This is a genomic window from Carboxylicivirga fragile (assembly GCF_050589805.1).
GTDB lineage: Bacteria > Bacteroidota > Bacteroidia > Bacteroidales > Marinilabiliaceae > Carboxylicivirga > Carboxylicivirga fragile.
The window spans coordinates 57,672-115,342 of the sequence record NZ_JBNGOY010000005.1 but is presented as its reverse complement, the minus strand read 5'-3'; the positions used below and the strand labels follow the sequence as shown (position 1 = coordinate 115,342).

At 34.6% G+C, this 57,671-nt stretch carries 55 protein-coding genes (2 of these 55 cut by a window edge); 27 read left to right on the top strand and 28 right to left on the bottom strand.

Annotation, left to right across the window (positions count from 1 at the left end):
• On the bottom strand, nucleotides 1-655 hold the 5' end (the start) of the coding sequence (gene nadB / locus ACRD7B_RS03655; RefSeq protein WP_430823113.1) for an L-aspartate oxidase. Its footprint begins 917 nt before the window's first position; the window shows 655 of its 1,572 coding nt (coding positions 1-655); it begins with the start codon at nucleotides 653-655; the stop codon falls past the left edge of the window.
• A 109-nt stretch (nucleotides 656-764) separates the two neighbouring features.
• Here nadB and pbpC point away from each other — a divergent pair, with 109 nt between their 5' ends.
• Nucleotides 765-3,131: a penicillin-binding protein 1C gene (gene pbpC, locus ACRD7B_RS03650; RefSeq protein ID WP_430823112.1), complete on the top strand. Its 2,367-nt coding sequence runs from the start codon at nucleotides 765-767 to the stop codon at nucleotides 3,129-3,131.
• A 185-nt stretch (nucleotides 3,132-3,316) separates the two neighbouring features.
• Nucleotides 3,317-5,029 carry a S41 family peptidase gene (locus tag ACRD7B_RS03645; RefSeq protein ID WP_430823111.1) on the top strand — a complete coding sequence of 571 codons (1,713 nt, stop codon included), beginning with the start codon at nucleotides 3,317-3,319 and terminating at the stop codon, nucleotides 5,027-5,029.
• A gap of 72 nt (nucleotides 5,030-5,101) precedes the next feature.
• On the opposite strand, the gene polA is transcribed toward ACRD7B_RS03645, so the two are convergent.
• A complete protein-coding gene (polA, locus tag ACRD7B_RS03640) occupies nucleotides 5,102-7,882 on the bottom strand; it encodes a DNA polymerase I (RefSeq protein WP_430823110.1) in 2,781 nt (926 codons plus the stop codon).
• Nucleotides 7,883-8,132: 250 nt separating this feature from the next.
• On the opposite strand from polA, the gene ACRD7B_RS03635 reads away from it, so the two are divergent.
• Together ACRD7B_RS03635 and ACRD7B_RS03630 are read left to right on the top strand one after the other, a co-directional pair.
• Entirely contained in the window at nucleotides 8,133-8,693 is a 561-nt protein-coding gene (locus ACRD7B_RS03635) for a YceI family protein (protein WP_430823109.1), read from the top strand.
• 206 nt (nucleotides 8,694-8,899) lie between these two features.
• Nucleotides 8,900-10,804, top strand: a complete 1,905-nt coding sequence (locus ACRD7B_RS03630; RefSeq protein WP_430823108.1) for a methyl-accepting chemotaxis protein — start codon at nucleotides 8,900-8,902, stop codon at nucleotides 10,802-10,804.
• Between the two features lie 265 nt (nucleotides 10,805-11,069).
• Here the strand turns inward: ACRD7B_RS03630 and ACRD7B_RS03625 are convergent, their stop codons facing one another.
• The 5 genes from ACRD7B_RS03625 to ACRD7B_RS03605 form a co-directional block, all read right to left on the bottom strand.
• Entirely contained in the window at nucleotides 11,070-12,269 is a 1,200-nt protein-coding gene (locus ACRD7B_RS03625) for a dipeptidase (protein ID WP_430823107.1), read from the bottom strand.
• Between the two features lie 191 nt (nucleotides 12,270-12,460).
• Entirely contained in the window at nucleotides 12,461-13,318 is an 858-nt protein-coding gene (locus tag ACRD7B_RS03620) for a 4-hydroxy-3-methylbut-2-enyl diphosphate reductase (RefSeq protein WP_430823106.1), read from the bottom strand.
• 4 nt (nucleotides 13,319-13,322) lie between these two features.
• Nucleotides 13,323-14,027, bottom strand: coding sequence for a (d)CMP kinase (cmk, locus tag ACRD7B_RS03615; RefSeq protein ID WP_430823105.1), 705 nt, complete (start codon nucleotides 14,025-14,027; stop codon nucleotides 13,323-13,325).
• Between the two features lie 116 nt (nucleotides 14,028-14,143).
• Nucleotides 14,144-16,198: a M16 family metallopeptidase gene (locus tag ACRD7B_RS03610; protein ID WP_430823104.1), complete on the bottom strand. Its 2,055-nt coding sequence runs from the start codon at nucleotides 16,196-16,198 to the stop codon at nucleotides 14,144-14,146.
• A gap of 76 nt (nucleotides 16,199-16,274) precedes the next feature.
• The gene (locus ACRD7B_RS03605) at nucleotides 16,275-17,606 is read right to left on the bottom strand and encodes a M16 family metallopeptidase (RefSeq protein ID WP_430823103.1); all 1,332 of its coding nucleotides are present in this window, start codon (nucleotides 17,604-17,606) and stop codon (nucleotides 16,275-16,277) included.
• A 247-nt stretch (nucleotides 17,607-17,853) separates the two neighbouring features.
• On the opposite strand from ACRD7B_RS03605, the gene ACRD7B_RS03600 reads away from it, so the two are divergent.
• The 15 genes from ACRD7B_RS03600 (at nucleotide 17,854) to ACRD7B_RS03530 (ending at nucleotide 28,869) form a co-directional block, all read left to right on the top strand.
• Entirely contained in the window at nucleotides 17,854-18,348 is a 495-nt protein-coding gene (locus ACRD7B_RS03600; protein ID WP_430823102.1) for a DUF6452 family protein, read from the top strand.
• Nucleotides 18,323-18,994, top strand: a complete 672-nt coding sequence (locus ACRD7B_RS03595) for a DUF6048 family protein (protein ID WP_430823101.1) — start codon at nucleotides 18,323-18,325, stop codon at nucleotides 18,992-18,994. Before ACRD7B_RS03600 ends, ACRD7B_RS03595 begins: the two co-directional genes overlap by 26 nt.
• 10 nt (nucleotides 18,995-19,004) lie before the next feature.
• Nucleotides 19,005-19,958, top strand: a complete 954-nt coding sequence (locus ACRD7B_RS03590) for a glutaminase (RefSeq protein WP_430823100.1) — start codon at nucleotides 19,005-19,007, stop codon at nucleotides 19,956-19,958.
• A gap of 11 nt (nucleotides 19,959-19,969) precedes the next feature.
• On the top strand, nucleotides 19,970-20,407 hold the full coding sequence (locus ACRD7B_RS03585; RefSeq protein WP_430823099.1) for a DUF417 family protein: 438 nt from the start codon (nucleotides 19,970-19,972) through the stop codon (nucleotides 20,405-20,407).
• A gap of 176 nt (nucleotides 20,408-20,583) precedes the next feature.
• Complete coding sequence (locus ACRD7B_RS03580) at nucleotides 20,584-21,162, top strand: LOG family protein (RefSeq protein WP_430823098.1); 579 nt, start codon at nucleotides 20,584-20,586, stop codon at nucleotides 21,160-21,162.
• 137 nt (nucleotides 21,163-21,299) lie between these two features.
• Nucleotides 21,300-22,388 (top strand): DUF4271 domain-containing protein, encoded by a 1,089-nt coding sequence (locus ACRD7B_RS03575; RefSeq protein ID WP_430823097.1) that lies wholly within the window; start codon nucleotides 21,300-21,302, stop codon nucleotides 22,386-22,388.
• A 50-nt stretch (nucleotides 22,389-22,438) separates the two neighbouring features.
• Nucleotides 22,439-23,191: a uroporphyrinogen-III synthase gene (locus ACRD7B_RS03570; protein ID WP_430823096.1), complete on the top strand. Its 753-nt coding sequence runs from the start codon at nucleotides 22,439-22,441 to the stop codon at nucleotides 23,189-23,191.
• A gap of 73 nt (nucleotides 23,192-23,264) precedes the next feature.
• Nucleotides 23,265-23,675, top strand: coding sequence for a ribonuclease P protein component (rnpA, locus tag ACRD7B_RS03565; RefSeq protein ID WP_430823095.1), 411 nt, complete (start codon nucleotides 23,265-23,267; stop codon nucleotides 23,673-23,675).
• Complete coding sequence (yidD, locus tag ACRD7B_RS03560; RefSeq protein ID WP_430823094.1) at nucleotides 23,659-23,928, top strand: membrane protein insertion efficiency factor YidD; 270 nt, start codon at nucleotides 23,659-23,661, stop codon at nucleotides 23,926-23,928. Before rnpA ends, yidD begins: the two co-directional genes overlap by 17 nt.
• Nucleotides 23,929-24,023: 95 nt before the next feature.
• The gene (locus ACRD7B_RS03555) at nucleotides 24,024-24,467 is read left to right on the top strand and encodes a DUF2147 domain-containing protein (RefSeq protein ID WP_430823093.1); all 444 of its coding nucleotides are present in this window, start codon (nucleotides 24,024-24,026) and stop codon (nucleotides 24,465-24,467) included.
• Between the two features lie 146 nt (nucleotides 24,468-24,613).
• Nucleotides 24,614-25,981: an NAD-dependent succinate-semialdehyde dehydrogenase gene (locus tag ACRD7B_RS03550; protein ID WP_430823092.1), complete on the top strand. Its 1,368-nt coding sequence runs from the start codon at nucleotides 24,614-24,616 to the stop codon at nucleotides 25,979-25,981.
• On the top strand, nucleotides 25,981-26,445 hold the full coding sequence (locus ACRD7B_RS03545; RefSeq protein WP_430823091.1) for a regulatory protein RecX: 465 nt from the start codon (nucleotides 25,981-25,983) through the stop codon (nucleotides 26,443-26,445). Before ACRD7B_RS03550 ends, ACRD7B_RS03545 begins: the two co-directional genes overlap by 1 nt.
• Before the next feature lie 83 nt (nucleotides 26,446-26,528).
• Nucleotides 26,529-27,917, top strand: coding sequence for an LPP20 family lipoprotein (locus ACRD7B_RS03540; protein ID WP_430823090.1), 1,389 nt, complete (start codon nucleotides 26,529-26,531; stop codon nucleotides 27,915-27,917).
• A 22-nt stretch (nucleotides 27,918-27,939) separates the two neighbouring features.
• Nucleotides 27,940-28,341: a rhodanese-like domain-containing protein gene (locus ACRD7B_RS03535; RefSeq protein ID WP_430823089.1), complete on the top strand. Its 402-nt coding sequence runs from the start codon at nucleotides 27,940-27,942 to the stop codon at nucleotides 28,339-28,341.
• 72 nt (nucleotides 28,342-28,413) lie between these two features.
• Nucleotides 28,414-28,869 carry a CoA-binding protein gene (locus tag ACRD7B_RS03530; RefSeq protein ID WP_430823088.1) on the top strand — a complete coding sequence of 152 codons (456 nt, stop codon included), beginning with the start codon at nucleotides 28,414-28,416 and terminating at the stop codon, nucleotides 28,867-28,869.
• 4 nt (nucleotides 28,870-28,873) lie between these two features.
• On the opposite strand, the gene ACRD7B_RS03525 is transcribed toward ACRD7B_RS03530, so the two are convergent.
• Nucleotides 28,874-29,320, bottom strand: coding sequence for a 6-pyruvoyl trahydropterin synthase family protein (locus tag ACRD7B_RS03525; RefSeq protein WP_430823087.1), 447 nt, complete (start codon nucleotides 29,318-29,320; stop codon nucleotides 28,874-28,876).
• Nucleotides 29,321-29,384: 64 nt separating this feature from the next.
• Entirely contained in the window at nucleotides 29,385-29,687 is a 303-nt protein-coding gene (locus tag ACRD7B_RS03520) for an ArsR/SmtB family transcription factor (protein ID WP_430823086.1), read from the bottom strand.
• A gap of 195 nt (nucleotides 29,688-29,882) precedes the next feature.
• Between ACRD7B_RS03520 and ACRD7B_RS03515 the strand changes: the two genes are divergently transcribed.
• Nucleotides 29,883-30,857, top strand: a complete 975-nt coding sequence (locus ACRD7B_RS03515) for a polyprenyl synthetase family protein (RefSeq protein ID WP_430823085.1) — start codon at nucleotides 29,883-29,885, stop codon at nucleotides 30,855-30,857.
• Nucleotides 30,858-30,913: 56 nt separating this feature from the next.
• Here ACRD7B_RS03515 and deoC read toward each other — a convergent pair whose 3' ends face one another.
• The 3 genes from deoC to dtd are packed head-to-tail and all read right to left on the bottom strand — an operon-like array spanning nucleotide 30,914 to nucleotide 32,590.
• Nucleotides 30,914-31,804, bottom strand: coding sequence for a deoxyribose-phosphate aldolase (gene deoC, locus ACRD7B_RS03510; RefSeq protein ID WP_430823084.1), 891 nt, complete (start codon nucleotides 31,802-31,804; stop codon nucleotides 30,914-30,916).
• A 3-nt stretch (nucleotides 31,805-31,807) separates the two neighbouring features.
• Nucleotides 31,808-32,137, bottom strand: coding sequence for a nucleotide pyrophosphohydrolase (locus ACRD7B_RS03505; protein WP_430823083.1), 330 nt, complete (start codon nucleotides 32,135-32,137; stop codon nucleotides 31,808-31,810).
• Entirely contained in the window at nucleotides 32,138-32,590 is a 453-nt protein-coding gene (gene dtd, locus ACRD7B_RS03500) for a D-aminoacyl-tRNA deacylase (protein WP_430823082.1), read from the bottom strand.
• Between the two features lie 92 nt (nucleotides 32,591-32,682).
• On the opposite strand from dtd, the gene ACRD7B_RS03495 reads away from it, so the two are divergent.
• Together ACRD7B_RS03495 and lplA are read left to right on the top strand one after the other, a co-directional pair.
• Nucleotides 32,683-34,317: an endonuclease gene (locus tag ACRD7B_RS03495; protein ID WP_430823081.1), complete on the top strand. Its 1,635-nt coding sequence runs from the start codon at nucleotides 32,683-32,685 to the stop codon at nucleotides 34,315-34,317.
• 9 nt (nucleotides 34,318-34,326) lie between these two features.
• A complete protein-coding gene (lplA, locus tag ACRD7B_RS03490; RefSeq protein WP_430823080.1) occupies nucleotides 34,327-35,301 on the top strand; it encodes a lipoate--protein ligase in 975 nt (324 codons plus the stop codon).
• A 45-nt stretch (nucleotides 35,302-35,346) separates the two neighbouring features.
• On the opposite strand, the gene uvrC is transcribed toward lplA, so the two are convergent.
• The 13 genes from uvrC to nadA all read right to left on the bottom strand — a co-directional run bounded on the left by uvrC (nucleotide 35,347) and on the right by nadA (nucleotide 49,905).
• The gene (gene uvrC, locus ACRD7B_RS03485) at nucleotides 35,347-37,167 is read right to left on the bottom strand and encodes an excinuclease ABC subunit UvrC (RefSeq protein WP_430823079.1); all 1,821 of its coding nucleotides are present in this window, start codon (nucleotides 37,165-37,167) and stop codon (nucleotides 35,347-35,349) included.
• On the bottom strand, nucleotides 37,154-38,797 hold the full coding sequence (ade, locus tag ACRD7B_RS03480; protein ID WP_430823078.1) for an adenine deaminase: 1,644 nt from the start codon (nucleotides 38,795-38,797) through the stop codon (nucleotides 37,154-37,156). Before ade ends, uvrC begins: the two co-directional genes overlap by 14 nt.
• Nucleotides 38,798-38,827: 30 nt before the next feature.
• A complete protein-coding gene (gene mnmG / locus ACRD7B_RS03475; RefSeq protein ID WP_430823077.1) occupies nucleotides 38,828-40,705 on the bottom strand; it encodes a tRNA uridine-5-carboxymethylaminomethyl(34) synthesis enzyme MnmG in 1,878 nt (625 codons plus the stop codon).
• 33 nt (nucleotides 40,706-40,738) lie between these two features.
• Nucleotides 40,739-41,161, bottom strand: a complete 423-nt coding sequence (gene ybeY, locus ACRD7B_RS03470) for an rRNA maturation RNase YbeY (protein WP_430823076.1) — start codon at nucleotides 41,159-41,161, stop codon at nucleotides 40,739-40,741.
• Between the two features lie 3 nt (nucleotides 41,162-41,164).
• Nucleotides 41,165-41,569 (bottom strand): ATP-binding protein, encoded by a 405-nt coding sequence (locus ACRD7B_RS03465; protein WP_430823075.1) that lies wholly within the window; start codon nucleotides 41,567-41,569, stop codon nucleotides 41,165-41,167.
• Between the two features lie 123 nt (nucleotides 41,570-41,692).
• Nucleotides 41,693-42,844 (bottom strand): murein hydrolase activator EnvC family protein, encoded by a 1,152-nt coding sequence (locus ACRD7B_RS03460; RefSeq protein WP_430823074.1) that lies wholly within the window; start codon nucleotides 42,842-42,844, stop codon nucleotides 41,693-41,695.
• Nucleotides 42,834-43,679: a lipoprotein insertase outer membrane protein LolB1 gene (gene lolB1 / locus ACRD7B_RS03455; RefSeq protein ID WP_430823073.1), complete on the bottom strand. Its 846-nt coding sequence runs from the start codon at nucleotides 43,677-43,679 to the stop codon at nucleotides 42,834-42,836. Before lolB1 ends, ACRD7B_RS03460 begins: the two co-directional genes overlap by 11 nt.
• The gene (locus ACRD7B_RS03450) at nucleotides 43,676-45,418 is read right to left on the bottom strand and encodes a tetratricopeptide repeat protein (RefSeq protein WP_430823072.1); all 1,743 of its coding nucleotides are present in this window, start codon (nucleotides 45,416-45,418) and stop codon (nucleotides 43,676-43,678) included. Before ACRD7B_RS03450 ends, lolB1 begins: the two co-directional genes overlap by 4 nt.
• A 138-nt stretch (nucleotides 45,419-45,556) precedes the next feature.
• Nucleotides 45,557-45,994 (bottom strand): dUTP diphosphatase, encoded by a 438-nt coding sequence (gene dut, locus ACRD7B_RS03445; protein WP_430823071.1) that lies wholly within the window; start codon nucleotides 45,992-45,994, stop codon nucleotides 45,557-45,559.
• 13 nt (nucleotides 45,995-46,007) lie between these two features.
• Entirely contained in the window at nucleotides 46,008-47,468 is a 1,461-nt protein-coding gene (locus tag ACRD7B_RS03440) for a lipopolysaccharide biosynthesis protein (protein WP_430823070.1), read from the bottom strand.
• Nucleotides 47,469-47,473: 5 nt separating this feature from the next.
• The gene (gene ruvB / locus ACRD7B_RS03435) at nucleotides 47,474-48,487 is read right to left on the bottom strand and encodes a Holliday junction branch migration DNA helicase RuvB (RefSeq protein WP_430823069.1); all 1,014 of its coding nucleotides are present in this window, start codon (nucleotides 48,485-48,487) and stop codon (nucleotides 47,474-47,476) included.
• Nucleotides 48,488-48,496: 9 nt separating this feature from the next.
• Nucleotides 48,497-48,886 (bottom strand): response regulator, encoded by a 390-nt coding sequence (locus tag ACRD7B_RS03430; protein ID WP_430823068.1) that lies wholly within the window; start codon nucleotides 48,884-48,886, stop codon nucleotides 48,497-48,499.
• Nucleotides 48,887-48,909: 23 nt separating this feature from the next.
• On the bottom strand, nucleotides 48,910-49,905 hold the full coding sequence (gene nadA / locus ACRD7B_RS03425; RefSeq protein ID WP_430823067.1) for a quinolinate synthase NadA: 996 nt from the start codon (nucleotides 49,903-49,905) through the stop codon (nucleotides 48,910-48,912).
• Between the two features lie 459 nt (nucleotides 49,906-50,364).
• On the opposite strand from nadA, the gene rpiB reads away from it, so the two are divergent.
• Nucleotides 50,365-50,802, top strand: coding sequence for a ribose 5-phosphate isomerase B (rpiB, locus tag ACRD7B_RS03420; RefSeq protein WP_430823066.1), 438 nt, complete (start codon nucleotides 50,365-50,367; stop codon nucleotides 50,800-50,802).
• A gap of 208 nt (nucleotides 50,803-51,010) precedes the next feature.
• The gene (locus tag ACRD7B_RS03415; protein ID WP_430823065.1) at nucleotides 51,011-51,454 is read left to right on the top strand and encodes an RrF2 family transcriptional regulator; all 444 of its coding nucleotides are present in this window, start codon (nucleotides 51,011-51,013) and stop codon (nucleotides 51,452-51,454) included.
• Here the strand turns inward: ACRD7B_RS03415 and ACRD7B_RS03410 are convergent.
• A complete protein-coding gene (locus ACRD7B_RS03410) occupies nucleotides 51,449-51,865 on the bottom strand; it encodes a VanZ family protein (RefSeq protein WP_430823064.1) in 417 nt (138 codons plus the stop codon). The genes ACRD7B_RS03415 and ACRD7B_RS03410 overlap by 6 nt on opposite strands.
• A gap of 106 nt (nucleotides 51,866-51,971) precedes the next feature.
• Between ACRD7B_RS03410 and hemW the strand changes: the two genes are divergently transcribed.
• Both hemW and ACRD7B_RS03400 read left to right on the top strand, forming a co-directional pair.
• Nucleotides 51,972-53,102 (top strand): radical SAM family heme chaperone HemW, encoded by a 1,131-nt coding sequence (hemW, locus tag ACRD7B_RS03405; protein ID WP_430823063.1) that lies wholly within the window; start codon nucleotides 51,972-51,974, stop codon nucleotides 53,100-53,102.
• The gene (locus tag ACRD7B_RS03400) at nucleotides 53,102-53,953 is read left to right on the top strand and encodes a cation diffusion facilitator family transporter (protein ID WP_430823062.1); all 852 of its coding nucleotides are present in this window, start codon (nucleotides 53,102-53,104) and stop codon (nucleotides 53,951-53,953) included. The genes hemW and ACRD7B_RS03400 overlap by 1 nt, the downstream gene beginning before the upstream one ends.
• Nucleotides 53,954-54,010: 57 nt before the next feature.
• Here ACRD7B_RS03400 and ACRD7B_RS03395 read toward each other — a convergent pair whose 3' ends face one another.
• Complete coding sequence (locus ACRD7B_RS03395) at nucleotides 54,011-55,207, bottom strand: homoserine dehydrogenase (RefSeq protein ID WP_430823061.1); 1,197 nt, start codon at nucleotides 55,205-55,207, stop codon at nucleotides 54,011-54,013.
• A 195-nt stretch (nucleotides 55,208-55,402) separates the two neighbouring features.
• Nucleotides 55,403-56,698, bottom strand: a complete 1,296-nt coding sequence (locus ACRD7B_RS03390; RefSeq protein WP_430823060.1) for an O-acetylhomoserine aminocarboxypropyltransferase/cysteine synthase family protein — start codon at nucleotides 56,696-56,698, stop codon at nucleotides 55,403-55,405.
• A 907-nt stretch (nucleotides 56,699-57,605) separates the two neighbouring features.
• Between ACRD7B_RS03390 and ACRD7B_RS03385 the strand changes: the two genes are divergently transcribed.
• On the top strand, nucleotides 57,606-57,671 hold the start of the coding sequence (locus tag ACRD7B_RS03385; RefSeq protein WP_430823059.1) for a TonB-dependent receptor. 2,676 nt of this gene lie beyond the right edge of the window; 66 of the gene's 2,742 nt are visible here — the first part of the coding sequence; the start codon lies at nucleotides 57,606-57,608; its stop codon lies off the right edge, out of view.

Here is a 57,671-nt window from a genome sequence, read left to right as displayed (position 1 = left end):
CCGTTGCAATTAAAGGATTGGTGGTTGTTTGATACACACTTCCAATGCCTCCGGTCGACATCATGGTGGTTTTGGCCAAAATAGTCTCAACCTTTCCTATTTCCTTATTTAGGACATAAGCTCCATAACATTGAATATCGCGCATCCAGGGCTCAGTGACTTTACCTAAATGATGTTGCGTAATAATATCAACTGCAAAATTATGTTCCATCACCGTAATCGATGGATGATTCTTTATCTGGGAGATAAGTGCCCTCTGTATTTCAGCACCCGTATTGTCTTTATGATGTAGAATACGATGCTCTGAATGACCGCCTTCGCGATGAAGATCGAATTGCCCCTCACTATCCTTGTCAAAACTCGTTCCCCAATTTAGTAACTGATTAATTTGCTCTGGTGCTTCGGTAATTACTTTACGAACCGCTTCAATGTTACAAACCCCATCACCAGCTATGAGCGTGTCTTCGATATGCTTTTCGAAAGTGTCTGGATCGTACATCACCGACGCAATACCCCCTTGCGCATATGCGGTGTTAGTTTCTTTTAATTCTGTCTTACTTACCACAGCAACAGTACCGTATTCAGCTACTTTGAGTGCGTAACTTAAACCGGCTATGCCAGAGCCAATCACTAAAAAATCAAATTCCTGTGCCATCTAGTTAGAATGATTGTTGATGCAAAGGTAGAAAAAAGTGAATATGATTGGCATTGATCATAGAATGGAAAATTCTATTTTTACCTTTGGCTCAACAGTACAGACATAGATGATTCAAAAAATAAAAGAGATATTAGGTAAGAATAAATGGCCACTTACATTGGTTTTTTGCCTTATGTTGGCTTTTTACTTCAGTTTACCCACTAAACTTTTCGCCCCTAATTATAGCGCTGTTTTATACTCAAATAATGGCAATTTACTTGGAGCCCACATAGCTAACGACGGCCAGTGGCGCTTCCCACAAATAGATTCAGTTCCTCATAAATTCGAACAAGCCATCATTCATTTCGAGGATGAATACTTTTACTATCATCCAGGTTTTAATCCCATTTCCATACTAAGGGCTTTGAAGCAAAACATCAGTGCTGGAAAGGTTAAAAGTGGCGGCAGCACAATCACGATGCAGGTTATTCGCTTGGCACGCAACAAAAAACGAAACCTCTTCAATAAGTTAATAGAAACCATTCAAGCCACACGGCTCGAATTACGCTATTCTAAAAAAGAAATACTACAACTATATGCAGCACATGCTCCCTTTGGTGGGAATGTGGTTGGTATTGAGGCAGCAGCATGGCGCTACTTTGGTCGGCCTTCACATCAATTATCCTGGAGCGAATCAACACTATTGGCTGTTCTTCCTAACGCCCCTTCCTTAATTCACCCAGGTAAAAATCGTGAAAGATTATTACAAAAAAGAGATCGACTATTAGGTAAACTACTCACTAAAAATATCATTGATTCAACTGAATACTATTTGGCTTGTGCCGAACCATTACCTGAAAAACCATTGCCCTTACCAATGAGTGCTCCGCATTTGCTTGACAAGCTGATGAAAAAAAATGGTAATTTGGCTTTTAAATCAACACTTGATAAAGAACTACAAATAAAGACCAACCAAGTAATTGACAACTTTTACAAGGTATATCAACACAATGAAATTCATAATTTGGCAGCAATAATTATCGATAACGAAAGCAATAACATACTAGCATATACCGGCAATGCCATTTCATCATCGGGTAATTATGGGCACAAAGTTGATATTATTACCTCCAACAGAAGCACTGGCAGTATATTGAAGCCATTTTTGTATGCCGCAGCATTGGAAAATGGCATTCTGCTTCCCAAAATGCTTGTTGCTGATATCCCAACCTATTACAGTGATTTTGCTCCTAAAAATTACACCTTGCAATTTGATGGAGCTGTCCCAGCGCACACCGCCCTCTCACGCTCCCTAAATGTTCCAGCTGTTCGTTTGCTGCAAGAATATAGAGTCGAACGTTTTTATAATCTGCTAAAGAAGCTTAATATTTCTAGTTTCAATAAAGCTCCCTCGCACTATGGCTTATCACTTATTCTAGGCGGAGGTGAGGCAAATCTTCTTGAATTATCGTCGGCCTATTCAAGTTTAGCTCGATCGCTATCAAACTATACACTAAGTAATTCTCGATATAAATCAACGGATATATCCATCGCTCAACACCTTAAAAGGGATAAAAAGGAAACAGTTATATACACTGATAATCCACCAGCATTATCGGCAGGAAGTATTTATTATACAATGGAAGCGCTCACCAATGTGCAACGACCAGATGAGGAAACAGGTTGGGAGAATTTCTCTTCAGGCCGCAAAATTGCCTGGAAAACAGGTACAAGTTTCGGGAATCGTGATGCCTGGTCAATTGGCGTTACTCCCAAATATACAGTTGGCGTTTGGGTTGGGAATGCAAGTGGTGAAGGTCGTCCGGGTATTATTGGTGGCAGTGCAGCCGCACCAGTAATGTTTGAGTTATTCAGAAACCTCCCAAGCACTGCTTGGTTTGAAACACCCTATGATGATTTAGAGCCTATTTTAGTGTGTCGTGAATCAGGGCACAAAGCGTCAAACATTTGTCTTAATACCGATACCGTTTATGTGCCTTTATCCAATAACGATATGCCTGTTTGCCCATATCATCAAATCATACATCTCGATAAAGAACATAGATATCAGGTTAACGCCAATTGCTACCCCATTAATCTAATAGTACATGAGTCGCGCATGGTACTACCACCACTCATGGCATGGTATTATCAAAGTAAAAACCCAGCATATAAACCTCTGCCTCCTTTTAAAGAAGGCTGCTCTGGATGGCTCCAGTCACCACTTGAATTAATATATCCAAAAGAAAATGCAGAACTTCTTGTGCCCCGCGAAATAGATGGTTCTCTAGGCCGCATTGTATGTAAGGCAAGCCACCAAAATAGAAAGGAAAAACTATTTTGGCATTTAGATGATTACTATTTGGGTCAGACACAATACATACATCAAATGGAAATTGTGCCACAAGAAGGTGCTCATATACTCAACATTACCGATGAAAGTGGGAATATGGTTCATCGCTCCTTTAGCGTTCCTTCCAAAACACCTCATTAAGCTTGAACAATACGGCTTAGTATTTGTAAGTTTAATAAGACTTAAATAGATAGAATAACTTTTAATAAGAAGTTTATAATTGATCGGAAATATTAACTTTGTCTTTCGTGCCTATAAAACAGGGAAGTATAGAAAATTGTGAGCATTAGGTAGGCAAGCATTCACAGACAAATAAAACATTAGATATGAAGAACTTTCTAAAAACAACTAAAGTAAAATGGACGGCAACCATTGCGGTGGTTTTCGTTATGTTATTTGGCTTATATAGTTTTAATGACGATAAGCGAAACTTCGAAATAATTAAGAATCTTGACATTTATTATACCTTATTCCGCGAGCTAAATAGCTACTATGTGGATGAGACTCAACCAGAAAAGTTAATTGCAACCAGCATAAATGAAATGCTTGAGTCACTTGATCCCTATACAACCTACATTCCTGAGTCGGATATGGAAGATTTTAGATTCATGACAACTGGTGAGTATGCGGGTATTGGGTCACTTATTTCAAAACGCGAAGAACATGTTATAATTGCTGAACCATATGAAGGTTTCCCTGCAGCTAAGGCTGGATTAAAAGCTGGCGATAAAATACTAGCGATTGACGATAAGAATATGGTTGGTAAAAACACACCTGACGTAAGCGACTTATTGAAAGGATCTGCGAACACCTCACTTAAAATAAAGGTTCAACGACCAGGTGAGAAAAAGCCAATGACTTTTGAATTGAATCGTGAAAAAATTCAAATAAACCCAGTGCCTTATTATGGTATGGTTAATGATGAAACTGGTTTAATCATGCTTAATAATTTCACGCAAGATTGTAGTCGTGAAATAGAAAAAGCCTTTTTAGATTTACGTGACAAACATGGAGCTAAAAGCGTCATTCTTGATTTACGCGCCAATCCGGGAGGTTTATTAGACGAAGCGGTTAAAATAGTTAACCTTTTTATACCTAAAGGCCATGAGGTAGTTAGCACAAGAGGAAAGGTTACTCAATGGGATAAAGTGTATAAAGCCAATCGTCAACCAATTGATACGGTAATGCCTTTGGCAGTGCTTATCAGTCGTGGATCGGCGTCTGCATCGGAAATTGTTTCAGGTGCTTTACAAGATTTAGATCGTGCTGTAATCATTGGACAGCGCTCATTTGGTAAAGGCTTGGTTCAAACTACACGAAACCTTTCGTACAACGCCAAACTTAAGGTCACCACAGCTAAATACTACATTCCTTCTGGTCGTTGTATTCAAGCTCTGGATTATTCGCACCGCAACGATGATGGAAGTGTTGGTTTAATTCCTGACACTTTAATTTCTGAATACCTAACACTTAACGGACGTAAAGTTTATGACGGAGGTGGTATTTCTCCTGACATTAAAGTGGAAGCAACAAAATATTCCAACATTACTTTTGCTACTGTTGCACAGCAAGTGGTATTCGATTTTGCAACGGATTTTGTGATCAAAAATAAAACCATCGAAACGCCCGAAAATTTTAGTATTTCGGATGAAGTATATGAAGAATTTACAAACTATGTGATGGCGCGCGAAGGATTCAGGTACGAATCATTATCACAAGATAAGTTGAAAACTCTGATTAAAACAGCCAAAAGAGAAGACTATTACGACGCTGCAAAAGAAGAGTTTGAAAAACTGGAAGCGATGTTAAAATTAGATGTAAAGAAAGATTTAAACCTTTTCCAGGATGAAATCAAGGAGTTAATGGCACTTGAAATTACAAAGCGCTATTATTATCAAAAGGGCGCAATTGTTCTTGGTTTAAGAAATGACTTGGAATTATCTGAAGCTAAAGATTTATTGCAAGACGAGTCGAAATATTCAGACCTGTTAAACGGGCAGATGATTAGCCATGCTGGTGATAAGCGATCGATGAAATAAGATATACAAATCATCATATGAAAAAGGCTCGTTTATATAAACGAGCCTTTTTTTATTCTAAAAAATTGAGCATTAATGTGCCTCTAACCAGTTCTTTCCTACCCCCATATCTACTTCCAAAGGAACCGATAATTTAATAGCTCTCTCCATTTCTTCCTTAACAATTTTCATGACAACATCTTGCTCCGATTTTAAAACGTCGAAGTTCAATTCATCATGTACTTGTAAAATCATTTTCGACTGGATATTTTCCTCTTCAAAACGTTTTTGAACATTCACCATAGCTTGCTTTATAATATCAGCAGCTGTGCCCTGAATTGGCGCATTAATAGCATTGCGCTCCGCCATACCACGCACAACTCCATTTCGCGAATTAATATCACTCAAATTACGCTTACGATGATATAAAGTCTCAACAAAGTTATTTTCCCTCGCAATATTTACAGATTCATCCATAAAAGCTTTCACACCAGGAAAACTCTCAAAGTAGCCTTCAATAATTGCTTTTGCCTCTTTACGAGGAATGGTTAAACGCTCGGCTAATCCAAAGGCTGATATTCCGTAGATAATTCCGAAGTTGGCTGTCTTGGCTTTTCTTCGCATATCGGCATCCACCTCATCCAAGGGCACTTTAAATATTTTAGCAGCAGTGGCAGCATGAATATCCTCGCCTCGATTAAAGGCATCGATCAAATGTTCATCTTTACTAAAATGAGCCATCAAGCGCAATTCTACTTGTGAATAATCGGCAGATAGAAAAACCCTGTCCTCGTCGGATGCCGTAAATGCCTTTCTAATTTCTTTACCATTATCATCCCGAATAGGAATGTTTTGTAAGTTGGGGTTTGTACTACTTAATCGGCCCGTAACAACAATTGCTTGATTGTAGCTCGTGTGAATTCGATTAGTTGAAGTATTTATTAATTTAGGAAGCGCTTCTACATATGTATTCAAGAGCTTAACCAAACCACGATGCTCCAAAATAGCTGGTATTATTTCGTGTTTATCCTTCAATTTCTGAAGCGTCTCCTCATTGGTACTGTATTGACCTGATTTTGTTTTCTTGGCCTTCTCATCAATTTTTAAATGGCCAAATAATACTTCGCCCACTTGTTTTGGACTAGCAATATTAAATTCCATTCCAGCCAATTCTATAATCTGCTTTTCAATGGCAATTATTTTTGTGCGTAACTTGGCAGCAAAATCATGTAAAGCTTTATCATCCAAGGTTACACCCTCAAATTCCATGTCAGCTAATACAGCAATTAACGGCATCTCAATTTCATCAAACAACTGTTTTACATCACTCTCTGCAATTTCAGGCATAAACTTCTCGGCCAACTGCAAGGTTATGTCCGCATCTTCAGCAGCATAATCGACTACAGCCTCAGGAGATAAATCACGCATGTTTTTTTGCTTCGCTCCCTTTGGCCCAACAACAGATTCAAAACTTACAGGTGTGTAATCCAAATAAGTTTCCGCCATAAAATCCATATTATTCTTCATGCCAGGATATAGAAGATGATGCGCTACCATGGTATCAAAATATGGTCCTTTAACATCAATGCCATATTTTTTAAGCACTAACATATCGTACTTTAAGTTTTGAGCAATTTTCAAGACTTTCGAATCTTCAAAAATTGAACGAAAAGACTCTACAAAGGCAGTTGCTTTTTCTTTATCGGAAGGCACAGGTACATAATAGGCTTCGTTCGCTATCCAGGAAAATGACATTCCTACCAAATCGGCCTCCATTGCATTAACGGAAGTTGTTTCGGTATCAAACGAAAAACGATCCTGAACACTTAATTCAGCCCTTAACGAAGCCAACTTCATTTCACTATCAATCAAATAGTAATGATGAACTACGTCATTTATAGTTTTATGTGATGTATAAACTTCTTCTTCAACATTTTTATCAGAGTCAGCAGCAGGCGCTCCAAACAAATCGCCTTGCACCGGCGCTGAGCCGAATAATTTATTTACACGCGAAATTAAATTCTTGAATTCCAGTTCCTCAAAGAGTTTATTAACTGCATCCATATTTGGCTTCTCACGCTTCAGTTCTTTCTCGTTCAATTCAACAGGAACATCTAAACGAATGGTTGCCAGATGATATGACAACCTTACCTGTTCTTCGAAATTAATCATGTTCTCCTTCTGCTTACCCTTTAGCTCCTCAACATGCTCATAAATACCATCAATGCTTCCATAAGCATTAATCATATCCTTGGCACGCTTCTCTCCAACGCCCGGGCAACCTGGAATATTATCAGCAGAATCGCCCCATAGTGCTAAAATATCAATTACTTGTATAGGCTTCTCTATGCCAAATTTTGCTTTCACCTCTTCAACTCCCCAAATATCAATGCCACCACCAAAACTTCGAGGTTTATACATAAAAACATTGTCCTTAACCAACTGGGAATAGTCTTTATCCGGAGTCATCATATAGGTTTCAAAACCCTCTTTCGAGGCTAAAGCCGAAAGCGTACCAATTACATCATCCGCCTCAAAACCATCTTTTACAATTACCGGTATGTTTAATGCCTCAATTACAGATTTAATATAGGGCACAGATAATTTAATATCTTCGGGAGTTGCTTCACGGTTGGCCTTATATTCGGGATATTCCTCATGCCGAAAAGTAGGGCCAGAAGGATCAAATACAACAGCGATATGAGTAGGATCTTCCTTTGTTAAAATCTCTAACAGCGAATTGGTAAAACCAAAAACTGCTGATGTATTAAAACCCTTTGAGTTTATACGAGGATTCTTTATAAATGCATAATAAGCTCTATATATCAAGGCGTAGGCATCCAACAAATACAACTTCTTCTTTTCTTCCGACATGATTCAATAATTTTTTCTAAAGATAGGAAAATACACTAAGTTGAGCGATGCACAAAGATTCATGTCAGGATAAAATTAACATAGCCATAACAGAATTTCATTGAACCAATTGAATTCATAAACTGTTTGTAATTCATAAACCAATAATTAACACGCATATGAAACGAACCATAGGAAGATAATTCTTAAATCGGAGAGTCTCCATGTTGGCGAGTTACATGTGTCAAATTAAATTTAAAAATACATTCACATGAAAACAATTTTAATAGCTGTTATTAGTATTTTCTCAATTACAGCAATAAGTAGCCAGGAAAAATCTGTTGACACACAAAAGAGCACATTACATTGGGATGCCCAAAAAGTAACCGGTGAACACAATGGAACAATTAGTTTTAAAAATGGGCAACTACAGTACAAAAACGACGAGTTGACCAGTGCGACTTTTGTTGTTGACATGACAAGCATTACCTGCTCTGATATTGAAAATGAAGAATATAACAAAAAGCTTGTCGGTCATCTTAAATCAGATGATTTCTTCGGAGTTAGCACATACCCCACTAGCAAACTAGTAATTAATAAGTTTAGCAAGACTAAGAACGGTTATATTGCTAAAGGCAATCTTACCATTAAAAACAAAACCAACCCGGTTGAATTTGAAGTTACTTTGGTGGATAAAAAACTTAAAGGAAAACTAGTTGTTGACAGATCACTATATGATGTAAAATATGGATCGGGCAAATACTTTGATAATCTGGGTGATAAAATGATCTATGATGAATTTGAACTGGACTTTGTTGTTTTAGCCAAATAGAAACATATACACTATTTACGTTACATAATGCCGGAAATTATTCCGGCATTTTTTATTTGTTATACAAGTTTTTTTTGAAAATGTCAATAGGGCAAGGTACGATATCTCACAAAAAACTTGGGAATTCAAAAAAAAATTGCTTGATTCGCCGTCAGGGACTCCAAAAAAAACAACCAATCATTTCGAATCAAGTAAACCCAATTATTGTGAAAAAACTCATCAACCTTAAACTTAAGGGTCGGTTATTGTTATTTACACTTGCCTCATTTACTATTATTTACGGTTTTAGTCTTGGATTTATCAGTCTAAACCTCAAGAAAAACTCATTAGCGGATTCTAAAGAAATTATCAACTCAAACGTTCAAGAGTATCGTAACTTAATTCAGGCAGATTTAAGCCAGGTATTACGCGGAACAATAACAATTCGCGACATCTATGAGCGTTATGAAAACATCGATGAGGACGTACGAAATGATATTTTAAATGATATACTCTACGGTTGGCTTGAAAAAAACCCAAGTTATCTTTCTACATGGCAAACCTGGGAATTAAACGAAATTATTGATGGGTACAACTTTCGTAACGGTCGCGATAAGAATATTTATTTCAGAAATCCACATACCGGTCAGATAAACGAGGTTCATGAACGCGTTGACATGAACAATGATGAAATAACTTCTGAATATTACATATCAAGACAGAATAACCGTCTGGAGATGTGGGATCCATACTACGATAAAGTTACTGTTGAGTTAGAAGGAATTCTAATGACATCAATTGCTGCACCAATCCAAAAAAATGGTGAATTTATTGGCGTTGTTGCCGTTGACATCAGCTTAAGTGCAATGGAAGAAATTATTTCGGAAATTAACACATACGAAGGTGCCATTTCATTCTTTTTAGCTTCGGATAAAAGGGTAATAGGACACACTAACAAAGCATTTGTTGGTAAAAACTTTTTTGAAGTTATGGAGCATGATACGATTCGATTTGAATCGGCCATTTCAGAAACACAAAACAATGCAGTTTCGCAATTTGAATATGTTAATTCGGAAGATGGTGAAACCTACTACGTATCTTTATCTCCTGTTACTGTTGAAGGTGTTGATAATATTTGGTCAATTGGGATTGAAGTACCTAAGAAAATAATACTTAAAAAAGCAAACCTTCTGCTTTCTACAAGTCTTGTAATAGGTATTGTTGGTCTTATTCTACTCTATATTATTATCTACATATTGGCAACAAAAATTACTAACCCAATTAAAAAGAGCTCAGAGATTGCGCGTGAAATTGCCAACGGTAATTTAAATGTTGAGATTGAAGCAAACGAAAATAGAACTGATGAAATTGGTGAATTAAGCTCGGCACTAAACGACATGGTTCATAACATCAAACGAATCATAAAGCAGATAATTGAAAGCTCAAATGAGATTGATAATTCTAGCAATGAACTTTCAAGTTCTTCCAATGAATTATCTGCAGGAGCCTCCAACCAAGCTGCATCGGCTGAAGAAATATCATCATCGATGGAAGAAATGGTTGCTACCATACAGCAAAATAATCAGAACGCTCAGCAAACACAATCCATTGCGGCTAAAGCGGCTGAAGGGATGAAAGATGGATACGAATCAACAAAAATTGCTGGAGATTCAATGCACATTATTGCGGAGAAAATTACCATTATTGAAGAAATAGCCAAGCAAACTAATATACTTGCATTAAATGCTGCGGTTGAAGCTGCCCGAGCAGGAGAGCAAGGCAGAGGTTTTGCAGTTGTTGCCTCAGAGGTTAAAAAACTGGCTGAACGTTCACAAAAAGCGGCCAATGAAATTGTAGACCTTACACAAAAAACCGTTGAAGTATCTGAGAAATCAGGCCAACAATTAGGAGATATCATCCCTGACATAGAAAAAACTTCTCAATTGGTTCAAGAAATAACAGCATCGAGCTACGAACAGCAAAGTGGTGCTGAACAAGTAAATAAAGCCATTCAGGAACTGAATGAAGTGACTCAACAAAACTCTGAATCGGCTACCCTATTTACTGATAGTGCAGCTAACCTAACTCAGTTGGCAGCAAAACTAAAAGAGATCATTGCTTACTTTAAGTAAAAATCATTTATACTCATCGGATGAATATTACAAGATGTTAATATTCATCCGATGATTACAAGAACAAAAAAAGACAGCAGGTAATGATAACTCTGCTGTCTTTTATGGTTAAGGGGGTTGATATGCAATAAGGCAACCAATCTGCACTTATTGTAACTATTAATAACAATAATTAAGCCAAAGCCACATTTTTAAAAAAATATTTAAACAAAAAAAACACATTCAAGGATATGAATGTGTTTTTTTATACCAACTCTGTATATTCCTAAATCTCTTCAACAGCCTTAAAAACTCTCAAAAAATTACCACCCCATATCTTATTAATATCGTCTTTGGTATAACCGCGTTTCAGTAATTCTGAAGTAATTTTTGGAAAATCAGCTACATCCTGACAATCAGCCAAACCTCCGCCTCCATCAAAATCAGAACCTATACCTACATAATCAATGCCCACCAAATCAACCACATGATCGATGTGATCAACAGCCTGAGCAATTGTTGGTAATACTGGAGGATAATCCGTATTGATTTGATCCCATTCGGCCCAAGCCTGCTTACGTTCTTCATCGTTAGCGTACTTAAAATTATTATACTTTACACGCAACTCTTTACGCTTTATGAAATTCATTGTTGTAGTATCTTCTTCCTCTATGTAGGCACCTAATATGCAAATCTGAATTACACCTTCATTTTTTGCCAAAGCCTTAATCATATCGTCACTCATATTACGTGCATGTTCGCAAATAGCCCTTACCGAAGAATGAGAGGCGATAACAGGTTTATTACTTAACTCAAGCACATCGTAAAAAGCCTTATCCGAAATGTGAGAAACATCGATTAACATTCCCAGTCTGTTCATCTCTGAAACAACATCTTTTCCAAAAGAACTCAAACCATTATGCTCTGGCCCTTTCTTATCAGTTGAAGAATCGCAGATATCATTATTCTTTGTATGAGCAAGCGTAATATAACGAATGCCTCGTTTATAGAATTCTTCAACTCGCGAAATATCCTTGGCCAAAGGAAAGCCATTTTCCATGCCCAAATAAATGGCTCGCTTTCCATCTTTAGATAGCCTATACACATCTTCAACTTCAGTTGCTATCTCAGCTTTATCAGCATATTGTAAAAGGGCATTCTCAGTCGAATCTATCATCGCATGTGAGATAGTGTAAGCTTTATCGTAATTCTTCTCAATACGTTCTCGTTGACTCGTAAAAACTGCAAAAAAGATAGCATCAAGGCCTCCTTTTTCCATTCGGGGCAGATCAACTCTACTTGAGGGAGCCTGATGTTCTGCTCCAATGTCAAAACCCTTGTTAATAAATTTCATTGGCGTATCGCAATGTGTATCGATTGTGATAGCCTGCATATGCACACTTTGGACATCCTTATTTAGACCAGTGCAATAACTTAAAACAAATACTGTAGTCAGTGACAAAAAAACAATTGATAAATATCTCATGGAAGTTTATTTTAGAAACAGCAATTTAATATTTAAAATACTTTTCAAACACTCTTATAAGATTTTTGACAAAAAACCTTAGTCAAGAAATAATTAAACAGCACTTTATATTCCTATCTAGTCAATATCCAAAAGGTGTTATATCTTTGATTTCTATTAATTCAACCTTCTCTTTCACCTTGCGAAAGGAATCAAACTAATTTTTGTATTGCTTCGGCTACATCCACCATTAACCACATTGGCGTTGAAGTTGCACCACACACACCTACTGACCTAACGGCATCGTTAAACCATTCTTTATTTATTTCATCTGGTGAGGACACAAAATGAGATTGTACGTTACTTTCTTTACAGGCATGAAACAGCACTTTCGCATTACTACTTTTTATTCCTCCAACAAAAACAATTACACTGTGTAAATGCGCGAATTCTTTAATGCGAGGAACACGGCCCGTAACTTGTTTACATGTAGTGTTGTGCCATCCAAAGCTTGCTTTTGAATGCAACTCAATCTCTTTAATAATTAGCTTTAATTCATCCGGATTTTTGGTTGTTTGAGCAAACAACTCAATTGGTCGTGAAAAATCTATCTTACTTAAATCATTTATACTCTCAATAACAATGGCTTGATCGTCGGTTTGACCAACCAGGCCATTTACCTCGGCATGCCCAATCTTACCAAAAATAAGCAATTGTCCATTTACTTTAAGCATTTGCTGATAAGCCTGCTTTATTCGTTGTTGTAATTTCAACACAACCGGGCAAGTTTGATCTTCTAATTTAAGGCCTGCCTCTATCACTTTAGAATAAGTAAGTGGTGGTTCTCCATGGGCTCTAAACAGAATAGTCCCATTAATATCACTAAGTTGATCGTGCGAGATAACCTTCATGCCGAGATTGCGCAAACGTTCTGATTCAGCTTCATTGTGCACGATATCGCCAACACAATAAAGTGGAGCGCCATTTTGCAATAAATCCGTAGCTGCGTTTATAGCTTTCTTTACACCAAAACAAAAACCTGAATATTTATCAATCTCAACTTTAATCATGGAACTAAGCTAGGTTACGCTCTTTTAAAACATCCAAAATCCATTGCAGTTGCTCAGGTTTAGTCATATTACCATTATCTAAAACCAGCGCATCTTCTGCTTGTTTTAATGGGCTTTCAGTACGCGTACTGTCAATGTGATCGCGGCTTTTTACATTCTGCAAAATGGCTTCCAAAGAAATACTTGTATCAGCCGGATTTTTTGCCATTAATTCATCGCATCTACGTTGAGCACGTATTTCGGGCGATGCCGTCATAAACAGCTTTAAATCGGCATTAGGAAACACCACGGTACCAATATCTCTGCCGTCCATCACAATACCACCTTCTTTGCCCATGGCTTGTTGTAACTCAACCATTCGATGGCGTACAAAGGCAATGGTACTAATGGCACTCACATTGTTACTTACCTCCAACCCACGAATCTCTTCTTCAATGCTTTCTCCATTTAAAAAAGTTTCGTTAAGCTTGGCATCAGCATCGTATTTGAAAGTGATGTTAATGTCATTTAACTGAGCTTTTAAGTTTTGCTCGTCAATTCCCGATTCACCAATTATACCATTCTTCATGGCAAATAAAGTTACTGCCCGATACATTGCACCAGAGTCAATATACACATAAGCCAATACTTTAGCCAAATCCTTAGCCACAGTGCTTTTCCCACAAGACGAATGCCCATCAATGGCAATTACTCCTTTTTTACCGCTCATTACATCATTTTTATGAATGCTTGCAAAGTTATAAAAATTACTTTTCGATACTTAATTGATACAAAAAATGGGCAACCTATTAGGCTGCCCATATCTAATATCCATGCCAATGTCTACTAGATTTTAAAGTTTTCTTCGCTCACGCCTTCGTTAACTTTAATTACTTCAAATTCGATATCGAATGACTGTGGTCCAACTGATTGTGTTATCAATTTTGGAAATTTAATCCCATTAACTTCAGTATACTCTTTTACAAGTGTAACAGAATTACCTTGTGGAGTTTCACTTATTTCTTTAAGCTTTAATCCAGACTCACGGCTAAAGAATGCTGTTTTTGCTTTTCCAAGTGGATTTACAATTTTCACCTTAAAAACATCCTCACCTTCAACGTTATCTACTCCCAGCAATTCCAATTTAAAACCTAATTCAGCATATTGCGTTTCAGGAAAAATAATTGCTTCAGCCTTCATATTCTCAAGCATCTCACCTTCGATATTCTGCTCTCCCATTGGGCTAATAGCTTTTGCTGCCTCACCATTACAAACCTGCTTCGATACCAAGTTTCCTTGCATATATGTTTCAACACAAGTTTTATTCGGACGACTATTGAAAAGTTTCATGTTCAAAGCCATACCTTGAATACTCATTTTTCCTTCCATCATATAGCTGTCAACCGCATTAACAGCTTCAGCTCCACCCATGGCATCAACATAATCAGCTACTACTTTCTCGGCAGTTAAACCTGCAGGTAGTGGCATTGATTTTACAACTTCGCCATAATAATTATACATTACTACTTCGCCATCTTTAGCAAAAGGCTTAAGTGTCGATTTCATAGCAGGTACATCACCCACAGCTAATATTAAAGCATTATCAGGCGTAATATACTTATCAGCCATCGCTTTAACATCTTCCAAGGTTACTGCATTCAACTTTTCAAGATACGTTTCGTAATAGTCTTCTGGTAAGTTGTATTTCTGAATGTTTAATGCAAAACGAGCTACTGTTGATGGAGATTCCAATGAACGAGAAAAGCTACCTGTCATTGAATTCAATACCAAATTCAATTCTTCTTCAGTTGCAATATCAGAACGTAAACCGTTCATTTCAAACAAAATTTCAGTAACGGTACTATCGGTTACACTTGTTCTTACTTGCGTTGAAGCATTAAATGAACCAACCAACTCATCGGTACTCAACGATGAATAAGCACCATAAGTCCAGGCTTTATCCTCACGAAGATTTTGAGTTAGTCTACCGTTCATTCCACTACCTAAGATAGCATTCATCACCTTTGCTTTAATAGCATCAGGATGACCTGGTTTCATATCCACATTATATGTAACAACAACAGTTGACTGAGTTGCGCCATCTTTATTAGATACAGCTAAGAATGGCTTATCCAAATTCTTTGGGTATTCATACTTGTGAGTTGGCACTTCTTTTTCTTCCCACTTTGCGAAATACTTCTTGGTTTGTTTCTTTGCTTCTTTTAAAGTTATATCACCCACAATAACAAGGTAAGCAACATTTGGTCGGAAATAAGTTTCGTAATAGTTTTTACAATCCTCAACAGTTATGTTTTCAACTGTTGCTTCAGTCATAATTTCGCCATAAGGGTGTTTATCTCCGTATAGAATTGCGTCAGAAACATTTCCAGCAATAGCCTTAGGATCATCTTTTTGAGAAGTAATACCTGTTAATGTTTGTTTGATTGACTTTTCTAATTCTTCCTGTGGAAACACAGGGTTATACAGGACGTCTGTCATAAGGCCCAATAAAACATCAGAGTGCTTTTTCAAAGAGCTGGCATAAATACCACCTGAGTGAGTTGTAACCGAACCTCCAATAAAATCAATGGCCTCATCTATTTCAGCTTTTGTTTTTGTTGTTGTTCCCGAACGCATTAAATCACCTGCCATAGAAACATAACCAACTTTATCACCTTCTAAAACAGGATCAATATCTAATGATAAAGTATACGACACAACTGGTACATTGTGGTTTTCAACAACAAAAACTTTCAAACCATTCTTTAGTTCAAATGACTTTGCTTTGCCAATATTAATTTTTGGAGCAGGTCCTGCTTCCGGCATTTGGCTGCGGTCAAGCTGCGCTTGAGTTGAAAGAGCAACCAAAAGGGTTAAGAATAAAAATAATGTTTTCTTCATCGAAATATATTTTGAAACTCTCTTATTACTGTTTGAGAGTATTTATCTTTTAATACAATATGAATTTATCAAACAACTATTGTTGTTGCGATTTTGGTAAATAATATAATACTACACGATTATCTTCTACCAAATACTTTTGAGCTACACGTTGAATATCTTCGCGAGAAACTGCTAAATACTTATCCAACTCAGTGTTAATCATGTTCGTATTTTTGAAGTAAGTATAGTAGCGAGCCAAACTATTCGCACGAGTCGCAACTTTCATATTACCCTTTACAATATCATTTTCATACTGATTCTTCAACTTCTGAAATTCTCTTTCCGAAATCAATTCGTCGCGCACCTTTGCTATTTCAGCATCAATTGCGTTTTCTAAATCTTTGCACTCAACTCCCATATTTGGCAAGGCATAAGCAAGCGTTACAGAAGGCTCATTAAATGGCATGGCAAAACTACCTGCCTGAAGTGCCATTTGTTGCTCATCAACCAATGATTTATACATACGCGAGCTTTGACCTTTTGACAATAAGGTGCCTAACATATCTAATGCATAATAATCATCTGTTCCCATTGCTGGTGTACGATATGCTTGTAGAATAAGTGGTAGTTGTACATTGTCATAAATAGTGTCGCGAACTTCACCATTCAGGTCAGGCTCAACAATTAATTCACGAGCTAGGTCATGCTTTCCTGTTGGTATGTCAGCGAAATACTTTTTTACTAATTGCTTAGCTGATTCCATTTCAATATCACCAGCTAAAACTAGTACAGCGTTGTTTGGCACATAGAATTTCTCATAAAACATTTGAAACTCTTCATCCTTAGCAGCTCTAATGTGATCAGGATCACCAATAACTTGCCAACGATAAGGGTGAACTTTAAATGCACGTTTCATAGTTTCCTGCATAATAGTTCCGTAAGGTTGGTTATCAGTTGTCTGTTTCTTTTCTTCAATCACTACACCTTTTTGAGTAGCAATACCAACTGAATCAACCTTTGCATGCAACATACGCTCCGACTCTAACCACAAACCTAATTCTAACTGGTTCGATGGCATAATCTCGTAATAATACGTACGGTCATTTGAGGTATTTGCATTCAGTGTTCCTCCAGCGTTCTGCACAATCTTAAAATACTGACCACGATCAATATTCTCGGTACCTTCAAACATTAGGTGCTCAAAGAAATGGGCAAATCCAGTACGAGACGGATCTTCGTGTTTTGAACCCACGTTGTACATTACCGAAACGGTAACATTAGGAGTACTTTTGTCTTGGTGAAGGATAACATGTAAGCCATTATCCAAATCGAATTCTTCAAAGTTAATTTTGTTCAATTGGGCATTAACTGACCCAAAACCGGCTACTAGGAAAGTAAAAGCCAGCAGTAAAAAACAATTCTTCATAAACTATTTACTTGGTTTAAAGTGATAATTTAATTTTCGCGTCTTATATCAATATATAGGCCGAAAAAGTTTGTTTATTAACTTTCAATCACTTAACAATCTTAACTAACATATTATTCTGTTCTATTTCGAACAAACACGTGTACGTAATCGTGCATAACGAACACTAAAATTAATTTTACTTTTTTTTCATCCACTTCACACATTTTGATTACTTACTACTATTTTTGTAACAAAGCGCATTTCAATGAGATTGATTCGAATTGTTCAGTGGAGTATAATTTTTGCATTCGCTGCGATATATAGTTGTAGCAATAGTAGTATTTGTTTATCGAACCAGCATGCCGTGCAAACCAGCTTTATGGCAGCACACGTAGATAGTGAAAACGATACTACTTTAAACGGCATTACCGTACATGGATTAAATAACGATTCTCTTTTGCATGATAGTGCAAGTGTACAAGAGATGTATTTGCCAATGGATTTAAATCGGGATACAACAGAATTTATTATACAAGAAGAACTTAAGGTTGGTGAAGCAATTATTACCACCAAAGATACTTTGGTTTTTGTGTACGACAAAGATTTACAATACGTATCAGGTGATTGCGGAATGACATTTAACCTGATTCTGGATACCGTTATTTATACCACTAATATTGTGGATTCCGTTCGTATCAGCTATCCCAATGTTAATTATGGAGAAAATTTAGAAAATGTTAAAATTTATATTGAGCCTTAGTTTGTTTTTTACTTTCACTACACTTGTAGCTCAGGAAGAAACAGAGGAAAAAGTAAAAGAACCAAAAGATCCGGGCTTAGCCATTGGTATTAATATTGGTACTTTTATTATAAAAGCTATTGAACCAGAAAGATTTGGTTTAGAAGCAACTGCGCGTTATAAATTTAATCGTAAGTGGTTTGCCGTTGGCGAAGTAGGCTACGAAAAAGTAGATTTACAAAACGACCCCTTTTCATATACTTCTGATGGGTCTTTCATGCGTTTGGGTGCAGACTACAATATATTCAAAGTAGAAGAAATTGGTAACAACGATAATTTGATACTAGGTCTGCGTTATGGAGTTGCTGTGCAAGAACAGGAAAACACCCGATTCACAGTAAAGGATGGTTATTGGGGAAATTATACTGGTGCTTTAGGAAAGGGTATCACCTCAAGTCATTGGGCTGAATTCGTATTTGGTTTACGTTCTGAGGTTTTGAAAAATTTCTACATGGGATGGACCGTCAGGGTACGAAGGCTGCTTAACTTAAGTAATGAAAATCAGATTGAACCCTATGCCATACCAGGGTATGGAAGTCGTGACAATACCACAAACCTATCTTTTACCTACAACCTAGAGTACCATATTCCATTTAAAAAGAAATAAATGAATGCCTATGCCTGATATGACCATAGCTAATAAGACTTTTAGCAACAACTCATGGCAAAGTATTTTGGAAGAGATAAAGGAAGAAGTTGCTCCACTTTTATCACAAGGACAAGTTGCAGCTTACATTCCTGAATTAGGGCGCGTTGATAAAAACAAGTTCGGCATGGCTGTTCGCCTAATTAATGGCGACTTATTCGAAATTGGAGATAGTAAAACTAACTTTTCGGTACAAAGTATATCAAAGGTTTTTACTTTAACCAAGGCCTTCTCAATTCTCAAAGATGAGTTATGGAAACGCGTTGGAAAAGAACCATCAGGTAATCCTTTTAATTCACTCATACAACTCGAAAGAGAGAACGGAAAGCCACGTAACCCATTTATTAATGCAGGTGCTATTGTGGTAGCCGATTGCATTGCCAATAATTACGATGACCCATTAAATTACATGATTCGTTTTATTCGCGAATTAGCCGATAACAAAAATTTGAAGCTTAACGTTAACGTCTTTCAGTCGGAGAAAAAAACGGGTCACAGAAATGCAGCTCTGGCTCATTTTATGAAAAGTTATGGCAATATACAATCCGAAGTAGGTGATGTGCTTGACTTATACTTTGGTCACTGCTCACTGGAATTGAATTGTGTTGATCTCAGTAATGCATTTCTATATTTAGCAAATCACGGAACACATCCAATATCGGGAAAAACCTATTTAAGCGCGAGCCAGGCAAAACGCTTAAATGCCTTATTATTAACTTGTGGCACTTACGATGCAGCAGGTGATTTTGCATTTAAAGTAGGCATGCCAGGTAAAAGTGGTGTTGGTGGTGGTATTGCAGCTATAATACCCGGACTCTTATCAATTAGTGTTTGGAGCCCGGGACTAGACAAACACGGCAATTCGCTTGCTGGTGTAAAAGCACTTGAGTTATTCACGACTAAAACAGGTATTTCAATCTTCTAAAACAATTAACCATGATTATTGCTAAAACCTTTAAATCACTAAGTCATTTTATACTTCGATACGGACTTGCCATCGTTTTTATTTGGTTAGGTTTACTAAAATTCAAAAATACGGAAGCTGATTATCTGAATGATATTCTTAAAAACTCAAGCCTCTTTTCCTGGCTTTTAAAATACATTACTGCCTATACTTTTACTTTAGTGTTAGCCTATCTTCAAATGATTATTGGCATTTTATTAATGCTAAAACCTGTCTCGAAAAAACTTAGTTTTATAGGGGCAATAATAGCTGTGATAATATTAACAATAAGTGTGTCAACATTATTTACTTCGGGTCATGTATGGCAATCTGGATACGGGTTTCCGGAACTATCAAAATTGGGTCAAAGCATATTAAAAGACATTATTTTGTTGGGAGCCGCCGCATGGTGCGTTGGCGATTCGGCTTAAAAATAAGTTAAAGAACAAAACAATATTTTACATGAAACGAACATGCAAATTTCAATTATTCATTCCGCACACAGGAGAATCGTGGGATCAACGAAGTCAATGATTGAAACTTCATGAGAGTTCCATCCCGATAGCAATCGAGGGTCGGGAGGCAAAAATTATAAAATTACAAACAGATGAAAGACATATGTGTATTTTGCGCTTCCAGCTCAAAAGTTGATACTGCCTACACAGAAGAAGCGACAGCACTGGGGAAGGTTTTAGTTGAAAATAATTATGGTCTGAAATATGGAGGCGGTGCTGTTGGTCTTATGGGCGCTGTTGCCAATAAGGTACTCGAACATAAAGGTAAGGTAACAGGTGTCATTCCTCATTTTATGGTGGAAGTAGAATGGGAACACAAAGGTGTTAGCAACATGATTCATGTGAATACCATGGCTGAAAGAAAGGCTTTAATGATAGAAGATGTTGAAGCAATTGTTGTACTACCTGGTGGAACCGGAACGTTTGAAGAATTATTTGAAGTGCTTTCACTTAAAAAACTAGGTCAATTTCAGCAACCAATAATTTTGGTTAATACCAAACAGTTTTTCGATCCTTTGGTAGCTATGCTACACAAAATGATTGACGAAAACTTTATGAGAAAAGAGCACGAGGCGTTGTGGCATTTAGTTGACAAAGCATCTGATGTTCCAATGGCCATTCGTCAGATTCCTAAATGGGACAATGATGCAATCAAGTTTGCTGCAGTATGATAGCCATTACCAATATTAATGTGCCCTTGTATTAATGAGTAAGTTAAGGAATTGAATTCAACACTCACGTCATGAAACAATTGCAATAATCATAACTAAGACATCCTTTTTACTATTTTTGCGTAAATACTATTTGAATGAGCTTGCAGAATACGATATCAACTCCACAAAATGAAACATCAACTCCAACTTTGCAGTTGAGTAAGGATAGTTTGAACCTTGGAAATTCGTTTCGTACGCACATTATGCAAATAGATATGGAGAAACCCGCTCACCTGTCTCAAACGAATACTTACAAACCCGTTCCTAAACTCAAATATCAGTTTCTGTCTCATGAAGATTCAATTTTTTTAAACCTGATTCAGGCGGATGAAGGTATTTTCCAAAATACGCTTGACCACTCAATCAGCGTACAATCTTCCGAAGAGTTTGTTGAAGAGGAAGCAATCACCATCAAGAATACAAGCAATCATACTAACGATACCAGCTCAGCTGAAATAGTAAAAATTGAAAAGCCATCTCAACGATTAAGCGAAACAACTTTAAAAACAAATGCAGTTAAATCTCGCAAGTCCAATGCTTTTACCGATTCAAAAGATTGGCTGTCTGGTTTTATTCTATTAACGCTAATAATAGCAGGTTTAGTGAAAATAAGTGCCGGAAAGTATATCAATGAGATTTTTTCTGCCGTTCGATATCAACAATCTGCCAGTAAGCTTTTTTCAAGTTTTAACCTACAAAATCAAAAACCGGGGTGGGCCTTATCTACACTATTTGTGCTAACCAGCTCCTTATTAATATTTGAATACACCCTAATTTTTGGAAAAACTCCAAGCAGCTTTTCTAAGCATGTATTTTTACTTGCAATTATTGGTGGCGTATTACTTTATTTTGGAATCAAGACCATCTTGTATCGAATTGTTTCATTCATTTTTGAAACCTCCGCTGATACAAATGAATACATCTTTAATGCAGATATTTTGAGTAAAGCTTTTGGAATTACACTTTTACCAATCGTTAGTGTCATTCCTTTTGTAGATTATTTAACGAGCACATATCTTCTGAAAGCTGGGCTGGCACTCTTTCTTATCATGTATACCATTCAGTTGTTAAGAGGTGTTAAAATTATTTTACGCTCTCCGCTTTCAATATTTTATATGTTTTTGTACTTTTGTGCGCTAGAAATTTTACCCTTGTCAATACTTATCAAGCTATTGATATTGTAGTGACAATTCAAGTGAGGACAAAGGTGTAGTTGAATTTAAATTGTAAAACATTGAAGATTAAAAGAATACTGGTTTCACAACCCAAACCCTCAACCCCAAAATCTCCGTATTTTGATTTGGCTGATAAGAGCAATGTAAAAGTTGATTTCAGGCCATTTATTCAGGTAGAAGCTGTTCCTGCGAAAGAATTTAGAACTCAGAAGGTAAATCTATTAGATCATACAGCGGTTATTTTTACGAGTCGTACTGCCATTGATCACTATTTTAGAATTGCTGAAGAAATGCGTGTTACAGTTCCAGATACGATGAAGTATTTCTGTATTTCAGAAGCTACAGCATTTTATCTTCAGAAATACATTGTTTATCGTAAGCGAAAAATCTTTCATTCAACAGGTCGTTTCCCTGACTTAATTGATGTTGTTAAAAAGCACAAAGATGAAACATACTTAGTGCCTCTTTCTGACATTCATAAGCAAGAGATTCCAACCTTATTGAATAAGTCGAAGGTTAAATATTCGAAAGCCATTCTTTACAAAACAGTTAGTAGCGACTTAAGCGATCTAAAAGATGTAAATTATGATATTTTGGTATTTTTCAGCCCTTCAGGTATAACATCGCTTTTGCAAAATTTCCCTGATTTTGAGCAAAACGATACCAAAATTGCATCATTCGGACCAGCTACTGCTAAGGCCGTTAAAGATGCTGGCTTGCGTTTAGATATTCAAGCACCAATGCCACAAGCGCCATCAATGACTATGGCACTTGAGCAATTTATCAAGCAGTTCAATAAAGGACAGAAATAATATTTATCCCATCATCGGGAGACATCCTTCTTGCCTCTGGTAAGAAGGATTGTTTTTTTAAACCAATATTAGGATGAGCGAAAGAAGATTTTCCTTTAAGAAGAAAGAGCACCTTTGCAGTGAAATTGCAATTGATATGCTTTTTTCAAAAGGAAAATCATTTGTAAAATACCCCTTTCGCATTACCTACCTACCCGTAACAAGCGAATACACAAAGGTTGAAGCACAATTATTAATCTCGGTTCCTAAAAAACGCTTTAAAAGAGCGGTGAAACGAAATTTGATAAAACGCAAAATACGTGAAGCATACCGCCTTAATAAACACTTGCTTGTTGATGAATTAAAGGCAAATAACAAACAACTTATGCTTGCTTTTATTTATCTTCCTACCGAAATTTTAAACACTGCCGATTTTGAAAAAGGCATGCAAAAAGGATTAAAACAACTTGTTTTAAAAACCTGTTCTAATGAAGAACCAAAATAAAATACCTTTTTACCTACTACCATTTCATTGGTTAAAAGCTGGCTTGGTAGCTTTATTAATTCTTCCCATCAAACTTTATCAATGGTTTTTATCACCTATACTTGGTGCCTCTTGTCGATACACTCCTACTTGTTCTGCCTATACAATTGAAGCCTTAAAAAAGCATGGTCCTTTTAAAGGAACTTACTTAGCCATAAAGCGCATTATTAGTTGTAACCCTTGGGGCGGACATGGACACGACCCCGTTCCTTAATAAAAAGTTGACCTCATTTTTGTTATTCTTATTCAACTTAACTTTCTTGCATTACAGATAGTTAAACATTAATGTACCAGAAATTTTAAATTACTATGAAAAACCTATTGCTAATATTCGGCTTTCTTTTTGCTATATCTACCATAAATGCTCAACAAGCCGATAAAATACTGGGCACCTGGCTTACACAAGATGGTGATTCTAAAGTAACAATTTCAAAAAATGCAGATAAGCAATACGATGGAGCTATAGTTTGGCTTAAAGAACCCAAAAGAGAGAGTGGCGAAAATAAACTGGATGATAAAAATCCGGACGAAAAGCTTCAGAAGAGACCCATAATGGGTTTAAATCTGCTTCAAGGATTTTCGTACGATGAAGACGACGAGGAATGGATAGATGGTACTATCTACGACCCCAAAAGCGGCAGCACTTATAAATGTCTTATGTGGTTCGACGATAATGAGGACACACTCATAGTAAAAGGCTACATTGGTGTATCCATCATTGGTAAAAAAGTAACTTGGAAGAGGGTGAAATAAATCAATCATATTCAAACAACTAAAATAACTCTTGTCTTTTCCAGGCAGGAGTTTTTTGTTTATGATTTTATTACAAATCTTCCTAAACACTTTTCTAAAATAACATTTAAGCGTAATTTTATCATCACAGCTTAATCTATAATTCTATGCTTTTAAAAAGTATCAATCCTGCCAACGGCGAAATCATTCGCGAATACGAAGAGTTTCATTGGGATGATGTTGCCGAAACCATCGAAGCCAATTACCTGGCTTTTCACAGTTGGAAAAAAACACCCATATCAGAACGTGCTAAGCTTCTCAGAAAAGCAACTGAAGTTTTACGTGATAAAAAAGAAGGTTTGGCCTTCAATATTACGGTTGAGATGGGTAAAAACATAAAAGAATCGCGGGCCGAAGTTGAAAAATGCGCCTTGGTATGTGAATATTATTCCGATAACGGTAGCAAATTTCTCGAGCGCGAAATAATTGAAACCGATGCAACAGAATCATATGCCTCACTCCAACCACTCGGCCCGGTATTGGCCATCATGCCATGGAATTTTCCGTTGTGGCAAGTATTTCGTTTTGCAGCTCCTGCCCTTATGGCCGGAAATGTTGGCCTACTAAAACATGCTTCAAACGTGCCAGCTTGTGCCTTGGCCATCGAAGAGGTTTTTGTTGAAGCAGGTTTTCCTAAGGATGTATTCCGAACCCTATTAATACGCAGCAATAAAGTAGAACGTATTATCGCTGATAAACGGATAAAAGCAGTCACACTAACCGGAAGTACACCCGCGGGTAAAGAAGTTGCTGCTACAGCCGGAAAACACCTCAAAAAATGCGTTCTCGAATTAGGTGGTAGCGATCCATATATCATACTAGAAGATGCCGACATTGAAAAAGCGGTGGATGCTTGTGTTGCTGGCCGGGTTTTAAATGCCGGCCAAAGCTGCATTGGCGCTAAACGTTTCATTATAGTGGAATCTGTATACGATGCTTTTACCGAGTTATTCGTTGATAAAATGCGAAACATAAGTCTTGGTGATCCAATAGATGAAAACAAGCAAATGGGACCATTGGCCAGGTTTAATTTACGCGAAGATCTTCATATGCAGGTTGAAAACAGTATAAATAAAGGAGCAAAACTTCTTACGGGTGGATACATTCCACAGCGAGACGGAGCTTTTTATCCTGCAACCGTTCTTGGCGATGTGCAAGCTGGTATGGCGGCTTATCACGAAGAATTATTTGGCCCGGTAGCATCACTAATTAAGGCTAAGGATGAAGCAGATGCCATTCGAATTGCGAACGATAGTATATTTGGATTGGGAGCTGCAGTCTTTACCCAGGATGTTTCACGTGGCAAACGTATTGCCGAAGAAGAGATGGATGCCGGTTGCTGTTTTGTCAATGATTTTGTTCGATCTGATCCACGCTTGCCTTTTGGTGGTGTTAAAGAAAGTGGCTTTGGACGCGAATTATCACATTACGGCATGAAGGAATTCATGAATATTAAAGGTATCTGGATTAAGTAATGGAATATAAAAAAGCTTTACATAAAGCTGCCGTTTTATGCTCGCAACAGGAACGGTGTGTTTCCGACATTCGAAAAAAACTAGTAAATTGGGAACTCTCGGTTGAAGAATGTGATGAAGCTATTGACTATTTGATATCTGAAAAGTACCTTGATGATGGCAGGTATAGTCAGTTTTTTGTTCGGGATAAATTTAGGTTTAACGGATGGGGTCGAACCAAAATTAAGTACCAACTCAAACAAAAAGATATTTCCTCTTTTATAATCGAAGACGCATTAGAGGAAATTAATGAAAAAGAGTACCTCGAAAAATTGGCAGAATTATTGCAAGTTAAAATGCGCCAATTACGAAACAAAGATCCATGGAAAGCAAAGGCTTCAATGGTACGCTTTGCTCAATCAAGAGGATACGAGTCTCATTTAATTTTCACTTGCATTGAGAGACTACTTGCATCATCCGATTGAAAATCACTGATTTGAATTGAACATTGATGTATGTAAACAGTTATTATTACTAATCCATGCTTACTGTAAGAAATTTTTAACCGATGAAAAACTTAACTTACCTATTAACTCTAGTTGTATTATTCTCACTCCCTTTTACAAGCGATGCAAAAAGAAAACCAGACTGGGTAAAGCAACGCCCCAATGATCCCACTTACTTTATTGGAATTGGCATGACTGCCAAAGAAGGAAGCGAAGTAGAATATCGCCGCAATGCACGTAATGTGGCATTAAAGCAAATGAGCAGTGAAATAAAAGTGACCATTTCATCCAACTCGGTATTACGAAAAATTGAAACAGATAACGATTTTAAGGAAGCTTACGAAAGTAAGGTTGAAACTTCGGTACTTGAAACCTTAGAAGGCTACGAAGTTATTACCTGGGAAGATCGTAAGGAATATTGGGTAATGGCCCGCCTTTCGAAGGAGCGTTATGCACGGATGAAAGAAATGAAATTGGATAAGGCAAAAATGATGGCAGGTTCATTTATAATGGATGCAAAAAAAGCCATTGCTGTTAACGATGCTTTTTCAGCTTTAAACTATTTATCGAAGGCGGCTGGAAGTTTGCGCGACCACCTTGAAGACGACCTAACATATAAGACCGTAGACGGAACGTATAATGTGGGTACCGAAGTATTTAGTACAATTCAAGATGTATTCAGACGTACCGAACTACTGCCTGTACAACCCGGTTATCAAATTCAGTTTTCAAAACAATTACAAGTACCAATAGGTGTGAATGCGCTATTTGTATCAAATAATGGCGAAAAAGTTGCTTTAACAGGCTTTCCTTTGGCGTTTCACTTTTCTAAGGGTGAAGGTTTATTGTCATCGCAAGCCAAAACCAATTTAGATGGTTATGCTGGTGTATCCATTACGCGCCTGATATCCAAACGTAAGGTTCAGGAAATTACCGCCACTTTTGACTTTAGCCATGCCATTGATAACGAAACAGATGAAGAATTAAAAAAACTTCTTCAGGTATTCTTTCCTGCGAAACAAATGCCTACTACTGCCATTAAGTTGGAAGTCCAAAAGTCGAAAGCCTATTTAATTACCGAAGAAAAAGTATTTGGCGAAGAGAATGATAAAGGCGCTTTCTCAAGCATGATTAAAACAGAACTCAACAACAACTTTTTTACCTTCACTCAAAATAAGGAAGATTCAGATTTTATTGTAAAAATCAGCTCCAACTTTGTTTCTGGAGATAAACGTAAAGGTCAGGGTTACGAGGTATACCTTGTGTTTGCTGACTTTAGCATTACCATAACAGATACAAAATCTCAAACCGAAATTTTCGCAGATGAACTCTCTGGTATTCGCGGAATGCGTCCTGGTAATCATGAATATGCTCTTAAGGATTCGCGAACCAAGCTAATTGAGCAATTTAAGAAGGAAATAGAGCCTCGTTTGGAGCAGGTCGACATGTAGTGCAATATAAACACAGAAGTTGATGAGCGCTTTAAAAATGCTATTTATCACCCTTGGACTTTTAGGTATAATACACGTTGAGGCACAAAGTTCAAAATCGCGAATAAACGCGCAGGAGTTTCACCAAAAACTTAATGAAAATAAAGGCGCCATTATTATTGATGCGCGCCCTTCTTTTAAATTCGCAGAAGACAGAATTAGGGATGCTATACTTGCTGAGGATCAAAAAACCTTAGAATTGCTCATTCAAGATTTGCCAAAACATGATCCAATATTTGTTTACTGCCAAATTGGTGATCGATCTAAAAAAGCACTAAAGGTGATGAAGAACTCAGGCTTCACGGAGGTATATGAACTCAAAGATGGCTTAGTAACCTGGATTGAAGCAGGTTTACCATTGGATACAATAAAACTAAATAGGTAAACTCAATCGTCTTGTCAAGTATTTCATCTATAAAGATGTCCTTCATACAAAACAACACTAAACCCAATTACCATGAAAGTAACAAAAGATCAAATCAATCGTTTTTTTAGTTCTGGTGTAATTACAATTGTTGGCGTTAGTCGGAACGAAAAGAAGTTTGGTAGAATGGTATTCAACAATTTAAAAAAGAATGGCTATCAGGTCATTCCTGTTAATCCAAATATAGATGAGATTGATGGACAAACTTGTTATAAAAACATCAAACAAATACCCGAAAAAATTGAAAGCCTCTTAATCATTTCTCAAAAATCAAAAACAAATGAATTATTAAGAGAAGCACTTGAATTGGAAATTGAGAACATCTGGGTTCAAAAAGAATCTTGTACAAAGGAACTTGTTCAAATCGCTGAAGAAGCTGGTCAACAGATTATTCATAACGAGTGCATTTTTATGTATGCGCCTCCGGTAAAAGGTATTCACAAGTTTCACAGATCAATAGTTGGTTTATTTGGTCAACTTCCCAAATAATTTATTAATTATCCGAAGCAAACCACTCGGCAAAACTATTGGCCGTTTCGTTCAACTTTAAACTGAGTAATTCAATTCCTTGAGGTAAACGTTTCTTAATACGTTCGGCAAAATCAACTAGCATATTCTCACAGGTTGGCTGATAACTAACAAGCTCAAAGCGTTCACTCATTTGTGGTAATGATAACAATTGTTCCGACGGTGCTTTATCACTTATTACAATTGAATGATCTAGTCGGTCTACAATTTCTTCGTTAACAATTCGCTTCAAATCACCAAAATCCATTACCATTCCTAGTTTAGGATTGTTTTCATCCGTAAGAGGTTCGCCAATAACAGTTACAGCCAATATATAAGAGTGCCCATGAATATTACGACATAAACCATCGTAGTTCCATAAAGCATGCGCCATTTCAAATCTAAACTCCTTTGTTAATCTAATCTTTGCCATCTCCTCACTCCATAAAAAAAGACTGATCAAAGCAATCAGTCTTCTATCCTATCTTTATATTTACTTATCCTGCAATACTACACTTGCTTACACAGTCAACAATGTTGCGTAAACTATTGTGCTTTAAGAAATAAAATGTGTTTTTTCCCTCACGCTTACTTGACAATACACCCTTATCCTTTAAGATACCTAAATGATGCGAAGTAGTCGATTGCTCAATCTCTAATAACTTATGTATTTCGGTAACTGTTAACATATTACCATCTTCCAAATGGCTCAAAATAGCAATTCGCATTGGATGGGCGATAGCTTTTAACATTCCGGCAGCTCTCTCAAGTAATTCTGCATCTAAGTCTTTAATCTTCATTCTTCAGCTTCTTCAATAGATTTATAAATGCAAATATATAACTATCTTATTATATATCATTTATTGATGCACAAAACTATTTAAATATTTAGATTATATCAATATGTATAAGTTAAAATCGCGATAAATTTATAAATTTGGCAACTAAACACGGGCAATTACCGCCCTATTATGTAATAGATCAAGATTAATTGAATGTCGGATATATCAATTATTAAAGCCCCGATAAAAGAAGAAATGCAGAAATTCGAACCCTATTTTAGGGATCAATTGAAAACAAAAATTCCTCTTTTAAGCATAATAACCAATTATATACTACGTAGAAAAGGCAAGCAAATGCGACCAATGCTTGTATTTTTATCTGCTAAGCTCAACGGGCCAATTACTGAATCGAGTTATGTGGCAGCTACCTTAATTGAACTATTGCATACGGCTACACTTATTCACGACGATGTGGTGGATGAAACCTATCAACGAAGAGGTTTTTTCTCAATCAATGCCCTTTGGAAATCAAAAATTGCTGTTTTAGTTGGTGACTTTTTTCTGTCGAAAGGTTTAAGTACTGCATTAGACAATGACCAAATTGATGTACTGAAGGTTGTTTCGCATGCTGTAACCGAAATGAGTGAAGGAGAACTTCTTCAAATTGAAAAATCGCGAAAGCTTGATATAACGGAAGAGGTATATTACGATATCATTCGCAAAAAAACGGCAACTCTTATTGCTGCCTGTACAAAAGCTGGAGCCTTGTCTGTTAAGGCATCTGAAGAGCGACTTAATGCGATGCAATCCTTTGGTGAAAACCTGGGTATAGCCTTTCAAATTAAAGACGATTTGTTTGATTACGAGCAAAATGCATTAATTGGTAAGCCAACAGGTAATGATATTAAAGAAAAGAAATTAACCCTTCCTTTAATTTATGCCTTAAACAAAGTAGATAAAAAATCGCGTCGTCACATTCTAACGCTCATAAGGCGTCATCACAAAAAGGAAAAGAAAGTTCAGGAAATAATTGAATTTGTAAAAGCCAATGGTGGTTTAGAATTTGCTCATCAACAGATGCTTAATTACGCGCAAAAAGCGATTGATTCAATCAGTATTTATGATGAAAGCGAAACAAAGACTGCATTGATAAAAATGGTAGACTACACCATGAAACGAAAGAAATAAAAAAACGGTTTTCAAATAATTGAAAACCGTTAATATTTACATGAATCTGCAAAACACTAAAAATATTTTACTTCTTCCTTTTTCCCATTTTCTAAGAATTGTATTTCACTTATTAGACTATTAGCTAATCGACTAGCTCCAATTCTAAATAGCTCATTGTTTAACCATTCCTCTCCCAGAATATCCTTAACCAATTGATAATAAACAGCAGCTACTTCAGGTGTTGCAATACCACCAGCTGGCTTGAAACCAATTTTCTTACCAGTTCGCTTATGGAATGCTTTAATGGCATTCAACATCACATAAGCTGCTTCATAAGTTGCAGCTGGTTGTTGTTTCCCAGTCGATGTCTTAATAAAGTCAGCTCCACTTTCCATTGATAGAATGCTAGCTAACCATATTTCTTCCATATCCTTAAGCGTACCTGATTCAAGTATAACTTTTAAATGTGCATCTTTCATTACGCCTTTAATCATACGAATCTCTTCTCCAGCAAATTCATAGTTTCCTTCTTGAAATTCACCTACAGAAATCACGATATCAATTTCGTTGGCACCAAAATCAACAGCGCGTTCCGTCTCAATTTTTTTCACGTCCGTAAACGTTTGTGAAGAAGGAAAACCAGCTGAAACAACAGCAATGTTAACACCTTTGGCCTTTAAAGCACTTTTAAGAACAGGAGCAAAAACAGGATATACGCACATTGCCGCAACCTGCGGAACCATGTCATAATGCTTATGCAGATCATTTACCTTATCTACAAAATCGCGAATACCATCTGCAGAATCTTCTGTATTTAAAGATGTTAAATCAATACAATTAAATAATAATTTCAATGCATCTACATTGGTCAACTCTTTTTTAGAATTTTCAATTGCTGAGCTGATAGCACTATCCATTTCTTCCTTTTTTAAAGGACATGGGTTATTTTCTGCGAAATTGTTCATAATCTACTTATATAATTTCTTATTGTTTTTATGTCTTTCTTTATCTCGATTTGTTTTCTTTTCAATATTGGCTATTAACGCTTTATTAAGATCTACTCCCGTTTGATTTGCCAAACAAAGCAACACCCAAAGTACATCTGCCATTTCATCTCCAAGATTTAATTCACTCTCATCGTCTTTAAAAGATTGATCGCCATATTTACGGGCTATAATGCGCGCCAACTCACCAACCTCTTCGGTAAGTATAGCCATGTTTGTCAGCTCACTAAAATATTTAACACCATAGGTCTTGATCCATTCATCAACCTTAAGTTGCGCTTCCTTTAATTCCATTTAATCCTTTTGTTTTGAATCAATTATAATGGTTACTGGGCCATCATTAATTAAACTAACCTGCATGTTAGCACCAAATTCACCTGTTCCACATGGTTTACCATTTAATTCATCTAATTTAGCAATAAATTGCTCATAAATAGGAATAGCATGCTCAGGTCGAGCCGCCTTAATATAGGAAGGTCTGTTTCCCTTTTTAGTTTTAGCATGTAAAGTGAATTGACTTATAAGCAGAATTTCACCTTCAACATCCCTTATCGAGCAATTCATAACACCCTGCACATCATCAAAAATACGTAAGCCGTAAATTTTATTGGCCAACCAATTAATATCATCCGGACCATCTTCATTTTCAATGCCTACAAAAATCATCAAACCATTTGATATAGAAGATTTAAGAATACCGTTTATACTAACCGAAGCTTGTTTTACTCGTTGAATTACTACACGCATAACCTTTTCTTAATAAAGGCCGTAAAATAATACTTATATTTGTATCATAATAATAAGAATAAGTAATAAATTAATAATATTAATATATTAGTATGAAAATTAGACTTTTACCATTCATTTTTCTTTTTATTTCCGGTGCTATTTTTGCTCAAATACCGACCGACTATTACAGTTCAGCAGAAGGAAAAACCGGATATGCATTAAAAACTGAACTTTACAACATTATTAAAGATCATTCCGACAAAGGATATACAGCTCTTTGGACGTGTTATCGTGAATCAGATGTAAAATCAAACGGTAAAGTTTGGGATATGTATTCCGATGTTCCAGGCGGAACACCCGCATATGAATATACATTCGGTACAGATCAATGTGGCAATGTTGGTCCAGAAGGAACGTGCTATAATCGTGAACATCTAGTTCCGCAAAGCTGGTTTAGTAAAGCATCTCCTATGAAAAATGATGCTCACCATGTTATTCCTTCTGATGGCAAAGTAAATGGACAGAGAGGAAGTTTCCCATTTAGTGAAGTTACTTCTTATGAATGGATTTCAACTAATGGTAGTAAACGTGGAAATAGTTCATTTAATGGATATTCAGGAACATCTTTTGAACCAATAGATGAATATAAAGGTGACATCGCTCGTTGTCTTTTTTATGTTGCTACGCGCTACGAAAATGTAATTGCAAACTGGGAAAACAACGGTACAGCAGACGCTATATTAGATGGTAGTTCAGATAAAGTATTTAAAGATTGGCAATTAAATTTATTGATTAAATGGCACAATCAAGATCCGGTGAGTGATAAAGAAATAGCTAGAAATAAAGAAATCTATAAATTTCAAGGTAACGCCAATCCTTTTATTAACCATCCTGAATATGTACTAAAAATATGGGATCCAAGCAATAGTGGTGGAACTGGTCCGGATCCTGACCCGAACCCAACGACTATTTTCTTCGAAGATTTTGAAACTTGCTCAGTTGACAATACAATCAATTTAAGCAACTGGACGAATAGTGCTGAGACTGGTAACATTACCTGGAATTGTAAAAACTTTTATGGTTCAAATAATTATGCAGAATTAAAATCATACCAAAGTGGAGATAGCAATAATGATGCTTGGCTTGTAACATCACAAATTGATGTAAGTGATTACGAAAACTGTGAATTAAGTTTTAAACTTAAAGGAGGCTACGACAATGGGGCAACAATTCAAGCATATATCCTTACAAACTATTCAGGAAACAATCCGTGGAATAGTACTAAAACAGAACTAAGTTTCTCACAGCCTTTTGCACCTGCAAATGAATATTCTAATGATTTCACACTAATTGATGCCTTGGATTTAAGTGCTTATTCTGGTACATTTCACGTAGCGTTTAAATACTCAGGCGGTGACGGCATTGGTAAAACAACTACCTGGCAGTTAGATGATATATTAGTCACTGGTGTTCCTGTATCAACCGATATAAATGAAGAAATAATACATAGTTTTAAGCTATATCCTAACCCTAGTAAGGGTGAAATAAACGTTGAAGGAGATTTTGAAGCTCATAGTTTAAGCTTACATTTATACAATATCAGTGGTAAAGTTGTTTATAGCGAAATAAGCGCGAATTTTAATAAAAAAACCATTCAACTAAGTCACCTTCCAAAAGGCTTGTATTATTTAAAAATTACCAGCGAAATCAAACAATTTTCAACCCAAAAGGTTATTCTACATTAAAGACAACGAATGATAGGAATTAGAAGTAAAAATACAAATGCAGCATACAATTTAGCCACTGAAGAGTATTTATTACGTCATACTTCCGATGATTTATTCTTTCTATATGTAAATCAACCATCTATAATTGTTGGAAAACATCAGAATGCATTAGCAGAAATTAATATTGATTATACCAGTGAAAATAAGATTTCAGTTCACCGCCGCCTTTCTGGCGGTGGTACTGTTTATCACGATTTAAATAATCTTAATTTCTGTTTTATTAAAAGTGGTAAAAAAACCCAACTTGTTAACTTTGCCGAATATTCTAAACCAATAATTAGTGCTTTAAAAAACCTTGGTATAGAGGCCCATTTTGGTAAACGGCATGACATTCAAATAAATCATAAAAAAATATCAGGAAACGCATCTCACGTCTTTAAAAACAGAGTTATGCATCATGGTACGCTCCTTTTTGATTCTGATTTGGATGTATTAAATAATGCTTTAAAAACGAATCCCTTACAATTTAAAGATAAGGCAGTTAAATCTGTTAGAAGCGAAGTCTGTAATATCCAACCTTACACGAATAATTTAGATTTCAAATCCTTTTCTAACTACATATTTGAATATCTACTCAATTACTTCCCAGGTTCAAAAGAATCTCATATAAGCGCAGAAGCTAACACATTGATAAATTCTCTGGTAAAAGAAAAATACAATACCTGGAATTGGAACTTTGGGTATAGTCCAGACTATTTATTTAAGAAGCGGATTAAATTGGAAGATGGTACCCGTTGTTATAATGAAACCAAAATTACAAAGGGCGTAATAACGGAATGTCATTTAAAAAACACAAATAGTATAAATCAAGAATTATTAGATCAAATTAGTAAATCGATAATTGGGCTTGAATTTGATGTAAATAAACTTAATATTTTTTTTAGTGAATTGATTTATGCAAATATTTCAAAAAGTGACTTATTGACACTTTTTAGACCATAATTTAAATAATACACTCATCTATTCATAACACTGACTTACTGATAGTTATGTTTCTTTATTTGAATTTAAAAACGAATAGATTTTTTTAGCCTTATCCTTGCCCACTACTGACTCCAAATTTTGTAATGTAGCTGCTTTTATTTTGTTCAATGACTTAAAATGTGTCATTACTACCTCGATTGTCTTCTCCCCAATACCTGGAATATTATCAAGTTCAGAATTAATAAAGTTGATGGATCTTTTTTGTCTATGAAAAGTAATTCCGAATCGGTGCGCCTCATTTCTTAAATGTTGAATTACCTTTAACGACTCAGTATTTTTATCAAGATATAAAGGAACCGGATCTCCAGGATAAAAAATTTCTTCTAATCGTTTTGCGATTCCTATTATCGCAATATCATTCTCTAAATCCAATTTCTTTAATGCATTCACTGCAGCACCGAGTTGCCCTTTACCTCCATCAATAATAATTAACTGCGGTAAACCTTGATTCTCTTCCTTTAAACGTTTATATCTACGAAAGACGACCTCTTCCATCGATGCATAATCATTAGCTCCAATTACCGTTTTAATATTAAAATGCCGATAGTCCTTTTTATAAGGTTTCGCATTTCGAAAAACAACACAGGCTGCTACAGGATTTGTTCCTTGTATATTTGAATTATCAAAACATTCAATGTGACGAGGCAAACTTTTTAGGCGCAGATCTGATTGAATTAATTTCATCAATCGATCTTCACGCGGCTCCTTTTTCATTATACTTTGTTGCTTCAATTTATCCAGACGGTAATATTTAACGTTTCGTTCCGATAAATCTAATAACTTTCTCTTATCACCAATCTTAGGAACAACAAAACTGGAATTCGATAAACTATATTTTAACCTAAATGGAATCAATATTTCACGTGATAGAAGCTTTAAACGTATTTGCATTTCGGATATAGCCATTAATAAAATATCCTCTTTAGATTCATCCAATCGTTTAATAAATTCCATTGTGTGCGATTGAATTATGCTACCATTTACAACACGAATAAAGTTGACGTATCCTGCCTTTTCATCTTCAATAATAGAAAACACATCAACATTACTCATCTTTGGATTAACGACTGTTGACTTACTTTGATAAGAATCCAATAAACCAATTCGTCTCTTTATATCTTCCGCTTTCTCAAATTCAAGATTCTTTGCATAATCAAACATTACATTCTTCATATATTTAATCACGCTTGATATATTACCTTGAAGTATATCCTTTATCGCATCAATATGTTCGTTGTAAATACTTTCACTATATTCATCAATACAGGGTGCTTTACAATTACCAATATGATACTCAAGACAAACTTTATACTTGCCCCTAGCAACATTTGCTTCACTTAAATTATGCTTACATGTACGTAAAGGATATAGTTGCTTAAATAAATCCAGAAGAGTTCGAACCATTCCCATTGAAGTATATGGGCCAAAATAGAAACTTCCATCTCTTACAAAAGTTCGGGTTTGAAAAACCCTTGGAAAACGCTCATTCTTGACAACAATCCAAGGAAAAGATTTATCGTCCTTTAATAGGATATTATATCTGGGTTGATATTTTTTTATTAAGTTATTTTCTAATAGCAAAGCATCTTCTTCACTATCCACAATAATGTGTTTTATATCAAAAATATTTCTTACCAGTATCCTCGTTTTACCATCATCATGGGTTTTACTAAAATAAGAAGCAACACGTTTTCTTAAATCTTTTGCCTTACCAATGTATATGATTTTACCTTCACTATTATAGTATTGATAAACGCCAGGTAAATGAGGTAAAGCTTTTACCTGTGTAGATAATGCTTCTAGTATTTGTTTAGATTGTTTCATTAGGCATAAACAGATCAGTAAATTGGAAGGTGCTTACATCAAATAATCCTTTGTCTCCAATCTTTAAATTAGGAATTACCAATAAAGACATAAAGGCAAGTGTCATGAAAGGCGCATTCATATTTACACCAAGTTCTGTTACAAATTCATTTAATTGTGTATACTTCTCACTGATCACATCTCCTGTTTGATCAGACATGATGCCTGCAACAGGCAAATCAACTTGGATAGACAGTCCATCATTATAAGCAGCAATCCCTCCTTTCGATCCAATAATACCATTAACGACATTAACCAACGACTCATCATCACAACCAACTGCGACTATATTATGACTATCGTGAGCAACAGAACTAGCCAATGCTCCTTGTTGTAAACCAAAGTTTTTAATAAAGCCAACTGAAACTGGCGCTTTTTCATACCTGTTAATTACAACTATCTTTAGAATATCTGCATTGATATCTGATGTTACTTCACTACCCTTCTTAATATTTGGATGCCAAATAAATTCATTCGTTAATAATTCTCCATCTTCACATTCAATTACACGAACAACTGGATGATCATATGGAGCAATAATTGATAAATCTGAAGCTGAAATATTATTACAATCAAAATTATTAACGGTATCAACAGGCATTAAATCAAATAGAGCAGTGCCATTTTCAGCTGCCTTTATACCATTAATATATGTTTGCTTTACATTAAAATCTTGCAAATTATCAACTACAATAAAATCAGCAGGATCATCTACACGTAACATACCAACAGGCAAATCATAATGTGAGACTGGATTAATAAGTGCAGTTTGATATAATTCAAAAATATCATAACCCTTGCTCAAACCTAGACGAATTAATCTATCAATATGCCCTTTAGTTTTTATTAAATCCGGATGACTATCGTCGGTACACAACATTACTTTATCAGGATGACTTCGAATTAATTCATGTAAAGCATCAAAATTTCGAGCCGCACTCCCCTCTCGTATTTGAACAAGCATACCCAACTTAATCTTCTGTATCGCTTCTTCTATGGTAGAACATTCATGATCTGTACTTATTCCAGCCTGAGCATATTTAATTAAATCATCTCCACTTAAACCAGGTGCATGTCCATCTATGCGTTTATTGTATTTTTTAGCAATATCTAATTTCTTTTTTACTTCTGAATCTCCATAAATAACACCTGGAAAATTCATCATTTCTGCTAAAAAATTAGCTCCACGTGAGAATAAATATTCTATATCAGCACTGTCAATTTTACCTCCAGCAGATTCAAAACTGGTTGCCGGTACACAGGAAGGAACTCCAAAAAAACATTTTAATGGTACTCGCGCACCATCCTTAATCATATATTCTACACCGTCTCTACCTAATACATTAGCTATTTCATGAGGATCGGAAACAACAGCAACCGTTCCACGTGGAACAACCATATGGGCAAATCGGGATGGCACCAACATACTACTTTCGATATGTACATGCGAATCGATCAAACCAGGCAGAATATAATTTTGAAATTTATCAGTTGAAGTTATAATAGATTGAATTCTGCCATCTTTCAAATGAATAATTCCACCAAATATTCTTCTATTAACAACATCTACAATATTCCCTGATATAGTCATAAATTTATATAATTTGTTCCACGTGAAACATTACCTCCCCAATAAAACTAATAGCACATTCACATCACTTGGTGAAACACCAGATATTCTACTAGCCTGCCCAATTGTTTCTGGATTAATTTTCTCCAACTTTTGACGACCTTCTGTTGATATTGAAAGCAAGGTTGGGTAATCAAATCGATCTTTAATTTTAATATTTTCTAAACGTTTATACTTATCAGCTAATACCCGTTCTCTATTAATATATCCTTCATACTTCACTGATACTTCAACAGACTCGAGTACTTCTAACAATCTTTCCTCGGGAATTTCATTACATTTAGTTTTAAAATCATTAAAGAAATCGTAAATATCCATTATCGAAATCTGAGGTCTATTAAGAATATCAATTAACTTAACTCCTTGTTTTAATGCAGTAGTTCCTTTAGATTTTAGCCAGTCATTGGTCTTATCCATTTTTACGCTATAAGAGCGAATGAATTTAATCAATTCATTTTTGAATGAATTCTTTTCCTGTAAATAATCATAACGAGATTTTGAAGCTAAACCGATCTTATAACTCAATGGTGTTAAACGTGAATCTGCATCATCCTGACGTAGTAAAATTCGATACTCAGCTCTTGAAGTAAACATTCGATAAGGCTCATCAACTCCTTTAGTCACTAAATCATCAATTAATACACCAATGTAAGCTTGATCTCTAGATAATATAAATTCTTCACGATTATTAATTTTACAATGCGCATTAATTCCAGCAACAATTCCTTGTGCAGCTGCCTCTTCATATCCAGTTGTACCATTAATTTGACCAGCAAAATATAAATTAGAAATATACTTAGTCTCTAGAGTATGACGTAATTGTGTTGGATCGAAAAAATCATATTCAATCGCATAACCTGGTCTAAATACTTTTACATTTTCTAAACCTTCCACAAGTTTTAAAGATTCAACTTGACAATTTAAAGATAAAGAACTACTAAAACCATTTAGATAATACTCAATGGTTGATTGTCCTTCAGGTTCGAGAAATAATTGATGTCTATCCTTATCAGAAAAAGTTACAATCTTAGTTTCAATACTAGGACAATACCTTGGACCTATACTTTGTATGGTACCATTATACATTGGAGATTCATGTAAACCTTCCTCAAGTTTTGCATGTACTTTTTTATTGGTATAAGTAATGTAACAACTTCGTTGTTTTAATATTTTATTAGAACCAGGCAGGTAACTAAAACGATGATTAGTCTCCTCGCCCTTTTGTTCTTGTAACTTCGAAAAATCGATGCTTCTTTCATCAATTCTTACAGGTGTACCCGTTTTCATACGTCCTACAGTAAAACCATGCGAAAATAGCGTTTCACTTAATCCTTTTGAGCTAGGTTCAGATACTCGGCCACCCTCGGAACTAACTGATCCAATGTGCATTAAGCCATTTAAGAAGGTTCCAGTTGTTAAAATAACAGCATCTGCCTTGAACGTGACATTATTTTTTGTTGTAACACCCTTAATTATGTTATCTTGAATAATAAAATCAGAAACAGTATCCTGCCAGAAAAAAACATTAGGCATCGATTCCAATTGTGAGCGCCATTCATCTGAAAATACCATACGATCACATTGTGCTCTTGGACTCCACATAGCAGGACCCTTAGATCTATTTAACATTCTAAATTGAATAGAACTCTTATCAGTTATAATTCCCATATAACCACCCAAGGCATCAATCTCACGAACAATCTGTCCCTTCGCAATTCCACCCACTGCAGGGTTGCAAGACATTTGTGCAAAACGCGACATATCCATGGTTATTAACATAACCTTACTACCCATATTAGCCGCAGCAGCTGCAGCTTCACAACCAGCATGCCCACCACCTACGACAATTACATCGTACTTAAAATCCATCTAAAAATATTTACTAAAATATAAACAGTAAAATTACAGAAAAGTTGGCAATAACTTCAACGCGGCATCTTCTTGTTGACGCATTACACGTTTATCATCATCCGATGCATCTTTAAAACCAATTAAATGTAGAATTCCATGAATAATTACACGATGTAATTCGCTCGTATAATCTATCGATAACAAAACAGAATTTGACTTAACAGTATCTAAACTAATGACTAAATCACCAGTAATAATATTTCCAATACAATTGTCAAAAGTTATAATATCTGTATAATAATCATGATTAAGAAAATCACGATTAGTTTGTAAAATGTATTCATCTGAACAAAAGAAATAGTTTAATTCGCCACATTTACAATTGTGAGATAAGATAACTCTTTCAATCCAAGATATTAATCCATTATCAATTTCACTTGGTAAACTATCTGATTCAGATTGAAAATTAATCACTTATTACAAATTGAAAATCATTTTAACAACACTACCTTCCTCCTCAAATTCAATTTCATCCGCCAAATGATGCATTAGAAAAATACCTCGTCCATGTGTCTTTTCTAAATTTTCAGGTTTAGTTGGATCCGGAACATTCGTATAATCGAAGCCAGTTCCTTCATCTGTTATGATAAATTCAATATGCTTATCATCAATGGAATACTGTACAGTAACATTTTTATCTTTAGAAAGACGATTACCATGTACAATAGCATTGTTAACACCTTCAACAACACCTAACAATAATTTACCGTACACATCACTATGTAAATCATATTGATTAGATAAATCATCAATTAACTTTTCAACTATATTGATGTTTTTTGTTTCAGAATTAAAAACTATTTTATCCACTATAAGTTCCATTAATAATCAATTTTAATATCAATGTAAATATGACACATTTACTAGTGGCAATTTTAGCCACATTTATAGTTTATACTCAAAGTAAACAAAAGTGTTCCATTTTTTTAGAAAAATATGACATATTTACTTAGAAAGCCATAATTCAGGGTTAATTTTTTTACTTTCTTGCCATAATTCAAAATGTAGAACACCAGAATTTTCTCCATCTCCTCTGTATACTTTACCAATTGTTTGACCCATTTTTATTGTTTCACCTGTTTTTACACTTACACTACTTAAATTTGCATATACTGTAAGAAAGTGGCCATGACGTACTAAAACAGCCCTGTTATAACCAGGTATGGATACTATACGCGAAACAACACCATCAAATACACATAACGCAGAACTATTCGAATTTGTTGTTTGAATATCAATACCATTATTGTGTATTTTTACATACTTTAAAACTGGATGCTGATGTTCACCAAAGCGTCGTATGATAATACCATCGGTTAACGGACTAGGTAATTTGCCTTTAGACTTATCAAAATCAGAAAAAATAACCGGTTCTTTTGCACTTTCTTTAATTAAACGAACAATTTCATCCTCAAGTTTTTTTAAGGCCTTTTTATTCGCTCTAATTCGTTTTTTAACTTTTGATTCTTTTTGCTGTAACTTATTTATTGACCGACTTAAGTTAGTTTTACTAAGTAATAATTGATCATTCTCATCGTTAACCTTTTTCAAAGCATTGGTTTGCACAAGCAATTTTGTTTCCAATAAAACCTGCTTTTGTTCCAATTCTTCGGTTTGCTGCTTAATAAGAATACCTTGATTACGACGAAACTTATTGTATTCCTTTAAAATAATGAACTTTCGATATGCCTCATTAAAGGAACCAGCTCCAAGAAAAAAAGTTAGCTCGTTGTATTTTTGACGGTTACGATAGGATTTATCAATTAACGTTGCATATTGCTTTTTTAATTCATTCAATTCACTTTTTGAATGCTCAATATCCATTTTTAATGTCGCTATATCCTCATCCAACCAATTAATTTCATCATTTAAAATTGTAATTAATCGTTGACGATCACTGATTTGTTTGTCTAACAAACGAATACTTACGAAAGATTTTCTTTTTTCTTTAGAATACTTCTTAAGTAGAGCATTAGAATTTGCTAAACTTTTTTCAATGGCATTCTTTTCTTTCTCAAGATCAGAGACACTTTGTCCGTACCCATTCAAAAGATTGAGCATGACTATGATAAACAATATGGAATATCTAATTATCATTTAATAAATTAACCACCTTATATTTAGATGAAACTTTAAATCCGATGTTTGATTCACTATCAAACTCTACATCATTAAATTGTAGATTAATAGAAAACTCCGATTTTGATTTTTGTCCCTTTAAAGATAACTCTGTTGCATAAAAACCTTTACCTGTTTCAATAAAATTAGAATATTCAATATTCAATTTGGTATCGGAACCAAAATCGTGTAAATAGGTTTGAGAAACTTTAAAGATTTCAGGAAGTACAGTAAATTCGTGCATAATAGGGCGTCCAGAATAATTTGGCTTATTCATCCTGGAAACATGTCTATTCTTCAACGATTTCAATAAATAAACTTCATCACCCAAATAATGTTTGTATTTCTTAATTCCATCTTTATTATCAGCTACAATAGGATAAGCATATAATTCATTTAAAATTATAGATTGCACAATATTATAGTCTATTTCTATCATAAACTTATCCCATAAAAGACTATAATCACCCACAATGTATTCTCTCTTTCTACGATCTAATATTTCGACTTTATCAGGTGATAATTTTATACGAAACCATTCCTTGACAAGCGTAATTGACACAATAATGGAACTATCTCTAGTTAATAACAAATTACCTTTGAAAGATTTATTATCATCCCCAATTATATAATCGGCTTTAAAGCGCTTTAAAAGCAAATTATCGCAGGTAATAAACTCATTTTCTACACTGTTAATTAAACGAGCATCAGAAATATTACGTAACTCACCCTTATTATTATAATATTTAGTAGTACTACTACAACCAAATAAAATTAAACTGACAAAAAGAAAAAAGATTAATCGAATATTCACTCTTCAATATAATTTTTAGATTTAATTTTTTCAGGCAATGTTTTACTTTCATTTCCCATTTCTAAGGATTTAATCCATTGCACCAAAGCACCATCAATATCGCCATTTTTAAAAAGTATATCACCATAATGCTCAACAATAACATCACTATCACTTCCACCATTATCGATAGCTCTTTCTATGATATATTTAGCCTCAAAATAGCGTTCTCGTTTGAACAAAACCCAAGCATAAGTATCGAGGTAAGTCGAATTACCAGGCTCCATCTCAATACATTTACTACTCATGCGTTCAGCCTTATCCAGATCACGATTTTCAAGCGTTAAGTAATAACTGTAATTATTTAGAACAACAATATTGAACTCATCTAATTTTAAAGAATTATCATAGGATTCAAAAGCTTCCTTACTATTACCTAATTCAAAGTTGACATCTCCAATAATTGCAAAAAACTGTGATTTAAGCGGAGGATTAGACTCCGAAAACTGGATTCCTTCCATCAGCATCGCTAAAGCTTCTTCATCCTTATCAATTTGCATAGCGGCAGAACCACCAATTAGGTAGAAAAAAGCATTAGTATCAAACTTAACAATCAAATTCGTAGTAGTACTGTATAATTCTTCAAACTGAGAATCATCTATAAGCAAAAGACAGTACTCTTGCCATATTAATTCATTACTTTCTTCAATAGACAAGGCATCTTTGAAAGCACTAATAGCTTTCTTCTTTTTATTGGTTGCCTTATAATAATTACCTAGATAAATAAATGAATTAGCCTCAAAGGGATGCACCTCCGTTAGAATCAATAAAAAGTCCTCAATAAATGCGTTTGATTCATTAAATTCATTTCCGTCAACCAACAATGGTATAATTCGCTGAAATTTAACTTCAAAAGGCGTACTTTTATTATATAAACCTTTGGTATAATGATCAATAAAACTAGTTGTATCCTTTTGTGTTAAGGCCAAATTACCAAGGCTAAAATAGACCATTCCATTGTTAGGATCCTTATCAAGAACTTTGTAATAAAAGGAATTTGCACTTTGATAATCTTTAAGGTAGAGATAATAATCAGCTATGTAGCCATAATAGCGAGCTTCTTCAGGATACTTCTTAGTTAATCTTTCTAACTCATTTAAAGCATCTTTATTTTTACCTAATTCAAGATATATTTTTTCTTTCTCAACAATAATAACCTCATTTAAACCAACTAACTTCTCAAGTTTCTCGTAGGCGTCAATGGCATTATCAAATTTACCGTTTTGAGCATATATTTGGGCTAAACCATATAAATACTCCTCGTTATTAGGATTAGTTTCAACAATATCCTCATACAGTTGTATAGCTTTTACGCCTAACTGATTTTGCTGATACAATTGCGCTAACAACAATTTATACCAAATATTATTTGGCTCAATTAAAATGGCTCTTTCAAGCAAACCTTGAGCTTTAACAACTTCATTACCATTAACAAGAATGTTAGCCAATTCGTACATTGAAGCACTACTAGTAGGATCAATCTTTAAACATTCACTTAAATACATGACTGTTTTCTCAATATTACCTTTCATTTTTTCGCGACTGGCTTCATAAAAGAAATAATCAAATTTTCTTTTCTCAGTATCGCTTAATTGAACCTTTTTAATTTGTTCAACACTAACATCCTTTTTTGTAATCTTTGAACTCGTTTTACAAGCAAAGGAAATTACAACTAAAGATGCTATTAATATATATTTCATCTGTTTATATTTTTATTTCTTAAAGTCAGATGGAACTCCCAAACGTTAACCATCCTCGGGTGTGAGTTCCGATAATTATCGGGATTCTTATGGCTTGTTTCATGAGATTATAATTAACTTCACTATTTGAATATAATTTTAATGTGTTCCAGTATGCCCAAATCCACCAGCTCCACGATCACTTTCTTCTAAAGACTCAACCAATTCTAATTCAACCTTAGAATATTTAGAAATAATCATCTGACAAACACGCTCTCCATCTTTAATTTCAAAATCGTCGGAAGATAAATTAACCAATATCACCTTAATCTCTCCACGATAATCAGCATCTATGGTACCAGGCGTATTTAAAACAGTAATACCAAATTTTGCAGCTAAACCACTTCTTGGGCGAATTTGTGCTTCGTGACCTTCAGGTAATTGCATATATAAACCAGTAGGTACTAATACGCGTTCCAATGGTTTTATAATAATTGATTCATCAATATTAGCACGTAAATCCATACCCGAGGAATGAACAGTACTATAGGCTGGTAATTGGTGTTTACCTTTATTTACAATTTTTACCTGTGTCATAAAAATTTTGTGTTTAGGAAATAACCTTGTTAAAAGCTTTATGTTCTATCTTAAAAATTATGAAGACATAACTTACAAATATAAACCCTTTAATAGCTAAATAAAATAAATCGTTATCAATCAGAAGTAAATTAACAATTTTTACAAGTAAAATACCTGACAATATGTAAGCTAATATAGTTTTTAGAGGATAATTAATGGGGTAAAATTTTTGACCGTATAAATAAGAAACAACCATCATACCTAAAAAACAAATAAAAGAAGAAATAGCAGCTCCCAGATAACCAAATTTAGGTACCAATATAAGATTTAAAATTAATACCAAAAATGCACCAAATCCGCTAATATAAGCACCATAATGAGTACGATCTGTTAATTTATACCAGAGCGATAAAGAGTAATAAATACCAAAAAACAGTTGTCCTAGTAAGATATATGGAATTATAATATTACCTTCAATATAATCAGGTAGTAATAATAAATTAACTACATCGATTAACAGCAAAACACCGACATAGATGAGTATGCCAAATATTACAAAGTATTTTAAAATTACCGCGTAAAGCTCCTTTGATGCATTATTTTTTCCTTCTTTAAAAAAGAATGGTTCAAAAGCCAAACGATAGGATTGAATGAATAAAGCCATCAATACACCAATCTTAAAATTAGCACCATAAATAGCCAATGCCTCCATTGCTCCTTTATTCAATAAATGCGGCATTAGTATTTTATCGACATTAAGAATCAACATTCCAAAAAGGCCTACAATCATAATAGGATACGAATACTTAGCAGTTGATTTAACCAAAGAAAAATCAAAATTGGCAGTTTTCCGAAATATAGAAGGTAACAACACCAACATTATTAAACCAGAACTAATCAAATTTGAAACAAAAACGTATTTAAGCCTATTTAAAGGGTTATAAATATAATTGACCCACTCATATCCATTATCTAATAAATAAGGGCATAATACCAGGTAAAAGACATTAAAAAGAATAGTCAGTATCACTTGAAAGAAGCGTAATCCAGCATACTTGAGTGTTCGATCTAAAAATCGGAGTTCAGCAAAAGGTAAACTGCAAACAGCATCAATACCAACCAAAACAGCAGCATAAATGAAATATTCTTTTAATAAGAATTCATTCCCTAGAATTGTATGAATTTGATTACTAAATAGTATGTTGAAGATTACTAATACAATTGAAAACAGACCTACCGTAAAACTTAATGATTTAATTAGACTTTTATGATTGTTTTTGGTTGCGAATCGGAAAAAACCAGTTTCAAAACCAAATGTCAAAAGCACTAGTAGAACAGCTATGTAACTATAAATATTTACAACTCCACCGAATTGTTCAGGATCGAGTGTGCGAATATAAAAAGGCATTAAAAGCCAATTTAACAAACGTCCAAGTATTGTACTTACACCGTATATCACCGTTTCACCGGCTAACTTCTTTAACTTACTCACAAAATTTAACTAAAAAGTGAACCTTGATTTAAGGTATTTTCTTTACCAAGATGTTCATACGCCGATGCTGTAGCCATTCGCCCTCTCGGAGTACGATTAAGAAATCCTTCCATAATCAAAAAGGGTTCATACACTTCTTCAATAGTACCAGCATCTTCACCTACAGCTGTTGCTATAGTATTTACACCAACAGGACCTCCACCAAATTTATCAATTAATGTTATCAGGATCTTATGATCCATAATATCCAAGCCATGTTGATCAATGTTTAAGGCATTTAATGCAATCTTACTAATTTCAAGATCGATGGTACCATTGCCTTTTACTTGGGCGAAATCACGAACACGACGTAGTAAAGCATTTGCTATTCGTGGTGTACCACGGCTTCTTCTGGCAATTTCAATAGACGCATTTTCGTGGATTCTTACCTTGAGAATATCTGCAGATCTTTCAATTATACCTGCAATTGTATCAGTATTATAATATTCGAGATGACAATTAATACCAAAACGAGCTCGCAACGGAGCGGTTAATAATCCACTACGTGTAGTGGCTCCAATGAGTGTAAACGGATTAAGATCCAATTGAATACTTCGTGCACCCGGGCCTTTATCAATGACTATATCGATTTTAAAGTCCTCCATTGCACTATATAAATACTCTTCAACAACTGGACTTAAACGATGTATTTCATCTATAAATAGTACGTCATTCTCCTCTAAACTTGTTAAAATACCAGCTAAATCACCAGGTTTATCCAAAACGGGTCCACTACTTAATTTAAACCCAACATTTAGCTGATGAGCAATTATATTTGATAAGGTGGTTTTACCCAAACCAGGAGGACCATGTAGTAAAACATGATCAAGGGCATCACCCCTCATGGTTGCAGCTTTTACAAATATTTCGAGGTTTTCAACTACTTTATCCTGCCCTTTAAAATCATCAAATTTTAAAGGCCTTAATTGTTTTTCAACATCAAATTCTTCTCCCTCATTACCCCGAATATCAAAATCCATAAACCTTATTTAGATTAACTGCAATTTTTTTAAATTATTGAAAAACTCCTGTAAATCAAATGGTTTAGCCATGTATTCATCCATACCATGAGCTAAACATTTTTCCCGATCAGCATCATATGTATTTGCAGTTAAACCAACTATAGGCATATGTTCCTTTGTAGTAAGCTCATTATTTCGAATGGCAACAGTTGTTTCAAGACCATCCATTACTGGCATCATTAAATCCATTAAAATTAGATCATAAACACCTATTTTTAACTTATCTAAAGCTTCCTGACCATTGTTAGCAATGTCTATCTTAAATCCATATTTACACAGATTTAAATAGATAAGTTTCTGATTTAAAACATTATCTTCAACTAGCAAGATAGAAAGAGAATACTCCAATTTTTCCATTTACAAATTAGCTAATTCCTTAATTATAAACCTTTACTGGCAGAAATATCCAACATTCGATTTATGGGTTTTACCGCATCTTTTCGAATCTCTTCTATTACGTCGATATTAGGCCACTCAAATTTTAAACAATTATATAACTTTTCCATGGTATTTAACTTCATGTACTCACAATCATTACATGCACATGTAGAATCATTAGGTGGAGCAGGAATAAAATTCTTATTAGGGCTTGATTTTTTCATTTGATGAATAATACCTGATTCGGTAGCCACAATGAAATCATTTGCATCACTATTTGTAGAATACTTTAATAATGCAGCTGTACTACCAACATAATTCGCCAATACCAAAAGTGGCTGTTTGCACTCAGGATGTGCTAATATTATTGCTTCAGGATATTCCTTTTTTAACTCAATTATTTTTTCAACCGAGAATTTTTCGTGTACATGACAAGCACCATCCCATAACAACATATCTCTACCAGTTACACTGTTTAAGTAGTTACCAAGGTTACGATCAGGACCAAATATGATTTTCTCATCCATTGGCAAACTATCAACTATTGTTTTAGCATTGGTACTTGTAACAACAATATCAGATAAAGCTTTAATTTTTGCCGTTGTATTTACATAGGTTAAAACAGTATGATCAGGATTATTATCAACAAAGCTTTTAAAAGCTTCGGGCGGACAACTGTCGGCCAAACTACATCCGGCATTTAAATCGGGTACTAACACTAGTTTATCAGGCGAAAGAATTTTTGCCGTTTCACCCATGAAGTGAACCCCAGCTAAAACAATAATATCAGCTTTGGTTTTTGCAGCCTCTTGAGCTAATGCCAAACTATCACCAACAAAATCGGCTATATCTTGTAATTCGTTAGTCTGATAGAAATGCGCCATAATAATAGCGTTCTTTTCCTTCTTCAAACGAATTATCTCTTCTTTTAGATTTACACTAGTTGGAATCGCCTCATCTACAAATCCACTTTTTAACCAACTACTCTTTATATTCATATAGAGATAGAAATAATAAATAAATATAGTAATGATAATATCCTGTTAGCAAGGTTAGTATTTTTATTGAAAAATACTTTGATCCAAAGTTATTAAAGAATAAATATACTCTATCAACTACTTATTAACAGTATTTATAAAGCTTAATCAATTGAAAGTAATTCACTTTTGAATTATATTAACAATTGGTTAATAATGGCCAAATTTAATAATTTCTTCTATTCTTTGTGTTTAAAATGACGTTTAAAACTGTTCAAAAATTGACCTTAAAAAAACCGTCTATCAACATGTATTATTGGAAGCTTCCATTGTATTGTAAAAATAGTTTAAAATATCAATCATAAATTATAAAAAGTAATGAGGCGTTGTACACAAGTTTTAAACAATTTTTAAGAGCTTTATTCACAATTTGTATTTTCAATAAAATGCATTGTTATCTTTGCAAAAAAAACACAACAAATGATTTTTAAATCAATTGCTTTAGCTGCTGATCATGCTGGTTTTCCAGTAAAAGAATTAGTAAAGGAATACCTTATTAAAAATAACTTTCAAGTTAAGGATTTTGGAACACACTCAGAAGAGAGTACAGATTATGCAGATTACGCTCATCCGATGGCTTCTGCTGTGGAAGACGGTGACTATGAAATAGGTATAGCTGTTTGCGGTAGTGGAAATGGTATTAATATGTCTGTTAATAAACATCAAGGCATTAGAGCGGCTTTATGTTGGTCAGTTGAAATTAGTGAAATGGCACGCCTTCATAACAACGCGAATATCTGCACAATACCTGGTAGATACGTAAGTAATGAAGAGGCTATTAAGATTGTTGAAAAGTTCGTAACTACTTTATTTGAGGGTGGTCGTCATCAAGCTCGAATTGATAAAATTCCTGTGTAATTGGATTTATTTTATAGATCTGCTTATTTTAAAAAATGTGGAATACGGATTGTATAAGGAAAGCTGCTGAAATTGTATTTTAGTAGCTTTTTTGGTTATTAGATGTATTAAAGAGTTGTTAAAAACTTAGTCTTATATAAAGAAAGAATAAAAAGACTTAAAGGTTTTATAATGATTTTATTTATTTTAGCCTTCAAACAATAGAAAGATGTTATCAAATACTTGTAAGTACGCTATTAGAGCTGTTATTTATCTAGCTGTAAATGAAGAAGAAGGAAAGAGAATAGGCATAAAGCACATTTCAAAAGAGTTGGATATTCCAACACCTTTTTTGGGTAAAATACTACAAAGCTTAGCAAAACAGAAGCTTTTAAAAAGTACTAAAGGTCCACATGGTGGTTTTAGTATTGGAAAAAAACCAGAGGATATTACTTTGTATGATATTGTTTCTATTATTGATGGTGAAGATGTATTTACAAATTGTTTGATTGGATTACATAGTTGTAAAACAAATAATCAAGAAGGACATGCTTGTCCGGTGCATGATCAGTATAGCTCTATACGAAAACAAATGACTGAATTTTTCAAAACAGAGTCAATTTCAAAAATTATGACCAATATGGAAGATAAGAGTCACTACATAAAATTATAGTGGTTTTTTGAAAAATGGAAACAGTATTAATGTAACAAGTATTCTATTGTCTTTAAGCTGTTTTACAGTGAAGTAAGCTAAAATAATACCGACTGTATTTGCAAGCATGTCTTTCCATTCAGCTCCACGATAATCTGTTAATAATAGCTGAGCTAATTCCATTATTGCACCCCAAATAAGAGGCAAGATAAGTACTTGTATTCCTTTAGTTATTTTATACTTGTGATGTAGATAATATTCAAACATTAGTGTAAAAGCGAGGGTGAAATACATTATGAAATGAACAATTTTATCGAAATGTGGTATAGTAACTATATTACCGGGTTCAATTCTACTGGTATCCATTAAACTTAAAATAGTAACAGCTAATAAAATGCATAGGGTTTTATGATATCTAATTATTCTTGCCATTTTTGGTTTTTACTGTTGATAAACTATATAATACTGTTGAAAAAATGTTGATAAACCTGTTAATAAAGCATTACTACACAGTGTTTCACGTGAAACAATTCCAGTAATGGCGGGCATTTACATACATATTCCATTTTGTTATTCGCGTTGTTCATATTGCGATTTTTACAAAACTACAGATCAGACTTTAAAAAGCGATTTTTTAGAAGCAATTTGTGATGAAATTATCTTAAATGCTTCATTTTTTAAAGATAATCAAATATCCACATTGTATTTTGGTGGAGGAACTCCGTCTGTTCTTTCCTTACAAGAACTGCAAAGTATATTTAATTGTTTATCTGATTTCGTAAATTTATCGGAACTGGATGAGATTACAATGGAAGTCAATCCCGATGATGTATCTGAAGCATATATTCAAGGTTTGATTGAACTAGGTGTTAATCGCCTTAGCATGGGTATTCAAAGTTTTTTTGATGCGCATTTGCGTAAAATGAATCGACGCCATAATGCCAAACAAGCCATTAATGCAGTTGAAATCGCTAAAAAATCAGGTATCAATAATATTAGTATAGATCTGATTTATGGCTTGCCATACATGACATTTGATGAGTGGAAAAAAAATGTAAAAATGGCCTTAGACTTAAAAGTTGAGCATATTTCTGCTTATCATTTAACCATTGAAAAAGGAACACCTTACTACGATTTACTTAAAAAAGGCAAACTGACGGAAATTAATGAAGAAGATAGTGAACAACAGTTTGAATACTTGGTTAGTAAACTTGAAGAAGCTGGATTCAGTAATTACGAGATATCAAATTTTGCCTATGGTAAGCTAATATCTCAACACAATAGTAATTATTGGACGGGTAAAAAGTATTTAGGATTAGGCCCATCAGCTCATTCATTTGATGGGAAAAAGCGAAAGTGGAATATTAGCCATTTATCAAAGTATAACGAACAGCTAAAAGGTAAACAAAAGTATTGGGACGAAGAGCTTTTATCCGACACAGATATATACAATGAACGGATAATGCTTGGTTTACGTACTTTAAAAGGATTTAATTCGGATTTTATTAAGCGTGTTAATAACGATATTAAAAGCTTTTTTGAACAAGAATTAGTTCAACAAATTAAACTAGGAAACATTGAAAAAGATGATGTGTATTATCGGGTTCCAAAATCGAAACGGTTTATCACCGATCGTATAATATCAGATTTCTTCTATATTGATGAATAATGAGTAACAAAACTGGTATACTAGCAACTTATGTATCAATAATTCTTAATGTTGCTTTATTTGCTATAAAACTATGGGCTGGCATCGTTAGTGGTTCAATCGCTATAATAGCTGATGCCTGGCATACATTAAGCGACAGTATCTCATCCGTAGCTGTTTTAATTGGTTTAAAATTATCAGCTAAACCTGCAGATAATAATCACCCTTATGGACATGGCCGCGCAGAATTAGTATCTTCTTTAGTAGTAGGTATTTTGTTAGCTGTAATTGGTTTTAACTTCTTAGTTGAGTCCATTGTTAAACTTCGTGCTCACGAAGAGGTTCAGTTTGGTACTTTGGCTATAGTTGTTACAGTTATTTCTGCTATTGTGAAAGAAATTATGGCTCAGTATTCTATATTTATTGGTAAGAAAACGAACTCAAAATCAATGGTTGCTGATGGATGGCATCATCGCTCCGATGCTATTTCGTCTGTTATTATATTGATAGGAATATTTATTGGTAATTATTTTTGGTGGATAGATGGTGTCTTAGGTATTATTGTTTCTTTATTGCTGTTTTATACAACTTATTCTATACTAAAAGAGAACATTAGTATATTATTAGGCGAGGCTATTGATGAGGATTTAAAGGAAGAAATAATTGGATTTTCTGCGGAAGTAAGTGACGAAGATATTCAGCCCCATCATTTTTTAGTGCATCAATACGGTAATCATACCGAACTAACATTTCATATTAATTTACCCGGAAGTTTTAGTTTGGATAAAGGCCATATTATTGCTACCAAGTATGAAAACATTATTAAGGAGCGATGCAATATTGAGGCAACGGTTCATATTGATGCCATATAAAAATAAGCTTGCAGAAATAAATCCACAAGCTCATTCAATAATTTATCATCAAATATTCTAGTAATTCAAAGTTCTTCCTGTAATTGCGATAAATATATCTAGTTCACGAAGTTTTGAATTGATTTTAAGCAATTCTGAAATTTTTATCAGTCCTATTTTATAAGAATTATCTGGCCCAGTATATTCTTCTGAAATTGATTCAAAATTGAAATGTTTCAAATCATCTGAATTTTTATACCTCACATATAATTCAATGGCTTTTTCTTTTGAATAGTTAAAACCACCTGAATAGTTCAATTTTTTATACTCATATGCATAGTTGTGAGCCAAAGCGGTAATATCTGATAATACAGCTGATCCGGTTGGATGCGCTCCTGCCCCTTTACCAAACATAAATTGTTTGTCGTAGGCTTTTCCTTTAATTACAACACCGTTAAATTCGTCTTCAACGCTATAAATGTATTTGTCTTTTCTTACGAAACGCGGTAGAACAAATAAAGAAATATTCTTGTCCTGAAGACGTTCAACTTGGGCCACAAGCTTTATTTTATAATCTTTTTCTCGAGCGTATTGAATATCAAAATCTGAGATATTTGAAATACCATAGGTTAATACATCCTTCGGATCAATTACAGTTCCAAAACTATGTAAGGTTAAGATAATAAGCTTAAATAGTGAATCGTATCCCTCAACATCAAACGAAGGATCACTTTCGGCAAAACCTAAATCCTGTGCATCTTTTAACGCACTTTGGTACGATTGGTTATGATCAAATATTTTAGATAGAATGTAGTTTGATGATCCATTTAAAATACCTGTTACCGATAATAACAGATCATTGTCGTAATATTCTTCAAGGTTACGTATGATAGGAATACTTCCACAAGCGGATGCTTCGTACAATAAAGAAACCTTATTTTCTTTTTGTAATTGAAGCATTTCTGGCATGTTTTCAGCTAACATTTTTTTATTAGCCGAAACAACATGTTTACCTTTTTGAAGTGCTTTTTTTACAATGTGATAGGCTTCATCTGCATTATCAATTAATTCAACAACTGTATTAATTGAATCATCGTTTAATATTTCATCGGCTTCGTAACAAAAGAAATGGTCTGCTAAACTTCTTTCTTTCTTGTTCTTAACACAAATTTTAGAAATTTCAGCATCAAACGAAGGACTGGTTTGTAATACTTCATATAATCCTTGTCCAACTACGCCGAATCCAAATAATCCGATGTTTAATTTTTGTTTCATGGTTAAAGTTTATTGTGGTTCATGCTCTGTCTGCAAAAGTAAAGCGAATTAATTGTTTTAAAAATACCCCAAATCCCCTGAAGGGGACTTAGCCTCCCTCTTTAGGGGAGGTTGGAGGGGTGATTTTAATATAAAGTTTTAATTAATAACATGTTATAATTCAATAATAACCCATTATCTGTAAGAATAAAACTTTTACAGATTATTAAATGACTGTTCGATATCTGCCTTAATATCATCGATATGTTCTATTCCAACAGATAAACGAAGCAAGCCTGGCTCAACACCGGAAGCCTTTTGTTCTTCGAGCGATAATTGTTCGTGAGTGGTTGAACTAGGGTGAATAATCAAAGATTTTGCATCACCAATATTCGCTAAATGACTGATTAAATTTAAATTGTTAATAAACTTGTCAGCATCATCTGTTCCACCTTTAATTTTAAAGCTTAATACACCACCAAATCCTCGCTTTAAGTATTTTTTAGCCAGCTGGTGATAGGCACTTGATTTTAATCCTGGATAACTCACATAATCTACTTTCTCATGATTTTCTAACCACTCGGCTATTTTTTGTGCATTCTCAACATGGCGATCTACTCGGAGTGATAAGGTTTCTAAACCTTGAATTAATAAGAAGGAATTAAAAGGACTTAATGCCGCTCCAAAATCGCGCAAACCTTCTACCCTTGCTCTAATAATAAATGCAATGTTGCCAAATTGACTTCCGGCTCCAAATACATCCCAAAATTTCATGCCATGGTACCCTTCTGATGGTTCGGTAAATTGTGGAAATTTACCATTGCCCCAATTAAAGTTTCCGCCGTCAACAATTACTCCACCAATTGAAGTACCATGTCCGCCAATCCATTTAGTAGCTGATTCTACTACTACATTGGCACCATGTTCAATTGGGCGAAATAAATAACCGCCAGCTCCAAAAGTATTATCTACAACCAGTGGGATATTGTGTTTCTGAGCAATAGCAGCTATGGCTTCAAAATCAGGAATATTAAAACGAGGATTACCAATAGTTTCGATGTAAATAGCTTTAGTATTTTCGTCGATAGCTGCTTCAAAAAGTGAAGGTTCATCGCCTTCAACAAATTTTACTTTTATACCCAGGCGTTTAAATTGAACCTTAAATTGGTTGTAAGTACCACCGTATAGGTAGGATGTGGAAACAAAGTTATCACCGGCTTCTAAAAAGTTAGTGAGGGCAATAAATTGAGCTGCTTGTCCCGATCCAACTGCTAAAGCACCTACTCCACCTTCCAATGCAGCGATACGCTTTTCAAATACATCCGTGGTAGGATTTTGTATTCGAGTATAAATGTTGCCAAACTCTTTTAGACCAAAAAGATTAGCAGCATGTTCCGAATCTTTAAAAAGGTAAGAACTGGTTTGGTAAATTGGTACTGCTCTCGAAAGCGTTGTTTCGTCCACATCATGCCCTGCATGTAATTGTAGTGTTTCAAAATGAAAATCAGACATTGTATTTAGTTTTTATGGTTAATGTTCTTACAATCAAAATCTACCGTTGCTTACGCACCGGTCTGTTTGTTTTGAAATTTGTTTGATTTTCAGATACGATGCGTTGTGACAATTATCTTGTCATCATCATACACATCATCATGTTCCACGATGAACTGTTCGATTGCTGAATGCGATCGATTTTGGTAGAAATTATATGAGTAACTGTTTGTTTCATATACGACAACAAATAAAAGATTATTTAGTCTTAAAACAAAAAAGTTCAGGAATTAAATATTAAATTATTTTTTATCACTTGAAATAAGTGTATGAAATTCAGTAGGTTATTTTTAATAAGATGTATTGCCAATATTCTATTTCTTAAAATATTGAGATTTTTTTAAGAAATAAAGCAACCTTTAATAAACACTTACGTCTAAGTTTATTGATCGGGAATAGTATTTGAGTATTAATAATTAAGGTTTTATCACCTATTAAAAATTAATGTATTATGAGAATTGCTTTAATGAATTCCCTGAAAGGTAGTATTAGAAATATTGAAATACCAGTTCGTTTTTTAATTCTTCAGATTTTTCTTCTATCGATTATTTCGCTACTTGTAATTTATTAAACTGATTAGATTTTTTTAAATTTTAGTACCTCAATTCTTATTGAAATTGGGGTACAATTGTTTTATTCCCTTTCCCGCTTGAAACAATACGCATCCCCATAAATAATTACTCCCATCTTTTTGTTTAAATAATATACTAAGTAATTAAACACGAAGGAACTATTGATTTTTTTGTGTGGTCAAACGAAAGATAATGGTAGATTTTATCAAATAACTACCTATAATAATTACCTAAATATGATGATTGATTGGACAATTGGCGCAAAGTAAATTTGTGCTCGACTAATCGACATCTGAATGAAGAAAAAAGGATATGTAATTATTGCTATAGCAATGTTACATTTTTATACTAATGCACAATTA

Coding starts and splice junctions, on each gene's coding strand:
- lplA (WP_430823080.1), top strand. CDS start 34,327: ATGATAGGAATTAGAAGTAAAAATACAAATGCAGCATACAATTTAGCC.
- ACRD7B_RS03465 (WP_430823075.1), bottom strand. CDS start 41,569: ATGGAACTTATAGTGGATAAAATAGTTTTTAATTCTGAAACAAAAAAC.
- ACRD7B_RS03535 (WP_430823089.1), top strand. CDS start 27,940: ATGAGCGCTTTAAAAATGCTATTTATCACCCTTGGACTTTTAGGTATA.
- ACRD7B_RS03550 (WP_430823092.1), top strand. CDS start 24,614: ATGCTTTTAAAAAGTATCAATCCTGCCAACGGCGAAATCATTCGCGAA.
- ACRD7B_RS03495 (WP_430823081.1), top strand. CDS start 32,683: ATGAAAATTAGACTTTTACCATTCATTTTTCTTTTTATTTCCGGTGCT.
- ACRD7B_RS03530 (WP_430823088.1), top strand. CDS start 28,414: ATGAAAGTAACAAAAGATCAAATCAATCGTTTTTTTAGTTCTGGTGTA.
- dut (WP_430823071.1), bottom strand. CDS start 45,994: ATGACACAGGTAAAAATTGTAAATAAAGGTAAACACCAATTACCAGCC.
- ACRD7B_RS03520 (WP_430823086.1), bottom strand. CDS start 29,687: ATGAAGATTAAAGACTTAGATGCAGAATTACTTGAGAGAGCTGCCGGA.
- polA (WP_430823110.1), bottom strand. CDS start 7,882: ATGTCGGAAGAAAAGAAGAAGTTGTATTTGTTGGATGCCTACGCCTTG.
- ACRD7B_RS03415 (WP_430823065.1), top strand. CDS start 51,011: ATGTTATCAAATACTTGTAAGTACGCTATTAGAGCTGTTATTTATCTA.
- ruvB (WP_430823069.1), bottom strand. CDS start 48,487: ATGGATTTTGATATTCGGGGTAATGAGGGAGAAGAATTTGATGTTGAA.
- ACRD7B_RS03395 (WP_430823061.1), bottom strand. CDS start 55,207: ATGAAACAAAAATTAAACATCGGATTATTTGGATTCGGCGTAGTTGGA.
- ACRD7B_RS03540 (WP_430823090.1), top strand. CDS start 26,529: ATGAAAAACTTAACTTACCTATTAACTCTAGTTGTATTATTCTCACTC.
- ACRD7B_RS03525 (WP_430823087.1), bottom strand. CDS start 29,320: ATGGCAAAGATTAGATTAACAAAGGAGTTTAGATTTGAAATGGCGCAT.
- ACRD7B_RS03430 (WP_430823068.1), bottom strand. CDS start 48,886: ATGGAAAAATTGGAGTATTCTCTTTCTATCTTGCTAGTTGAAGATAAT.
- rpiB (WP_430823066.1), top strand. CDS start 50,365: ATGATTTTTAAATCAATTGCTTTAGCTGCTGATCATGCTGGTTTTCCA.
- pbpC (WP_430823112.1), top strand. CDS start 765: ATGATTCAAAAAATAAAAGAGATATTAGGTAAGAATAAATGGCCACTT.
- ACRD7B_RS03635 (WP_430823109.1), top strand. CDS start 8,133: ATGAAAACAATTTTAATAGCTGTTATTAGTATTTTCTCAATTACAGCA.
- ACRD7B_RS03610 (WP_430823104.1), bottom strand. CDS start 16,198: ATGAAGAAAACATTATTTTTATTCTTAACCCTTTTGGTTGCTCTTTCA.
- ACRD7B_RS03605 (WP_430823103.1), bottom strand. CDS start 17,606: ATGAAGAATTGTTTTTTACTGCTGGCTTTTACTTTCCTAGTAGCCGGT.
- dtd (WP_430823082.1), bottom strand. CDS start 32,590: ATGCGTGTAGTAATTCAACGAGTAAAACAAGCTTCGGTTAGTATAAAC.
- ACRD7B_RS03575 (WP_430823097.1), top strand. CDS start 21,300: ATGAGCTTGCAGAATACGATATCAACTCCACAAAATGAAACATCAACT.
- ACRD7B_RS03645 (WP_430823111.1), top strand. CDS start 3,317: ATGAAGAACTTTCTAAAAACAACTAAAGTAAAATGGACGGCAACCATT.
- ACRD7B_RS03450 (WP_430823072.1), bottom strand. CDS start 45,418: ATGAAATATATATTAATAGCATCTTTAGTTGTAATTTCCTTTGCTTGT.
- yidD (WP_430823094.1), top strand. CDS start 23,659: ATGAAGAACCAAAATAAAATACCTTTTTACCTACTACCATTTCATTGG.
- hemW (WP_430823063.1), top strand. CDS start 51,972: ATGGCGGGCATTTACATACATATTCCATTTTGTTATTCGCGTTGTTCA.
- deoC (WP_430823084.1), bottom strand. CDS start 31,804: ATGAACAATTTCGCAGAAAATAACCCATGTCCTTTAAAAAAGGAAGAA.
- ACRD7B_RS03580 (WP_430823098.1), top strand. CDS start 20,584: ATGAAAGACATATGTGTATTTTGCGCTTCCAGCTCAAAAGTTGATACT.
- ACRD7B_RS03585 (WP_430823099.1), top strand. CDS start 19,970: ATGATTATTGCTAAAACCTTTAAATCACTAAGTCATTTTATACTTCGA.
- ACRD7B_RS03460 (WP_430823074.1), bottom strand. CDS start 42,844: ATGATAATTAGATATTCCATATTGTTTATCATAGTCATGCTCAATCTT.
- ACRD7B_RS03515 (WP_430823085.1), top strand. CDS start 29,883: ATGTCGGATATATCAATTATTAAAGCCCCGATAAAAGAAGAAATGCAG.
- ACRD7B_RS03595 (WP_430823101.1), top strand. CDS start 18,323: ATGTTAAAATTTATATTGAGCCTTAGTTTGTTTTTTACTTTCACTACA.
- ACRD7B_RS03400 (WP_430823062.1), top strand. CDS start 53,102: ATGAGTAACAAAACTGGTATACTAGCAACTTATGTATCAATAATTCTT.
- mnmG (WP_430823077.1), bottom strand. CDS start 40,705: ATGGATTTTAAGTACGATGTAATTGTCGTAGGTGGTGGGCATGCTGGT.
- ACRD7B_RS03620 (WP_430823106.1), bottom strand. CDS start 13,318: ATGATTAAAGTTGAGATTGATAAATATTCAGGTTTTTGTTTTGGTGTA.
- ACRD7B_RS03555 (WP_430823093.1), top strand. CDS start 24,024: ATGAAAAACCTATTGCTAATATTCGGCTTTCTTTTTGCTATATCTACC.
- ACRD7B_RS03545 (WP_430823091.1), top strand. CDS start 25,981: ATGGAATATAAAAAAGCTTTACATAAAGCTGCCGTTTTATGCTCGCAA.
- ACRD7B_RS03505 (WP_430823083.1), bottom strand. CDS start 32,137: ATGGAATTAAAGGAAGCGCAACTTAAGGTTGATGAATGGATCAAGACC.
- ACRD7B_RS03410 (WP_430823064.1), bottom strand. CDS start 51,865: ATGGCAAGAATAATTAGATATCATAAAACCCTATGCATTTTATTAGCT.
- ACRD7B_RS03390 (WP_430823060.1), bottom strand. CDS start 56,698: ATGTCTGATTTTCATTTTGAAACACTACAATTACATGCAGGGCATGAT.
- ACRD7B_RS03600 (WP_430823102.1), top strand. CDS start 17,854: ATGAGATTGATTCGAATTGTTCAGTGGAGTATAATTTTTGCATTCGCT.
- ACRD7B_RS03625 (WP_430823107.1), bottom strand. CDS start 12,269: ATGAGATATTTATCAATTGTTTTTTTGTCACTGACTACAGTATTTGTT.
- ACRD7B_RS03590 (WP_430823100.1), top strand. CDS start 19,005: ATGCCTGATATGACCATAGCTAATAAGACTTTTAGCAACAACTCATGG.
- ade (WP_430823078.1), bottom strand. CDS start 38,797: ATGACTATATCAGGGAATATTGTAGATGTTGTTAATAGAAGAATATTT.
- nadA (WP_430823067.1), bottom strand. CDS start 49,905: ATGAATATAAAGAGTAGTTGGTTAAAAAGTGGATTTGTAGATGAGGCG.
- cmk (WP_430823105.1), bottom strand. CDS start 14,027: ATGAGCGGTAAAAAAGGAGTAATTGCCATTGATGGGCATTCGTCTTGT.
- rnpA (WP_430823095.1), top strand. CDS start 23,265: ATGAGCGAAAGAAGATTTTCCTTTAAGAAGAAAGAGCACCTTTGCAGT.
- uvrC (WP_430823079.1), bottom strand. CDS start 37,167: ATGAAACAATCTAAACAAATACTAGAAGCATTATCTACACAGGTAAAA.